This window comes from Thetidibacter halocola, assembly GCF_018224955.1.
Lineage (GTDB): Bacteria > Pseudomonadota > Alphaproteobacteria > Rhodobacterales > Rhodobacteraceae > Thetidibacter > Thetidibacter halocola.
In genome coordinates this window covers 220043-274093 of the sequence record NZ_JAGTUU010000008.1, presented here as the reverse complement: position 1 = coordinate 274093, position 54051 = coordinate 220043, and the positions used below count along the sequence as shown (strand labels likewise).

General features: G+C 64.4%; 58 protein-coding genes, 1 tRNA gene and 4 pseudogenes (1 of these 63 running past the window's edge). 26 read left to right on the top strand and 37 right to left on the bottom strand.

What is annotated here, in order from left to right; translation table 11 throughout:
* The 4 genes from KB874_RS19485 to KB874_RS19470 form a co-directional block, all read right to left on the bottom strand.
* Positions 1-1301 carry the 5' portion of a GMC family oxidoreductase gene (locus KB874_RS19485; RefSeq protein ID WP_212538219.1) on the bottom strand. Its footprint begins 271 nt before the window's first position, so the window shows 1301 of its 1572 coding nt (coding positions 1-1301); its start codon is at positions 1299-1301; its stop codon lies beyond the left edge, outside the window.
* 24 nt (positions 1302-1325) lie between these two features.
* Positions 1326-1850, bottom strand: a complete 525-nt coding sequence (locus KB874_RS19480) for a Twin-arginine translocation pathway signal (RefSeq protein WP_212538218.1) — start codon at positions 1848-1850, stop codon at positions 1326-1328.
* Positions 1851-1873: 23 nt separating this feature from the next.
* On the bottom strand, positions 1874-2269 hold the full coding sequence (locus KB874_RS19475) for a VOC family protein (RefSeq protein ID WP_212538217.1): 396 nt from the start codon (positions 2267-2269) through the stop codon (positions 1874-1876).
* Between the two features lie 114 nt (positions 2270-2383).
* Positions 2384-2677 (bottom strand): ribbon-helix-helix domain-containing protein, encoded by a 294-nt coding sequence (locus KB874_RS19470; protein ID WP_212538246.1) that lies wholly within the window; start codon positions 2675-2677, stop codon positions 2384-2386.
* Between the two features lie 151 nt (positions 2678-2828).
* On the opposite strand from KB874_RS19470, the gene KB874_RS19465 reads away from it, so the two are divergent.
* Positions 2829-3476 (top strand): GntR family transcriptional regulator, encoded by a 648-nt coding sequence (locus KB874_RS19465; protein WP_212538216.1) that lies wholly within the window; start codon positions 2829-2831, stop codon positions 3474-3476.
* 59 nt (positions 3477-3535) lie between these two features.
* Here KB874_RS19465 and KB874_RS19460 read toward each other — a convergent pair whose 3' ends face one another.
* A complete protein-coding gene (locus tag KB874_RS19460) occupies positions 3536-3805 on the bottom strand; it encodes an aldehyde dehydrogenase family protein (protein WP_212538215.1) in 270 nt (89 codons plus the stop codon).
* Here KB874_RS19460 and KB874_RS23395 point away from each other — a divergent pair.
* A complete protein-coding gene (locus KB874_RS23395) occupies positions 3772-4011 on the top strand; it encodes a VIT1/CCC1 transporter family protein (RefSeq protein ID WP_249200639.1) in 240 nt (79 codons plus the stop codon). The two genes, KB874_RS19460 and KB874_RS23395, sit on opposite strands and share 34 nt — an antisense overlap.
* Here KB874_RS23395 and KB874_RS19450 read toward each other — a convergent pair.
* Positions 3945-4474 (bottom strand): annotated as a pseudogene (locus KB874_RS19450) (transposase); the annotation flags it as partial. The gene KB874_RS23395 and the pseudogene KB874_RS19450 overlap by 67 nt on opposite strands.
* A 72-nt stretch (positions 4475-4546) precedes the next feature.
* Here KB874_RS19450 and KB874_RS19445 point away from each other — a divergent pair.
* The gene (locus tag KB874_RS19445; RefSeq protein WP_249200655.1) at positions 4547-5119 is read left to right on the top strand and encodes a YcbK family protein; all 573 of its coding nucleotides are present in this window, start codon (positions 4547-4549) and stop codon (positions 5117-5119) included.
* Positions 5120-5234: 115 nt separating this feature from the next.
* On the opposite strand, the gene KB874_RS19440 is transcribed toward KB874_RS19445, so the two are convergent.
* From KB874_RS19440 to KB874_RS19430, 3 genes are all read right to left on the bottom strand, one after another.
* Entirely contained in the window at positions 5235-5909 is a 675-nt protein-coding gene (locus KB874_RS19440; protein ID WP_212538214.1) for a type 1 glutamine amidotransferase domain-containing protein, read from the bottom strand.
* Positions 5910-5938: 29 nt separating this feature from the next.
* Positions 5939-6970 (bottom strand): NADP-dependent oxidoreductase, encoded by a 1032-nt coding sequence (locus KB874_RS19435; protein WP_212538213.1) that lies wholly within the window; start codon positions 6968-6970, stop codon positions 5939-5941.
* Between the two features lie 62 nt (positions 6971-7032).
* Positions 7033-9051, bottom strand: coding sequence for an oleate hydratase (locus tag KB874_RS19430; protein WP_212538212.1), 2019 nt, complete (start codon positions 9049-9051; stop codon positions 7033-7035).
* Between the two features lie 419 nt (positions 9052-9470).
* On the opposite strand from KB874_RS19430, the gene KB874_RS19425 reads away from it, so the two are divergent.
* Positions 9471-10250 carry an acetoin reductase gene (locus KB874_RS19425; RefSeq protein WP_212538211.1) on the top strand — a complete coding sequence of 260 codons (780 nt, stop codon included), beginning with the start codon at positions 9471-9473 and terminating at the stop codon, positions 10248-10250.
* Between the two features lie 48 nt (positions 10251-10298).
* On the opposite strand, the gene KB874_RS19420 is transcribed toward KB874_RS19425, so the two are convergent.
* The 3 genes from KB874_RS19420 to KB874_RS19410 all read right to left on the bottom strand — a co-directional run bounded on the left by KB874_RS19420 (position 10299) and on the right by KB874_RS19410 (position 11345).
* Entirely contained in the window at positions 10299-10499 is a 201-nt protein-coding gene (locus KB874_RS19420) for a hypothetical protein (protein WP_212538210.1), read from the bottom strand.
* Positions 10496-11020 carry a hypothetical protein gene (locus KB874_RS19415; protein WP_212538209.1) on the bottom strand — a complete coding sequence of 175 codons (525 nt, stop codon included), beginning with the start codon at positions 11018-11020 and terminating at the stop codon, positions 10496-10498. The genes KB874_RS19420 and KB874_RS19415 overlap by 4 nt, the downstream gene beginning before the upstream one ends.
* A gap of 88 nt (positions 11021-11108) precedes the next feature.
* Positions 11109-11345: a hypothetical protein gene (locus KB874_RS19410; protein ID WP_212538208.1), complete on the bottom strand. Its 237-nt coding sequence runs from the start codon at positions 11343-11345 to the stop codon at positions 11109-11111.
* 152 nt (positions 11346-11497) lie between these two features.
* Between KB874_RS19410 and KB874_RS19405 the strand changes: the two genes are divergently transcribed.
* Complete coding sequence (locus KB874_RS19405) at positions 11498-12226, top strand: Crp/Fnr family transcriptional regulator (RefSeq protein ID WP_212538207.1); 729 nt, start codon at positions 11498-11500, stop codon at positions 12224-12226.
* Positions 12227-12249: 23 nt separating this feature from the next.
* Here the strand turns inward: KB874_RS19405 and KB874_RS19400 are convergent, their stop codons facing one another.
* The 5 genes from KB874_RS19400 to KB874_RS19380 all read right to left on the bottom strand — a co-directional run bounded on the left by KB874_RS19400 (position 12250) and on the right by KB874_RS19380 (position 13652).
* The gene (locus tag KB874_RS19400; protein ID WP_212538206.1) at positions 12250-12414 is read right to left on the bottom strand and encodes a DUF3309 family protein; all 165 of its coding nucleotides are present in this window, start codon (positions 12412-12414) and stop codon (positions 12250-12252) included.
* 72 nt (positions 12415-12486) lie between these two features.
* Positions 12487-12627, bottom strand: coding sequence for a hypothetical protein (locus tag KB874_RS19395; protein ID WP_212538205.1), 141 nt, complete (start codon positions 12625-12627; stop codon positions 12487-12489).
* 115 nt (positions 12628-12742) lie between these two features.
* Complete coding sequence (locus tag KB874_RS19390; RefSeq protein WP_212538204.1) at positions 12743-12916, bottom strand: CsbD family protein; 174 nt, start codon at positions 12914-12916, stop codon at positions 12743-12745.
* Positions 12917-13078: 162 nt separating this feature from the next.
* On the bottom strand, positions 13079-13348 hold the full coding sequence (locus tag KB874_RS19385; protein ID WP_212538203.1) for an SHOCT domain-containing protein: 270 nt from the start codon (positions 13346-13348) through the stop codon (positions 13079-13081).
* A 115-nt stretch (positions 13349-13463) separates the two neighbouring features.
* Positions 13464-13652 carry a hypothetical protein gene (locus KB874_RS19380; protein ID WP_212538202.1) on the bottom strand — a complete coding sequence of 63 codons (189 nt, stop codon included), beginning with the start codon at positions 13650-13652 and terminating at the stop codon, positions 13464-13466.
* Positions 13653-14088: 436 nt separating this feature from the next.
* On the opposite strand from KB874_RS19380, the gene KB874_RS19375 reads away from it, so the two are divergent.
* The 4 genes and pseudogenes from KB874_RS19375 to KB874_RS23000 all read left to right on the top strand — a co-directional run.
* Positions 14089-14481, top strand: coding sequence for a PRC-barrel domain-containing protein (locus tag KB874_RS19375; protein ID WP_212538201.1), 393 nt, complete (start codon positions 14089-14091; stop codon positions 14479-14481).
* A 224-nt stretch (positions 14482-14705) separates the two neighbouring features.
* Complete coding sequence (locus KB874_RS19370; RefSeq protein ID WP_249200637.1) at positions 14706-17312, top strand: cation-translocating P-type ATPase; 2607 nt, start codon at positions 14706-14708, stop codon at positions 17310-17312.
* Positions 17309-18349 carry an AI-2E family transporter gene (locus KB874_RS19365; RefSeq protein ID WP_212538200.1) on the top strand — a complete coding sequence of 347 codons (1041 nt, stop codon included), beginning with the start codon at positions 17309-17311 and terminating at the stop codon, positions 18347-18349. Before KB874_RS19370 ends, KB874_RS19365 begins: the two co-directional genes overlap by 4 nt.
* Before the next feature lie 140 nt (positions 18350-18489).
* Positions 18490-18639 (top strand): annotated as a pseudogene (locus tag KB874_RS23000) (IS6 family transposase); the annotation flags it as partial.
* Between the two features lie 88 nt (positions 18640-18727).
* Here the strand turns inward: KB874_RS23000 and KB874_RS19360 are convergent.
* Positions 18728-19126: pseudogene (locus tag KB874_RS19360) on the bottom strand (integrase core domain-containing protein); the annotation flags it as partial.
* A gap of 102 nt (positions 19127-19228) precedes the next feature.
* Between KB874_RS19360 and KB874_RS19355 the strand changes: the two are divergent.
* Positions 19229-19648 (top strand): annotated as a pseudogene (locus KB874_RS19355) (IS5 family transposase); the annotation flags it as partial.
* A gap of 58 nt (positions 19649-19706) precedes the next feature.
* On the opposite strand, the gene KB874_RS19350 reads toward KB874_RS19355, so the two are convergent.
* The 4 genes from KB874_RS19350 to KB874_RS19335 all read right to left on the bottom strand — a co-directional run bounded on the left by KB874_RS19350 (position 19707) and on the right by KB874_RS19335 (position 22454).
* Positions 19707-20342: a glutathione S-transferase family protein gene (locus tag KB874_RS19350; RefSeq protein WP_212538198.1), complete on the bottom strand. Its 636-nt coding sequence runs from the start codon at positions 20340-20342 to the stop codon at positions 19707-19709.
* A gap of 124 nt (positions 20343-20466) precedes the next feature.
* On the bottom strand, positions 20467-20982 hold the full coding sequence (locus KB874_RS19345; RefSeq protein WP_212538197.1) for a GNAT family N-acetyltransferase: 516 nt from the start codon (positions 20980-20982) through the stop codon (positions 20467-20469).
* A gap of 108 nt (positions 20983-21090) precedes the next feature.
* Entirely contained in the window at positions 21091-21708 is a 618-nt protein-coding gene (locus KB874_RS19340) for an enoyl-CoA hydratase/isomerase family protein (RefSeq protein ID WP_212538196.1), read from the bottom strand.
* A complete protein-coding gene (locus tag KB874_RS19335; RefSeq protein ID WP_212538195.1) occupies positions 21705-22454 on the bottom strand; it encodes an SDR family oxidoreductase in 750 nt (249 codons plus the stop codon). The genes KB874_RS19340 and KB874_RS19335 overlap by 4 nt, the downstream gene beginning before the upstream one ends.
* A gap of 131 nt (positions 22455-22585) precedes the next feature.
* Between KB874_RS19335 and KB874_RS19330 the strand changes: the two genes are divergently transcribed.
* Positions 22586-24106, top strand: a complete 1521-nt coding sequence (locus KB874_RS19330) for a hypothetical protein (protein ID WP_212538194.1) — start codon at positions 22586-22588, stop codon at positions 24104-24106.
* Between the two features lie 19 nt (positions 24107-24125).
* Here KB874_RS19330 and KB874_RS19325 read toward each other — a convergent pair whose 3' ends face one another.
* The 3 genes from KB874_RS19325 to KB874_RS19315 are packed head-to-tail and all read right to left on the bottom strand — an operon-like array spanning position 24126 to position 26109.
* The gene (locus tag KB874_RS19325; RefSeq protein ID WP_212538193.1) at positions 24126-24821 is read right to left on the bottom strand and encodes a DUF4336 domain-containing protein; all 696 of its coding nucleotides are present in this window, start codon (positions 24819-24821) and stop codon (positions 24126-24128) included.
* A complete protein-coding gene (locus KB874_RS19320; protein WP_212538192.1) occupies positions 24821-25573 on the bottom strand; it encodes an SDR family NAD(P)-dependent oxidoreductase in 753 nt (250 codons plus the stop codon). Before KB874_RS19320 ends, KB874_RS19325 begins: the two co-directional genes overlap by 1 nt.
* 59 nt (positions 25574-25632) lie before the next feature.
* The gene (locus KB874_RS19315; protein WP_346346576.1) at positions 25633-26109 is read right to left on the bottom strand and encodes a c-type cytochrome; all 477 of its coding nucleotides are present in this window, start codon (positions 26107-26109) and stop codon (positions 25633-25635) included.
* Between the two features lie 360 nt (positions 26110-26469).
* On the opposite strand from KB874_RS19315, the gene ispH reads away from it, so the two are divergent.
* Positions 26470-27420: a 4-hydroxy-3-methylbut-2-enyl diphosphate reductase gene (gene ispH, locus KB874_RS19310; RefSeq protein ID WP_212538191.1), complete on the top strand. Its 951-nt coding sequence runs from the start codon at positions 26470-26472 to the stop codon at positions 27418-27420.
* Between the two features lie 91 nt (positions 27421-27511).
* Here the strand turns inward: ispH and KB874_RS19305 are convergent, their stop codons facing one another.
* Both KB874_RS19305 and KB874_RS19300 read right to left on the bottom strand, forming a co-directional pair.
* Complete coding sequence (locus KB874_RS19305; protein WP_346346575.1) at positions 27512-28489, bottom strand: SLAC1 anion channel family protein; 978 nt, start codon at positions 28487-28489, stop codon at positions 27512-27514.
* 86 nt (positions 28490-28575) lie between these two features.
* Positions 28576-30432 carry a sigma 54-interacting transcriptional regulator gene (locus tag KB874_RS19300; protein ID WP_249200636.1) on the bottom strand — a complete coding sequence of 619 codons (1857 nt, stop codon included), beginning with the start codon at positions 30430-30432 and terminating at the stop codon, positions 28576-28578.
* Positions 30433-30633: 201 nt separating this feature from the next.
* Here KB874_RS19300 and KB874_RS19295 point away from each other — a divergent pair, with 201 nt between their 5' ends.
* The 11 genes from KB874_RS19295 to KB874_RS19245 all read left to right on the top strand — a co-directional run bounded on the left by KB874_RS19295 (position 30634) and on the right by KB874_RS19245 (position 40868).
* Positions 30634-32016, top strand: a complete 1383-nt coding sequence (locus tag KB874_RS19295) for a CmpA/NrtA family ABC transporter substrate-binding protein (protein WP_212538190.1) — start codon at positions 30634-30636, stop codon at positions 32014-32016.
* Positions 32017-32019: 3 nt separating this feature from the next.
* Positions 32020-32859: a nitrate ABC transporter permease gene (ntrB, locus tag KB874_RS19290; protein ID WP_212538189.1), complete on the top strand. Its 840-nt coding sequence runs from the start codon at positions 32020-32022 to the stop codon at positions 32857-32859.
* Between the two features lie 11 nt (positions 32860-32870).
* Positions 32871-33791 carry an ABC transporter ATP-binding protein gene (locus KB874_RS19285; protein ID WP_212538188.1) on the top strand — a complete coding sequence of 307 codons (921 nt, stop codon included), beginning with the start codon at positions 32871-32873 and terminating at the stop codon, positions 33789-33791.
* A gap of 12 nt (positions 33792-33803) precedes the next feature.
* A complete protein-coding gene (locus KB874_RS19280) occupies positions 33804-34283 on the top strand; it encodes a nuclear transport factor 2 family protein (RefSeq protein ID WP_212538187.1) in 480 nt (159 codons plus the stop codon).
* A 30-nt stretch (positions 34284-34313) separates the two neighbouring features.
* Entirely contained in the window at positions 34314-34784 is a 471-nt protein-coding gene (gene cynS, locus KB874_RS19275; protein WP_249200634.1) for a cyanase, read from the top strand.
* Positions 34785-34909: 125 nt separating this feature from the next.
* Complete coding sequence (locus KB874_RS19270; RefSeq protein ID WP_212538186.1) at positions 34910-35923, top strand: NAD-dependent epimerase/dehydratase family protein; 1014 nt, start codon at positions 34910-34912, stop codon at positions 35921-35923.
* A gap of 161 nt (positions 35924-36084) precedes the next feature.
* Complete coding sequence (locus KB874_RS19265; RefSeq protein WP_212538185.1) at positions 36085-36828, top strand: glycosyltransferase family 2 protein; 744 nt, start codon at positions 36085-36087, stop codon at positions 36826-36828.
* An 8-nt stretch (positions 36829-36836) separates the two neighbouring features.
* On the top strand, positions 36837-37958 hold the full coding sequence (gene gmd, locus KB874_RS19260; RefSeq protein WP_212538184.1) for a GDP-mannose 4,6-dehydratase: 1122 nt from the start codon (positions 36837-36839) through the stop codon (positions 37956-37958).
* A gap of 156 nt (positions 37959-38114) precedes the next feature.
* Entirely contained in the window at positions 38115-39086 is a 972-nt protein-coding gene (locus KB874_RS19255; protein ID WP_212538183.1) for a GDP-L-fucose synthase family protein, read from the top strand.
* A gap of 29 nt (positions 39087-39115) precedes the next feature.
* Positions 39116-39622: an LbetaH domain-containing protein gene (locus KB874_RS19250; RefSeq protein WP_212538182.1), complete on the top strand. Its 507-nt coding sequence runs from the start codon at positions 39116-39118 to the stop codon at positions 39620-39622.
* Between the two features lie 91 nt (positions 39623-39713).
* Positions 39714-40868, top strand: a complete 1155-nt coding sequence (locus KB874_RS19245) for a glycosyltransferase (RefSeq protein WP_212538181.1) — start codon at positions 39714-39716, stop codon at positions 40866-40868.
* A 566-nt stretch (positions 40869-41434) separates the two neighbouring features.
* Here the strand turns inward: KB874_RS19245 and KB874_RS19240 are convergent.
* The 3 genes from KB874_RS19240 to KB874_RS19230 form a co-directional block, all read right to left on the bottom strand.
* Positions 41435-41511, bottom strand: a tRNA-Arg gene (locus tag KB874_RS19240).
* Entirely contained in the window at positions 41502-42008 is a 507-nt protein-coding gene (locus tag KB874_RS19235) for a GNAT family N-acetyltransferase (protein WP_212538240.1), read from the bottom strand. The genes KB874_RS19240 and KB874_RS19235 overlap by 10 nt, the downstream gene beginning before the upstream one ends.
* Before the next feature lie 446 nt (positions 42009-42454).
* Positions 42455-42769, bottom strand: coding sequence for a hypothetical protein (locus KB874_RS19230; RefSeq protein WP_212538180.1), 315 nt, complete (start codon positions 42767-42769; stop codon positions 42455-42457).
* Positions 42770-43030: 261 nt separating this feature from the next.
* On the opposite strand from KB874_RS19230, the gene KB874_RS19225 reads away from it, so the two are divergent.
* A complete protein-coding gene (locus tag KB874_RS19225) occupies positions 43031-43372 on the top strand; it encodes a cupin domain-containing protein (RefSeq protein ID WP_212538179.1) in 342 nt (113 codons plus the stop codon).
* Positions 43373-43392: 20 nt separating this feature from the next.
* Here KB874_RS19225 and KB874_RS19220 read toward each other — a convergent pair whose 3' ends face one another.
* Positions 43393-43704, bottom strand: a complete 312-nt coding sequence (locus KB874_RS19220; RefSeq protein ID WP_212538178.1) for an ETC complex I subunit — start codon at positions 43702-43704, stop codon at positions 43393-43395.
* A 375-nt stretch (positions 43705-44079) separates the two neighbouring features.
* Positions 44080-44514, bottom strand: a complete 435-nt coding sequence (locus KB874_RS19215) for a hypothetical protein (protein WP_212538177.1) — start codon at positions 44512-44514, stop codon at positions 44080-44082.
* Positions 44515-44706: 192 nt separating this feature from the next.
* Between KB874_RS19215 and uvrB the strand changes: the two genes are divergently transcribed.
* The gene (gene uvrB / locus KB874_RS19210; protein ID WP_212538176.1) at positions 44707-46902 is read left to right on the top strand and encodes an excinuclease ABC subunit UvrB; all 2196 of its coding nucleotides are present in this window, start codon (positions 44707-44709) and stop codon (positions 46900-46902) included.
* 3 nt (positions 46903-46905) lie between these two features.
* Here uvrB and KB874_RS19205 read toward each other — a convergent pair whose 3' ends face one another.
* From KB874_RS19205 to KB874_RS19195, 3 genes are all read right to left on the bottom strand, one after another.
* Entirely contained in the window at positions 46906-47448 is a 543-nt protein-coding gene (locus KB874_RS19205) for a hypothetical protein (RefSeq protein ID WP_212538175.1), read from the bottom strand.
* A gap of 344 nt (positions 47449-47792) precedes the next feature.
* Positions 47793-48059, bottom strand: a complete 267-nt coding sequence (locus tag KB874_RS19200) for a TFIIB-type zinc ribbon-containing protein (RefSeq protein ID WP_212538174.1) — start codon at positions 48057-48059, stop codon at positions 47793-47795.
* 144 nt (positions 48060-48203) lie between these two features.
* Complete coding sequence (locus KB874_RS19195) at positions 48204-48410, bottom strand: cold-shock protein (protein ID WP_212538173.1); 207 nt, start codon at positions 48408-48410, stop codon at positions 48204-48206.
* Between the two features lie 236 nt (positions 48411-48646).
* On the opposite strand from KB874_RS19195, the gene KB874_RS19190 reads away from it, so the two are divergent.
* A complete protein-coding gene (locus tag KB874_RS19190) occupies positions 48647-49408 on the top strand; it encodes a DUF6782 family putative metallopeptidase (protein WP_212538172.1) in 762 nt (253 codons plus the stop codon).
* Positions 49409-49427: 19 nt separating this feature from the next.
* Here KB874_RS19190 and KB874_RS19185 read toward each other — a convergent pair whose 3' ends face one another.
* Positions 49428-50312, bottom strand: a complete 885-nt coding sequence (locus KB874_RS19185) for a hypothetical protein (RefSeq protein WP_212538171.1) — start codon at positions 50310-50312, stop codon at positions 49428-49430.
* Between the two features lie 97 nt (positions 50313-50409).
* Positions 50410-53913, bottom strand: coding sequence for a DNA polymerase III subunit alpha (gene dnaE, locus KB874_RS19180; protein ID WP_212538170.1), 3504 nt, complete (start codon positions 53911-53913; stop codon positions 50410-50412).
* Positions 53914-54051 lie beyond the last annotated feature (138 nt).

Below are 54051 nucleotides of genomic sequence, written 5' to 3'. Positions count from 1 at the left end.
ATGCCTTGTTTGTAAGCATGGTTGCGCATCGCGATGTCGTTGGCATGGTCGCTGAAATGGACGTTCGCAACCGGCAGACCGTGCTGGTCCTTCACATCATGGTTCAACGTAACGCGGTTGGTCTCCTGCGGCATGTCCTCGCCGACGATCCACATGCCCGCCATGTTCTCGTAGGCGTCGAGCGCCGAGGTGAACTCGCGGCCCCACGCACCTGGATCGAGGAAAGCTGCCATGAACGGAATGCCGAGGCTCAGCGTCTCGAGCTCGTAGCCGCCGACAAAACCGCGAGAGGGGTCGTGCTTGGCCTCGTCCTGGATGATTCCGGCCATCGTAGTGCCGCGCCACATGCGCACCGGCTTGTCGAAAACGGCGTAGACCGACCCGGTCATGTGGCGCATGTAGTTGCGCCCGACCTGGCCCGAGGAGTTCGCCAGACCGTCCGGGAACATCGACGAGGCCGAGTTCAGCAGAAGGCGCGGGCTTTCGAAGGAGTTGCCCGCGACGCAGACGATCCGCGCCCTTTGCATCTGCAGGTTACCGTCCCTATCGAAATACTCGACACCCGTCACCTTGCCCGCCTCGTTGTGCAGGATGCGGGCAACATGCGCGCGCTCGCGGACCTCGAGGTTGCCGGTTGCCTCGCCTTCAGGGATGTCGGTATAGGCCGACGACCACTTTGCACCCCACTTGCAGCCCTGAAAGCAGAAGCCCGTCTGCTGGCACGGAATCCGCTCACCGTCGTCGCGGGTCTGGATCGCCATGCGGCCGGTATGGACTTCCTTGTAGCCCAGCGCCAACGCGCCCTTCTCGAAGACCTTGTAGTTGTTGCTGCCCGGCAGGCCAGGGCGGTTGCCGGTGCGGGTCACACCAAGCTTATCCTCGGCCTTCTCGTACCAGGGTGCCATCTCGGCAGCGTCGATGGGCCAGTCGAGCAGGTTCGCGCCCGTCACCGGGCCATACGTGGTCGCAGCCTTCCACTCGTGCTCCTGAAAGCGCAGCGAAGCGCCGGCCCAGTGCGTGGTGGTTCCGCCCACGGCCTTGACGATCCAGGCGGGCAGGCCGGAAAAATCCTTTGCTACGCGCCAGTCCCCGGAGGTGGTGCGGGGATCGGTCCAGGCCAGTTGGCCGAAACTTTCCCACTCGTCGTTGACGTAGTCCTCGGGCAGGTAGCGACCACCAGCTTCCAAGGCGACGACCGACACGCCCTTCTGGGCAAGTTCGTTAGCGAGGACGCCGCCGCCAGCGCCGGTGCCGATGATGACGACAACGTTGTCATCGTTCAGGTCAAAAGGTGCAGCCATAGTCCTATCTCCTCCCTATGGCCTTCAGAGCCAGTTGATGTCGTCGAAGCCGCGATCGATGTAGCCGCCCTGGCTGAAGCTTTCGCCCTCATAGCCAAAGATCGGCCAGACCGCCTTCTGGTTGTAGAGGCCTGTCACTAGACCGCCGCGGATCTGCTGGAAGAACGCGCTGTCTTCCATGCCGCGCAGGATATCGACCCGGTCGCGCTCCCAGCCAGTGTCGAGGTAGGAGCCGAAGCCCTTGCCCTGCGCCGCCGCGTCCAGCGCGGCAATCCCGGCCGTGATGCCGGCGGCTGCGTCGGCATTGTCATAGCCCTTGGCGGCAACGACGTAGTTTTCGTCCGGGATGCGGTCGTGCGGATAGATGTCGCGCGCCATCTGGACCAGCGTGGCGAAGACACGCGCATCCAGATGGGCCGTCTCATAGGCCCAGGCTGCATTCGGCGCGGCGATGAAACCGGCCCCTGCGACAATCGTGGCGCCGGCAGCGCTGGCCCGGGCCAGCAACGCGCGCCGTGTCAGCCCCTTGGGGCTTTTGATGGTGGTCATGGTCTCTCCTCCCATAGATGACCTCACTTGAAGCGCCCCGAACGTTCGAGCACCTCGATCTGGTAGCCGTCCGGATCGGCCACGAAGAAGAACCGCCCCACCAGTTCCCCGGCGGGCGCGAATTCTACAAGTTTGCGGGGATTGAGGCCCTCGGCCTCGAAGCGCGCGTGTTCGGCCTTCAGATTGTCGACCGACACGGCAAGGTGACCATAGCCGTCACCAAGGTTGTAGGGCTCTGTCCGGCCCTTGTTGATCGTCAGTTCCAGTTCGAATTCGGTTTCGTCGTTCGACAGGTAAACCAATGTGAATTCGGGGAAGTCCAGCCTGTCGGCAACCTTCAATCCGAACGCCTTATCGTAGAACGCGACCGATCGCGCCTCATCCAGCACGCGAATCATGGAATGGATTTGCTTGGCCAACTGCCGCTCCTCTTGCTTGCTTCCTGCACTAGAAGAGAGCGTGAGGCTTGCCGACTGTCGGCGGGTAGTAGGTGGTTACTACCCCGGAAATTTCTTGGGCGCTAACATCGGCCCCTATTCGGCGGCCAGTTGCACGCGCTGCCGGTCCGGAGTGGACTCGATGAATTTCAGGCAGGCGCAACGCAAGAGCGACGTGAAATTCTCCGGTTCGCCGCGCTGTTCCAGAACTTCGGAATGCAGCTTGGAGATGAAGGTCGGCGTCGTGACCCCTTCGCCCGCCGCGATCTCGTCGAGAATGGCCCAGAAGGCCTTCTCGAGGCGGATGCTGGTGCTTTGGCCGTTCAGTCGAAGGCGGCGGGTTTCACCGGCGTATCTTTGCGGGTCCTGGCCTGCGAACACTTGGCACATCGGTTCCTTCCTCCCTTTTGTCGACCCGCAACACGTAAGCTCCGTGCGCCAGCCTCTTTTCATGATTTCGTATACGAAATTCGAACTCTTGTCGATCTTCGACCGATCCTGCATCAGGCGGGCTCCGCCGGGCAAAAAAGGGTAGGCCGCCATGGAAACGATCAAGCCGCCGAAGTCCCTGACGGACCAGACCTATGACATCCTTCTAGACGCCATATGCACGGGCGAGTTGTCGCCGGGGGACCGGCTGAATCAGGACGATATCGCCAATCGTCTGAACGTATCGCGGCAGCCGGTGATCAGCGCCATCTCGATGCTGCGGGCAAACGGCTTCGTCGAGGACACCGGGCGGCGCGGCGTTATCGTGACACAGGTCGAGGCTGAGCTGTTCCATCCCATCCTCGAGTTTCGCCGCGTCGTCGAACCCTTCGCGGCCGAACTCGCCGCATCCCGTTTCCCTAGCCATGCAAGGGACGAGGCCGCGATCGTCCTGCGGCGCGGTGCCGAAGCCGCTGCGCGCTCCAACATCGTTGAGCTGGTCCAGACGGACATCGAGTTCCACGAAATGATATATTCCTGGAGTGCCAACCCGGTCATTGACACGTCCATGCGCGTGAACTGGCATCACATCCGGCGCTACATGGGCCATGTCTTGCGGGATCTTGGAGGCACGAGCCGGATCTGGGCTGAACATGCCGCTATCGTCGAGGCGATCCTGTCGGGCGACGCGCAAGCCGCCCGACAGGAAATGCATCATCATATTGAGACTGCCGGCCACAGGATGATCAATGCACTCTGAGGGTATCCTGTCGCCCCGCAAGCAGGCCCCGGACGGGCGGTCCGCCGTCAGAGGGCTGTTCAGATCTTCACCGTCACAGTCTTGATGTGCGAATAATGGTGGATCGCCTCGATCCCCTTTTCGCGTCCGTAACCCGATTGCTTGTGCCCGCCGAATGGCGTCTGAACCGACATCGTGTTCCAGACGTAGACGAAGACCTGCCCCGCCTCGATCTGGTCGGCGACCCGTAGCGCGCGGCTGATGTCGCGGCTCCAGACCGTGCCAATCAGGCCATAGGGCGAAGGTAGCAGTCCAGTTGACCGAACGCGACGCGCTCGGATCGCACGCACGCGACGAACTCGGCATTTCTGAGACCGTGACGGCCCAGCCGATCCAGGCCGCGCTCGTGTCCGCTCTCACGTTTGCCGTGGGCGCGGTGCTTCCGCTGATCGTCGCGCTGCTTTCGTCGGAAACGTGGATCGGGCTTCGCCGCTCGACCCGCTTGTGGTTCACATGCCAGCCGGCGTTGTTCAGCAGGCCCGTGATCATCCGATAGCCATAACGTCCGTGGTTGCGCGCCAGTTCGATGATGTCATCCGTCAACCGTTCCTCGTCGGATCGACCATGCGGAACCTTGCGCTGCGTGGAGCGATGTTGACCCAGGGTGCGGCAGGCGCGGCGCTCGGATACGCCGAGCGCCTGACGCACATGATCGATGCACTTGCGACGGCGCGAAGGGCTCAGAAGTTTCCCCGGGCAGCCTCGGCCAGGATCATCTTGTCCAGCGTCAGATCCGAAACCGCGCGCCGCAGCCGCTGGTTCTCGGTCTCGAGCTCCTTGAGCCGCTTGAGCTGGTCCCGGTTCATCCCGCCATACTGCTTGCGCCATCGATAGCAGGTCTGCTGGGTCACGCCGATCTGGCGCACCGCATCGGCGATCGCCATTCCTTGCCCTTGCAGAACTTCAACCTGCCGCAGCTTCAACACGATGTCCTCGGGTTTGTCGCGCTTGCCAGCCATCTCTTGGTCCTCCTGAAAATCGGGATAAGACTACCCCAGTTCGTGGACCACTTCAGTGGGGGCACTCCAAAGTTGCTCGTCAACGAACCGGCGCTCGACAAGCTGCAGGCGCTGCGCGACCGGCTCGGCAAGCCGCTGATCGTCCGCTCCGCCTATCGCAGCCCCGAGCACAACCGCGCTGTGGGCGGCGCCACCCGGTCGAAGCATCTCGACGGCGCCGCCTTCGACATCGCCATGGCGAACCACGACCCGGTGGCCTTCGAGGCGGCAGCCCGCGAGGTTGGGTTCCTTGGGTTCGGCTTCTATCCGCGCTCGGGTTTCATCCATGTCGATCTCGGGCCCGCGCGTCAGTGGGGCGAGCGGTTTCCGATCCGAGCGACCTCATTCCCCGAGGACGCACCACCCGCGCGGGAGGTGTTGGCCGACAGTCGTACAATGAAGGGCGACGGTGCGGCCGGGGTTGCGACGTTGGGCGCGGCCGGGGTCGAGGTGGTCCAGAGCGTCATGGCCGAGACGCAGACCGCCATCCTGCCGCTGGTGGCATATCTCGACACACTCCGCTGGGTGTTCATCGCCGTGGCGCTCGGTGGGATCGCAGTCACGATCTACGCCCGCCTTGATGACTGGCGCCGGGGGCGGCGATGATCGCCGTCTTGCTCGGCAGAATCGCTGCCAGCGCGCGGATGCGGGTGAGCTTTCTGAGCGGCGGCGCGCAGGACATTTACAGGCCGCGCACCGCCGCTTCTTGCTACTGCCCGGTTCAGAGCAGACCCAGCAATTTGCGCGCGGCCTCTTCGGACGAGGTCGGGTTCTGACCTGTGACCAGCTTGCCGTCAGTCACCACGAAAGACGCCCAGTCGGCACCCTTTTCATAAACACCACCGTTGGTCTTCAGCATATCCTCGACCAGGAATGGGACCACCTCGGTCAAGCCGACGGCCTCTTCTTCGGTATTGGTGAAGCCGGTCACGGCCTTGCCTGCGACCAGCGGCTTGCCGTCTTCGCCCTTGGGGTGCTTGAACACCGCCGGCGCGTGGCAGACTGCAGCGATCGGGCGGTCATGGGCGGCGAAAGTCTCGATCAACTTGATGTTGTCGGCATCTTCGGACAGGTCCCAGAGTGGGCCATGGCCGCCGGGAAAGAAAACCGCATCAAATTCATCCGCCGATACCGTGGAGAGCACGACAGTGCTTGCCAGATCGCTTTGGACCGCCTTGTCACCCTTGAAGCGTTTCGTCGCCTCGGTCTGGGCATCGTCCGCGTCGCTGGTGGGGTCCAGCGGGGGTTGTCCGCCCTTGGGCGAGGCCAGCGTGACCGCCGCGCCTGCATCCTTGAAGACGTAATAAGGGGCGGCGAACTCCTTGAGCCAGAAGCCGGTCTTCTTGCCGGTGTCGCCCAGTTTGTCGTGCGATGTGAGAACCATGAGGATCTTCATAAGTTGATGCCTTTCGATGAGTCTCTGTTTCACGCGGTCAGCTTGACGACGCGTTTGCAGAATGCTTCGCCCTTGAGCAATCCGGCGAGGGCCGCCGGGGCGCGTTCCAGGCCCTCGATCACTTCCTCGCGGTATTGGACTTTTCCTGCCTTGACCCACGCGCCCATCTGCTTGGCGAATTCGGGGTAAAGGTGACCGAAGTCATCGAAGACGATGAAACCGCGCAGGGTCATCCGCTTGCGCAGGATCATGCCGAGCAACAGGTTCATGCGGTCTGGGCCGTCCGGCAGCGAAGTGGCGTTGTACTGTGAGATCAGGCCGCAGACCGGGATGCGCGCCGAGGTATTGAGCAGCGGCAAAACGGCATCAAAAACAGCGCCGCCGACATTCTCGAAATAAATGTCGATCCCGTCTGGAACCGCCGCTTTCAGGGCGCCCGGGAACCCGTCTGCCTTGTAGTCGATGCACGCATCAAACCCCAGCGTGTCGACCACATGGGCGCATTTCGCAGCCCCGCCCGCGATACCGACAACATGCAGCCCGAGGATCTTGCCGATCTGACCCACGGTGGCCCCAACCGGACCGCTGGCACCCGCAACGACAAGCGTTTCGCCCGCCTTCGGCTGGCCGATCCGGGTCAGGCCCGCCCAGGCGGTCAGCCCCGGCATTCCCAGCACACCCAGTGCCCACGACGGGTTTTCAGGTGTCGTTCCCATATTGATCACGCCGGTGCCATCGGACAGGGCGTAATCCTGCCAGCCGCCAAACGCCTGCACCCAGTCGCCTTCCGAGAAACCCTTCACGTCTGATGACACGACCTGCGCGACGGTGCCACCAACCATGACCGCACCGATTTCGACCGGCGCGACATAGGACGGCGCGTCGCTCATGCGGCCTCGCATGTAGGGGTCCAGCGAGAGGTATTCATTGCGCAGCAGCATCTGGCCCTTGCCGGGGGTCGGCAGATCTTCGGTTTCCAGCCTAAGGGTGGTGTCGTCCGGCGCGCCCTTGGGGCGCTTGGCGAGGACGAACTTGCGGTTGTGTGACTTCGATTGCGTCATCGATGCGCGTCCTTTTCAGACATGGCTATAGGATTGATCAACAGGCTGCCGGCGTCGCAGCATTACGGACGTCCACGCATGGTGTCGATCATGCCTTGAAGCCACGTCCTTGCGGTTTCAATTGTATGGTTTTCTTCTAAAAATATCTTCAGCGCACTGATCTGTTCTTCAAAAAGGCCATTGTTTTGCAAATCAGCGGGCTTCTCATCCGAACCAAGGGGCAGGATGTTTTCCAGATAGGTTCCCCCCAAAAGGCGACGTAGCAGGCCTTCACCGAGGAACGCCTTGTCGTTGTTCAGGGTCCGCGTGGCGCGCAGAAGGCGGCGAATGTCATACTGGCCCGGATAGATATCGGGCACCTGCTTCTTGATCCCGAGCAGACCGTAGACCCCGATCCGCGCCGTGCGAACCGAGCTTTCCAGCGTGAATACGACGTCGTTATGGGTTTCCACGAACTGACCGAGACAGGCAAGGTTGGTGGAGCCTTGCGGCACCGGCCACGGGCGGTCGCCACGGGCGCGCGGCATGAACTGAGCCGTGATATAGGGCATCAGCGCGGTCCGAACCTTGGTCGCGGCAATCACCTCCTCCACCTGATCGATCAGGCCAAGGTGAAAGCACAGTTCGGTCAGGATTTCGACGCCGGTGCAGTCCGGCATCGGCTTTTTGATGTAATCGCCCGGCTTGTCCATCCACAATGCAAACACCCATGGGACGATCACATCCGAGGGCTGATCGATAAAATGCGGTTGGCGGTTGACCGTGAAGCTCATCAGCCAGGCGGAGTCGGTGAAGGTTATGATGCCGCCGGTCACCGTGTTCCCAGAATAGGGATCGTTGACCGACAATTCCTTCAGCTTGTCGGTCAGAGGCGATGGCTTGCAGGTCAAAGTGGCGGATTCCCAGGTTGATTTCGGCACATTTCCGAAGAACTTTTCTGGTCGTCCGAAAGCAGGGGATTTCCGGGCGAGTGTCTTCCACAGTTTCAAAGACGTGCCGGTATCCGGCTCCGCCTCGTTCACGCGCAGATCAGGAACTGTCGTATCATCTCCATAGGCGGTATCCTCGACGATGGATCCGATGGTCACGAACACCAGATCCCGCGCGCCGACCTCTATCGTCTGGTCGCCGTGGCTCGTGCGGCACTGGATCGCGGTGGTCCGGGTATCACCGCCGATGTCCATCTCCATGTCGGACACGATCGTGTCGTATTGAACCTTGACGCCCTGTTCCGTCAGCCAGGCCATCAGGGGTCGAATGAAGCTATCGTATTGATTGTATTTTGGAAAAACGAGCGCAGTCATGTCGCTCAACCCATCCATCAGATGCAGGAAGCGATGCATGTAAAGCTTCATTTCCAGCACGGAATGCCAGTTCTGAAAAGCGAACATCGTGCGCCAGAACGTGTAGAAATTGGTTGTGAGAAACCCTTCACTGAACCAGTCTTCCACCGTAACGTCGTCCAGTTCTTCCTTTCGCGCCAGAAACAGCCGGACAAGCTCAAGCTGTTGCAGCTTGCTAAGCCCCATTGTCGAGAAATCGGCAATCTGGCCCTGCTTTTCCAGAAGCCGGGCTTTTGACCAATTCTTGTCCGCGTCATTCACGATGCGGAATTCGTCCAGTACCGTGAACGGTCGGGCAAGTTCCAGAGCGGGTATTTCCGAAAAGACATCCCAGAAGTTCTGATAGGTCATCTCCATCTCGCGGCCGCCACGCACGAGATAGCCGTCCTCTGGATTGCCGGAGCCATCAAGCGCTCCGCCTTCGATGTTCTGCGCTTCGAGGATCGTGATGTTGCCGGCCGGCATATGCCCGTCGCGGATCAGGAAGAAGGCGGCGGAGAGGCCGCCTATCCCGCCGCCGACGATATAGGCGTGGCGATCCGCGATGCCTTCGGTTGGCAGCGGGCGATTGTTGACATAGCTCCCGTGCAGGTCCGCGGGTGGCAAAAGCGTGTCCAGACCGTTGTGCAGGTGACGCGCCGATGCATCCGGGGTTACATCCACGGACCGATCCGCCATGGCGTCGATATGGGTCTTGAGGCGGGAGATATCAGGTTCGGGGGAATGGCGACCAGCCATGGCGGCGTCCTTTCAAGGGAATGAAGTGCCGCGCTCGGGGCGGGATTTGCAGTTCTCGGGACGCTACCTGCAAACCCGCGCAGGAGTGCTGATCTAGATCAGCGGCGGCGTGATCCGGACGACGGGACTTGGCGCAGCGGGATGGGCAACGCGCATGTCTAGGGTGTCTCGGGCGCTGAACAGATTTCCGGAGGAGTCCGCCTTCAGGCAAGATATTCACGAGTGCAGACAAGACCCCGCTTGGGGACCGATTTGTTTCACCGCTTTGCCCGCAACTTTCTCGCCGGGTCTTCGCCCAAGATCATTTTCGCGACCGCGTGCTGATCCGAGTTAGCCCTGGGGAGCTTATTTTGCTGTCGGATGGCGATCGGTGCTCACGGTCGTGTGGCTCAGTCGGCAACAGCAAAGGGAATTACTCAATGACACTCGAAGGAAAGGTGGCGCTTGTGACAGGTGCGGCGCAAGGGATCGGGCGTGGCATAGCCTTGCGCCTGGCAAAAGACGGCGCCGATATCGCAATTGTCGACATCAATTCCGACAAGATGGTCGAAGTCGCAGCCGAGATCGAAGCCCTTGGCCGCAAGGCCACAACATTCAAGGCCGACGTCAGCAACCGTGCCGAGGTCCATGCTGCGGTCGATCATGCCGAAAAGACGCTTGGCGGGTTCGACATCATGGTCAACAATGCCGGTATCGCCCAGGTCGATCCGATCGCGGATGTGACACCTGAGGATGTGGACCTGATCCTGAAGATCAACATCCAGGGTGTTCTCTGGGGGATCCAGGCGGCGGCGGCGAAATTCAAGGCCCTGGGTCACAAGGGCAAGATCCTCAACGCCTCGTCGATTGCCGGGCACGACGGCTTCGAGATGCTGGGCGTCTATTCGGCGACGAAATTCGCCGTGCGCGCCCTGACACAGGCCGCGGCCAAGGAGCATGCCAGCGACGGCATCACCGTGAATGCCTATTGTCCCGGCATCGTCGGGACAGACATGTGGGTTGAGATCGACAAGCGGTTTTCCGAATTGACCGGTGCCCCCATCGGCGAAACTTACGACAAATACGTGGGCGGAATAGCCCTGGGGCGCGCACAGACCCCGGATGACGTGGCCGCACTGGTCTCATACCTCGCTGGTCCGGATTCCGACTACATAACAGGACAGGCGATCATCACCGATGGCGGGATCGTCTATCGCTGATGCCGCGGTCAGGGAGACCCGCTTCACCCAAGTTTTACGCCTTTGTCATCACTCCGACTTCGTTTCCTTTTCATCGGCCTTCTTGACACGGGTTTTTCCTGCAGGACGTTCGTTTGCTCGTTTCAACTCATCCTGCGTGCCGATGTCGCGCGGCAAACGTCCACCTGAACGTCCTGCCTGAGATATGGTGCCTTTGGCGCCGAGGGCGTGATCGGAGTTGTCGGGTTTTTGGGTTTTGTCGCGTGTCATTGGGTTATCTCTTTCTTCTGATCTTTCGGAATCGCCGACGACAGCGACGCTTCAGCCTGCCGCGGTACCTTGTTCGGCAAACTGCCAAAGCGTGTCTTGGCCGGGGGAGTTTCGTTCGCCACCGCTGGAGATCGGAGCATCACCCTGTCAGCGCGTTTTTTTGTCTCGGACGTAGAGGGTGTTTCGGCGCCTGCGGTCTTCTCGTCAGATGCGGTCGTGTCGCACGGCTCTGGCCCACCCCAGCGCGGAATTGTCAGCTTGTTGTCGAGCCGCCGTCCGGGGAGCCGTCTGTTGCCCGGCGTGTCGAAGGCATCTGTGCCAAGGCCCACACCCGAACCGGCATGTGTGTCACCAGAGGATCCCCCCAGATCAAAGCCCGGACGGTCGATCTTTTGACCGCTGTCATCAGCCGAGCGGGGGTCGTCGCCGGCGGGCATCTTGGTGCCGTGCTGGTTGGGATCTTCTGTCACCTTTTGCGACTCGGGCGAAGACGAAGTGCCCTGTTTTTCGTGATGTTTCATGGTTTTTCTCCTTTGTTGAGGGGGGGCTGATTCTCGACCCGGGGGGGTCGCGCCACGATCGCCTGACCCGCTCGCGGCATGCGCAAAGTCACGTTCTGCGGACCGAGTTTCCTCCGGCGATGATCCGACGGATCAGCGCCGCGACGGCCCGGTGGCTCTCGGTATCGGCCGCAGAACCGCGGGCGTTGTCGTGGGTGGCGGCAGCATCCGAGAGAACACCCATGATCTCTTTCTCAGGTAGGATTTGCGCATCATTCAGCGCAAGCAGCAGGGCTTCGCAAATAGAAAGGGCCGCCATCCCTGAATGCTTCTGATCGTCCGTCATTGGTACTTGACCTTTCCGACAAGTGCGACGCCGGGATGCGCCTGCTGCTTGTGGAGCAGATTGGCAAGAAGTCCGTTATGCTGTGCTGATCGATATCAGTCATCGGTAAGAGTTCGTTGGGTAGAACTTTGGCACGTGCCGGAGGGGGACAAATGACCGAAACCAATCCACTTGTCCGCAAGCTTGGCGCATTTGTCGCCCTTTCGGACGCCGAACTTGCCGTGCTTGCATCGTTGCACAAACGCCGCCGCACCTTTGTGGCGGGGCGCGATCTCGTCCATCAGGGGCAATCGGACCAGGCCGCCTACATTCTTGCCTCTGGCTGGGCCTGTTCCTACAAGCTCCTCGAGGACGGGCAGAGGCAAATCGTGGATTTCCAGATCCCCGGCGATTTCCTGGGGCTGCGCAGTGTGCTTTTGCACGTGTCGGATCACAGTATCGAGCCAGTGACGGACATCGAGGTGACGGAAATTCTGGTCGCCGACCTTCTGGACGCCTTTGCGCAAACGCCCCGGCTGGCGACGGCCATTCTGTGGGCAGCGTCCCGGGACGAGGCGATGGTGGTCGAGCATCTTGTGGATATTGGACGCCGAAATGCGACGGAACGCATGGCGCATTTCCTTCTGGAACTTGGCGCCAGGCTTGCCCTGGTCGGCATGGGAAGCAAGGCAGGCTATGCCTGTCTGCTGTCGCAATACCTACTGGCCGACGCGCTGGGGCTCAGTGCCGTCCATGTCAACCGGGTGCTGCGCCAACTGCGCGAAGGTGGAATGGTCACCTTCCGGGACGGGTTCGTCGCGTTCGACAACTATCACCAACTGGCCGATTTCGCCCAGTTCGATCCATCTTACATGGATCAGAGAGGGCCACTACTCCGTTGAAGTGGTGCCGCGTCGGCCTGCCGTCAGATGCGGCCAAGCAGCATCAGGATGACCACGATGATCAGCAGCGTGCCGAGCACACCGGTCCCGGCATGACCGAAGCCGTAGCCATAGCCGCCAAAGCGTCCGCTGAATCCGCCGAGCAGAAAAATGACAAGAATGATGATCAGGATCGTACCGAGTGACATTGCGCTTTTTCCTATGGTGGGGCGGCGCTCATATGAGGGGGGCCGATGGTGAGGTATTCGGCACGAGGCCGGTCAGTTTCCGTCGATGGTCACGCCATGTTCGTTGATCTCGATATCGATGCCGCTTTGGCGTTCCTGATAGTACAGATAGCCAGCCCCGACGGCGCAAACCGCGAGAACCCCGATCAGGATGAGCAGAGAGGTCCGGTTCATTGACATCTTCCCCGCGGGCTAGTGGAACGCCCGCGCAAGGCGGGACAGCGGCAGGACAGGAGCCGAGATGCCGGAACCTTCACTTCCGAATGGAGGCGCGCGCACTACCAGGCCTCTAGGCGTCACGGATTGCATCCTTGATGCTGCCGACAGCGTTCTGCACCTTGCCTTCGACCTTGTCGGCCTGGCCTTCTGCCTCGAGCTTCGCGTCGCCAATCGTCTTGCCGACCGCAACCTTGGCCTTGCCCTTGATGACCTTTGCAGAACCGATCAATCGATCCTTATCCATGGTGTTCTCCCTTCGGTGTGAACCTGCCTGCCTTAAGTCCGCAGGCATGTTCCAGCTAACCGGTTTTCCAATCGCTTCGTGCTAAAACAGGTTTGCATCGGACCCAAAAATGAGGCCGCCGCCCCGGGCCTCGCGTCACTATGTTTCGCCGCGCGAAGCTCATCACGGCTGGCGGCGACGAAACGCCAGGACGGCAACCGCAATGACCACCAAGGCCAGAACAAGTACGCCAATAAAGCCATAGCCACCCATTCCGTCGCTGCCGTGCCCCATACCCCATCCCCAGCTGTCGCCCATCATCCCGCCACCATCACGAGGGGCCGACCCCTGAGTTTGTTCGACCGCCTGCGCATTCGCAGTCGTTGCGAGCGTCAGTGTTGCGAGCGTGGAAATCGCGCGTAGCCGTGTGGCAGCGGCAAAGATCAGTGACATGATCGCTTTCCTTGGTGGGTGTTTCGAGACCTGCGCGGGATGGAACAAGTCCCTCGGGTCCAGCCTTTCCTGCGCGGCTGCCCGGCTCGCATAGCCGGGCAGCCGAACCATCACGTCACGCGAGAGCGTGGGTCGCAGCGTCCAGTTCCTTGTTCGTGTCGGCGTCGTTCTTGGCCGTGTGGGCCTTCTCAGCCGCCTGGTAATGCTTCAACGCCGCATCCTTCTTCGGTCCGGAGGGCGCCTTGTCCCATGCGGCCTTCACGATCTTCATCTTGTCGGCGATCTTGTTCTGTTCGGGTGTCATGGATTTGTCCTTTCTCGGACGATCCGGGAACGAGAAACACGCGGGACATGGGGACGAGGCACAGCTTGCCCTGCGTGTCTCTGGCTCACTCGGACTGGGTACACGTTCACCGATTCCCGATGAACATTGATATCATCGCTCCGTCCGCGTCAGCATACGCTGATACAGGTTAGGCTGCGCCTCTGAAAGGCGCGCCCGTAAGGCCCGCGGCGCGGTTCCGCGCTCGAGGCAGGTCGGCGGCGTGGGAACTGTGGGAGAACATACAGCAGCAGGCTGATGCCGATCAGTGCGACCGGCCGGTGTTTCGTCCAGACTCAGGTCGTCGTGTCTTGCAACTCCGACTCGCTGCCGCGGTGACGCGTTCAGCGCTCGACGCAAGCAAGATCACCACGGGATCGGCCATGACGACCGAACCTTTCACCCAGAGGACACAATTATGAAACGCTTCACAACTCTTCTTGCGACCGCTTCGCTGATGGCGGGTCTCGGTCTGGTCGCGCCGGCGCTCGCCCAGGTCGCCAGCCAGCCGACCGCGCTGACCGTGATCGATCCAGTGGTTCTCGCGTCAGGTTGGCGCGCAACGGAACTCATCGGCGCGAACATCTACAACGATGCCGGCGAGGACATCGGTGAACTCGAGGACATGATCATCACGGCCAACGAGACCGTGCCGTATGTCGTGGTGTCGGTCGGCGGGTTTCTTGGAATGGGCGAGCACCGCGTTGTCGTTGCCGCGTCGTCGCTGGAGTTCGTCGGTGAGAAGCTGACGTTGCACGGCGCCACGGAGGAATCGTTGAGGGCGCTGCCCGACTTCGTCTTTGGCTCCTGACGCCAGGGAGTTTGGCGCAGGGCCGCGTTGCACTTGGCCCTGCTTAATCATGGACCAAGGACGCGGAGCCTTAGAGAGCCTCGTTCCAACGGGCAAGACATCTGCCATGCGTTTCCAATTCCAAAGGATCACTCGCCGAGGTCACCCCATTGGAGCGATGACGCTGACAAGCCGTCCGCGCCGGAAAAGCAAGCTCAAACCTCGGTCCCCGCATGATTGACGACATGGACACGACTGCGCCAGCCGCGATGCCGCCCGAAGCACAGTCGCCCCCCGCTGGGTTGACCGCTGCAGAGGCCGAGGCGCGTCTGGCGTCCGAGGGGTTCAACGAACTGGCGACGACAAAGCGCCGGTCGCCGTTGCGCATCGTGCTGGACGTTCTGAAAGAGCCGATGCTGGTGCTGCTCTTGGTAGGGGGCGTGGTTTATCTGCTGCTCGGAAGCCAGGCCGAAGCGCTTATCCTTCTGGCCTTCGCCTGCATGTCCATCGGCATCACGGCGGTGCAGGAGGCCCGGACCAGTCGGGTGCTTGAGGCGCTGCGCGATCTGTCCAGCCCGCGCGCGCTGGTGATCCGCGATGGCACCCGCCTGCGCATCGCTGGGCGCGATTTGGTCCGCGGTGATCTGATAGTGCTGTCCGAGGGCGACCGCGTGCCTGCCGACGCTTTGTTGATCGAGTCCACAGAGTTGTCAGCAGACGAGTCCCTGTTGACGGGTGAAGCCGAGGCGGTACGCAAGAAGGTGGGATCGGGAGAGGCCGATGTGCGGCCGGGCGGCCACGACCTGCCACAGGTATTCTCTGGCACATTGATCGTTCGCGGGTCTGCACTGGCACAGGTCACAGCCATTGGTTCCGAAAGCGAGATCGGGAAGATCGGCAAAAGCCTGAGCCAGATCGAGCCCGAGACGCCTCATTTGCAAAGCCAGATGCGGCGCCTTGTGATTGCCACGGCCGGGATCGGCGTGGGCGTCAGTGCTGTGGTCGTGGCACTTTACGGGCTGCTGCGCGGTGGCTGGCTGGATGCCGTTCTGGCGGGGATCGCGGTCGGCATGGCGATGCTGCCTGAAGAGTTTCCGATGGTCCTGGCGGTCTTCATGGCAATGGGGGCCTGGCGCATTTCCAAGGCGCGGGTGCTGACGCGCCGTGCCTCCGCCATTGAAACTTTGGGGTCCGCAAGCGTGCTCTGCACCGACAAGACCGGGACACTCACCGAGAACCGGATGACGATCACCGCCCTGCAACTGGCCGACGGCACGGCGCATCAGATTGCCGGGGGCGTGGCCGTGCCACCCGCCTTTCGTGAACTGGCAGCGACGGGGGTCATGGCCTCGGCACCCGAGCCGTTCGACCCAATGGAGGCGGCGTTTCATGTGCTGGCGGCCGACGACCTGCGAGAAGGTGAGACCTTGCCGGGGGCTGGGCGGACGCTGATCCGCAGCTATCCGCTGTCCCCCGATCTTTTGGCAATGTCGCAGGTCTGGCAGGCCGAGGATGGCTTTGCCATAGCCGCCAAAGGCGCACCAGAGGCGATTGCCGATCTGTGCAAGCTGGAACCAGACCAGCGCGCGGTTATCACGTCGCAACTGGACGCGATGGCTGCAAAGGGTCTGCGCGTTCTGGCTGTGGCGGAGGCGTCATGGCCGTCCGGGCAGGACCTGCCCGAGACGCAGACCAAGTTTACCTTTCGACTGCTGGGCCTCGTCGGTCTGGCTGACCCCTTGCGTGCCTCGGTGCCCGCTGCGGTGGCTGAATGTCAGGCGGCAGGCATTCGGATCATCATGATCACTGGCGACCATCCGGTCACGGCGCGCGCGATTGCCGCTGAGGCAGGGTTACCCGGCGATGTCGCGCTGACGGGGGATGATCTGTCGGCGATGTCGGAGGATGACCTTGCCACGGCGGTCACGACCGTAACGATCTTTGCTCGCATCCTGCCTGAACAAAAGCTGAGTATCGTCAACGCCCTGAAGGCCGAAGGCGCCGTCGTGGCGATGACCGGCGACGGGGTGAACGATGCGCCCAGCCTGAAGGCTGCGGACATTGGTGTCGCAATGGGCGAGCGCGGCACCGACGTGGCGCGGGAGGCAGCCTCGATCGTTCTGCTGGATGACGATTTTGGTTCGATCGTCACCACGGTGCGGCTGGGCCGTCGGATCTATGATAATCTGCGCAAGGCGATGAGCTTTATCCTCGCCGTGCATGTGCCGATTGCGGGTCTTGCGCTGATGCCGTTGCTGTTCGGCATGCCGCTGTTGTTCGGCCCGGTGCACATCGCCTTTCTGGAGATGGTGATCGACCCGGTCTGCGCGCTGGTCTTCGAGGCCGAGGAAGAGGAGGACGGCGTCATGCGCCGCCCTCCGCGTCCGGCAGATGAGCCGCTGTTCTCCTGGCCCACGGTTGTGTGGAGCTTGCTTCAGGGGTTGATAGTGCTGGGCGCGGCGGGATCCGCCGCCTGGTTTGCGCCAGGCTTTGGGCTCGACGCCGATCAGGTGCGCGGGCTGGCCTTTGCCACGCTGGTCTTTGGCGTCGTGGCACTGATCCTGATCGACCGATCCAACTCCAACTCTGTCCTGACGGCGTTGTTGCGGCCGAACAAGGCGCTGGCAGTTGTGTTGCCGATCGTGGCGGTGCTGCTCGCGACAACGCTGTTCTGGGCTCCGGCGCGCGACCTGTTCGGCTTTGGCGTGCTTGAAGGTGTCTGGCTGGCCGTGCCGCCCTTGGCCGGGATCAGTGTTCTGCTGGCGCTTGAGGCGCTGAAACCGCTTTGGCGGATGGTTCTGCGCGCGAACGAACGGCCCGCTGGCCCGAGGGTGAAGGGCGAGGCCGCATGATCAAACGGAACCGGGCGTTTGTCGTTTTGATTGCCCTCGTCACTCTTGCGTTTGGCTGGGTGCTCTGGCCGCTGTTCGGCGCCGTCTTCTGGGCGGTTGCCTTCGTGATCGTGCTTGACCCCATGGCCAGCCGTCTTTCGCAGCATCTGGGCCAGCGTCGCAATCTGGCGGCATTGATCATGATCACGGGCTTCCTGCTTTTGATCATCCTGCCAACGTTTCTGATCCTGACTGCCGTGGTCAGGGAGGCGAACAGCCTGATTGCCGCCGTGCAGTCAGGCGAGATCAATCTGGATCAGATGTTTCAGTCCGTACTGGATAGTTTGCCTGCCTGGTCAAAGGCCGCTCTGCAGCGGCTGGGGCTGGGCAATCTTACGGCGGCGTTGCGCTCGATCGCTGACTCGTCCACCAGTTGGTTCGGGACCAATACGCCGACGATCCTGTACTTCGGGCAGAACACGCTCGGATTGTTCGTCGGGCTGGGCGTCATGCTGTATCTGATGTTCTTTCTGTTCCGCGATGGGGATGCGATTTTGGAGCGCATCAAGTCGGCCATACCGATGGAGGCCGATCTGATGGAGGACCTGTTTCACACCCTCGGCGTTGTCGTTCGCGCCACGGTACGTGGGGACATCCTGGTATCCCTTTTGCAGGGCTGCCTCGGTGGACTGGGGTTCTGGTTCCTGGGGGTCAATGCGGTAATTCTGTGGACGGTGCTGATGTCGCTCCTGTCGCTGGTTCCAGTGTTCGGGGCGGCACTGGTCTGGGGACCGGTGGCAATATACTTCCTTGCCAATGGAGTGATCTGGAAAGGAGTTGCCCTGATCGTCTATGGCGTCATGGTCATCGGCCTGATCGACAACGTCGCCCGTCCATGGCTTGTGGGGCAAGCAACGCGGATGCCCCACTATGTCGTCCTGATTTCGACCATCGGCGGGATCGCAACCTTTGGCATACAGGGTTTCATTACGGGTCCGGTTATAGCGGCCATGTTTATCGCGGTCTGGACGACATTTCTGGCCAAGTCCAAGGCGTGAGGCGCTGGCAGACCAATTCGACTCGTCTCTCCCAGTATGGGGACGCTGCCACTTGTGCCGCGCAAGCCCGCGCGCCGAGGGCAGCGGTGATCGGTATGGACGCGGACTCTCGACAAAGAGCCGTCGATGGCCAGGCACACCGCCCTGTCTTGAGTCTACAGAAGTTCGCTGCCGTCCACGCCTCTGCCTCAAATCACTTCAATCAGGAACGCAGCCACTCCAGCAGACCGCGCTTCAAGGCCAACCGCGCTGCCGCTCTTGCTGAGTGGCGCGAACTTGGCGCGGCATAAGGGGCAGCGTCACTGCCCTAGGCTCATGCTGACCTGAGACCCAACCTTCCTCTGGCGTTCGGGAGAATCCGTCGGTTGATTTCTGGCCTCATGCGGCCTTGGTTTCCAGTCTCGACTTCATTGCAAACTCCTGCGGCCTGAGATTGCCCAGAGATGAGTGGGGGCTGTGTCGGTTGTGGTCCTCCTTCCATGCGCCGATCTGCTCACGGACTTCGGCCAGCGTTGAGAACAGGGTTTCGTTCAAGAGCTCGTCCCGGAAGCTGCCGTTGAACGACTCGATGAAGCCGTTCTGCATCGGCTTTCCCGGCGCGACGTAGTGCCAGTCGATCCGCGTCTCCTGGCACCCTCTGAGCACCGCCATACTGGTCAGTTCCGTGCCGTTGTCGCTGACAATCGTTCCGGGTCGTCCGCGCCGGGCCATGATCGCCGACAGTTCTCGTGTGACCCGCAGCCCCGAATGCGAAGTGTTCGCGACCAATGCTAGGCATGGCGATGATCTGCTCTTCGCTGAACCGTGATCTCTTAATTCCGTCCGTCTCCTTCGTTGGCACGGACTCTACCTCAAATTGGAGGAGGAAATGGGTCTCAGGTCAGCCTGATCGGTCGCTCCAAAGGCGGCATGAACACCAAGCTGCATGCCATCTGCGATAGCAAAGGTCGCCCGATCAACTTCTTCGTCTCCGCCGGACAGGTCAGCGATTACATCGGGGCGCGGGCACTGCTCAGCAGCCTGCCCGATGTCGACTGGCTGCTTGGGGACCAGGGCTACGACGCCGACTGGTTCCGGGAAGCGTTGCAAGACAGGGGGATACGCGCCTGCATTCCCGGACAAAAACAACGCAAGACGGCCGTGAAACATGACAAGCGGCGTTACAAACGGCGCAATCGCATCGAGATCATGTTCGGCAGGCTCAAGGATCGGCAGCGTGTGGCAACAAGATGTGACCGATGCCCAAAGGCCTTCTTCTCCGCCATCGCTCTCGCCGCAACCGTCATCTATTGGCTATGAGTGCTGAGCCTAAAATAGCGCCAAAACTCATACGTTCTTTCCGTGACGAAAACCACCGTTATTGTCCACCATCATTCATCAGCGCATCGTCCATCTCGCGCGCCCGGATGGCGGCGGGGCGTGTGGCCAGCGCCTCGGCGTAGCGGCGAAAGCCGGGACGCTCGGGCAAGGTGCCGAATTGCAGGCCCCAGCCGATCTGCGCGCCGACATAGACATCGGCCGCGCTGAACGCCTCGCCCGTGACGTAGTCTCGCCCGTCGGACAGCATCGCTTCGAGCGCGTCGCAGACGTCGTCGAAACTGCCCCAGCCGGCGCGGGTGTGCGCCTGTGGATCGTCTGGCAACGCAAATCCGAAGGACTTGTTCACCACCGCCGTCTCGACGGGCCCGGCGGCGAAGAACATCCAGCGCAGGAAGGCCGCGCGCGCCGGGGTGCTGGGCGCAGGCGACAGGCCCGCCTGCGGGAAGGCCTCGGCAAGATAGATGCAGATCGCCGCGCATTCGGTGACGACGGCCTCGCCATGCACCACCGTCGGCACCTTGCCCATCGGATTGAGCGCGCGGTAATCGGCCGCCTTCATCTCGGGTCCGTAGTTCAGCACGCGGGTTTCATAGGGCTGGCCCAGTTCCTCGAGCATCCAGCGCACGATGCGCCCGCGGGACATGGGGTTGGTGTAGAAGATCAGGTCGGCCATCGGTGTCTCCTTCTGCCATGCCGTCAGGCTGCGACGACGGGAAAAGCGGCGCAAGGGCAACCCGCCGCCTGACCTCGCGCCACGCCGGATTGTGCCGGATCAGCGCCTTGACCGGGCCGGATTGTCAGAAGAAATCATACTGCATGTAGACAAAGAACTCGGCCACCTCGATCGGGTCCGAGCATTCGGGAAACCGCTCGATGCGACGAAAGCCGAGGCTTTCGTAGATCCGCAGCATGTCCTGGTTGCCGATGATCGCGTTCACCAGCAGCGTCCGCCAACCCATCGCGCGTGCCGCATCCATCCGCGCGGCAACGATGGCGCGGCCGAGGCCGTGGCCGTTGGCCTCGGGACGGACGTAAAGCCGCTTCAACTCGCCGGCGTCTGGTCTTGCCTGTTGCAGTGTGCCGCAGCCGACAAGCCGGTCATTCTCATCATGGACGAGGATCAGCCTTCCAATCGGCGGCAGGACCTTGTGCAGGTTGGGCCAGAACGAGGCATAGAGGTCTTGCGGGGTGTAAAGATCGGGCCCGCCGGCAGCGGCGAACTTCTTCAGGATGACGCCTTTGTATTCCAGCAGCAGATCGTCCATCGCCGCCCTGTCCGGCGCTTCGGTAGCAGACGTGATCCGGTATTCCATGACGTATCCTCCGGCACCGATCTGCCTTCGGAAAACAGTAGGGAAGTTGCTTTCGCTGGCAAGCGTTTCCGCGCCCAGGCGGGCTATCCCGCGCGTCTGCGCCGTGACTTAGGCCGGATTGCGGCGGATCAGCGCCTTGATCGCCGCCGCGTGGTCGGGCGTGGCGCCGAGCGTGTCGGCGGCCAGCGCGCGGGCCTCGGCCATCAGGTCACCGATCACAATCCGGTCGACCAGCCCCCAGGTCAGCGCCTCTTCCACCGGGACCTTCGCCCCCGCCATCAGGATCATCTTTGCCCGGCTCGGCCCCGCCAGTGCGGCCAGCCGCGCCGGGTCGGAGGGTTGTGGCAGGAAGCCCAGCTTCATCACCGGGTAGAACAGCTTGGCCCCGGGCACGGAGATCCGCAGGTCGCAGGCCAGGACCATCCCCATCGCGCCGCCCGCCGCCGTGCCGTTGAGCGCGCAGATGGTCAGCGCGTCCAGCCGCGAGAGCGCCCCCGAGAGCCGTTCCCACAGGGGCGAGACCGCCATCCCAGCCTTGGCCGCGTCGAGGTCGGCGCCCGCCGAGAACACCTTGCCCGCCCCGGTCAGCACAAGGCAGCGGGCGTCGCGCGCGGCCTCGGCGATCTCGCAGAGTCGCTCCAGCATCTCGGGCGTCAGGGAATTGGCCTTGTCGGGCCGGTCGATGGTCGCGGTCCAGAAGCCGCCGTCCTGCTCGAGCCGGATCATGCGACACCGACCTTGCGGCGGATGTCCTCGTCCCGCAGCGACACCTCGTCGCCGAGGAACTCGTCGGCTTCGGTGCCGCACATCCAGAGCAGCGCCCGCGCCACCCAGTCGGGCGGGATATGGTCGGACCAGTCCAGCTGGCTGACCGGGTTGATCCCGCTCGCCTTGATATCGCGCTGCATCTGCGTGGCGACCGTGCCGGGCGACAGCGACAGGGCGCGAATGCCCTTGTCGCCGTATTCCTTGTGCGCCATCCGGGTCAGCATCAGGGCGCCGGACTTGGACGCGCAGTAATGCGACCAGCCCTCGACCGCGTTGTGCGCGGCACCCGAGCCGATGGTCAGGACCGTGCCGCCCCCGGCCTCGAGCATCACCGGCAGCACGGCGCGCATGCCGTGAAAGACGCCCTTGAGGTTCACGTCGATGACCTCGCCCCAGGCGTCGGGATCGGCCTCGGCCATGTGCGAGATCGGCTCTATGGCGCCCGCGTTGTTCACCAGGATGTCGAGCGAGCCATGCGCCGTCAGGCAATTGCGCACCGCCTGCTCGACCTCCCAGTAGCGGGCGATGTCGCAGGGGATGGCGACGGCGGCCGGCCCGATCTCTCCGGCGAGGTCCGCGATGGCGTCGGCCGAGCGCGCGACCAGCGCCACGCGGGCCCCGGCCCCGGCAAAGGCACGGGCGGCGGCGGCGCCGATGCCGCGGCTGGCGCCGGTGATGAGCGCGGTCTTTCCTGTCAGGTCCATGGGATCCTCCGTCTGGCTTGCGGCCCGTGCGACAGGCCTAAGGCCTGTGGGGTCGGGAATCCAGTGCCTTGACCCCGGCCCCGGCGAGGTCGACAGTGGCGCCAAGAACCGCATCACAGGAGAGGTGGATCATGAAACGGCTTACCGGCGCGACGGCGCTGGCGCTGTGCGCCGTGGCGGCGCCCGCGCTGGCGGAAGTGACCCCGAAGCAGGTCTGGGACGATCTCGAGGCGTATCTCGAAGGGTTCGGCTACGTAGTCGAGGCCACCGAATCGACCTTTGGCGACAAGTTGACAGTCACGGGCATCACCATCGCAATGACCATGCCCGAAACCGAGGAGGGCGGCGGCGACGTCACCATCTCGATGGACGAGGTTACCCTGACCGGGCGCAGCGACGGATCCGTGACGGTGACCTTCCCGGAGCAGATGCCGGTCGCCGTGGACGTGACCTCGGAAGGCGAACAGGTCGAGATGGTGATCGACTACACCCATGACGCGCTGGAACTGATCGTCTCCGGCGATCCCGACGCCATGACCTACGACTATGCCGCCACCAGCCTTGCGATGGTGCTGGGATCCCTGTTCGTCGACGGCGAGGAAGTCACCCGCGACATGGCGCGGTTCGAGGTGGCGATGGGGCCGCTCGACGGCACCTCGACCGTGACGCGCGATGGCGACACCCGCTCGATCGCGCAGGATTTCACCATGGGCGACATCCGCTACACGGCGGTCGCCAACGATCCCGAGAGCGGCGAGGGCGGCACCTTTGCCGGCAGCCTGCGCGGCGTGTCGATGATCGGCAGCACGACCCTGCCCGAGGCCGTGGACATGACCGACATGCAGGCGGCGGTCGCAGCCGGTTTCGCCGGCTCCGGCACGATTGGCCACCAGGGCGGCGAGATGCAGTTCTCGGTCACCGAAAAGGCCGGGACGACCTCGGGGCAGACCTCGGCTTCCTCGGGCTACATCTCGGTCGGTTTCACGCAGGACGCGCTGACCTACGCGTTGGGCGGCAAGGGCACCTCCCTGTCGGTGACCGGCCCGGAACTGCCGCTGCCGATCAGCGCCGAGATGGCGGAAACCAAGCTGGCGATCAGCCTGCCGCTTCAGCCCTCCGGGACACCCCAACCCGCCGCGCTAGGCCTGACGCTGGGCGGGTTCGCGATGTCCGAGATGCTGTGGAACGTGTTCGATCCCGGCGCGATCCTGCCGCGCGATCCCGCGACCGTGTCGCTGGACCTGGTGGCGCAGGTGACGCCCTTCGTCAGCCTGCTGGACGCGCAGGCGATGGCAAGCCTGGGCGACGCACCTCCGGGTGAACTCAACGCGCTGACCCTGACCGGCCTCGTGGTCGAGGGGGCCGGCGGACGGATCACCGGATCGGGCGACCTGACCTTCGACAACACCGACCTAGAAAGCTTCGATGGGATGCCGCGCCCCGAGGGGACGATCAGCCTGAGCGTCTCGGGCGCCAACGGGCTGATCGACAAGCTGATCCAGATGGGCATCCTCGCCGAGGATGACGCGATGGGCGCGCGGATGATGCTGAGCATGTTCACCGTGCCCTCGGGCACGCCGGACCAGATGACCTCGACCATCGAGTTCAACGACCAGGGCCATGTCCTGGCGAACGGCCAGCGCATCAAGTGACGGATGGCGTGGCGGGGCATCACCCCGCCTTGCCCGCCAGCCAGCCGAACTCGGCCTGTAACAGGGTCTTGGCGCCAGCGGTGACAGGCGCGCCATGCGCCACCACCAACCGCTCTGCCGGCCAATCGAGCAGTGTGCGCGCAGCGCCGCGTGCCGCCTTGCCGCTGCCGAATGCCAGTCGGAACTTGCGCGGCATCCGGGGTTTCGGCCCGACCATCCGGTCGAGCCGCGCCACCACCGCCCGCCAGCCGTGATGAAAGCCCGGCGGGAACTGTTGCAGCAAGTCTGTCACCAGGACCGTGCCGCTGGCGCGGTGAAGGAACACCACCTCTTCGGCGACAGCGTTGCCGCGCAGGACGACCTGATCGATCTGGCCCGCCCAGTCGGGATGGGGCGCCTGTCCCAGGTCCGAGCCGAAGCGCAGGTCGGACCGCTTGACCCGCAGGCCCGGCGCCGCGTGCAGCAGCGCGTTCGGAAAGGCTGCGGCCCACTCGGCCAGTGCCAGATGGTGCAACCGGTTCGGCGCCAGGATATGCGCCACCGGGCCCAGCGCGCGGACCGTCTCGATCAGCCCGTCGCGCGATACCGGCGACCACAGCAGCAGCGCGCCCGAGTCGAGGCGCATCACCGCCATCCGCGTCGGATAGCCAAACCCGGCGACTGAGATCGTGCCGCCCTCCGCCAGCCAGAGCCCCGATCCGAACGGTTCCAGCATCAGCGCCGCAGCGCCGGCAGACCCACGCCAGTCGATTCGAACCCGCCATCGGCGGCGATCACCTGCCCGGTGACATAGCTCGCCTTGTCGGAGCACAGGAAGCAGATCACCTCGGCGATCTCGCGCTCGCTGCCATAGCGGTTCAGCGGAATCGCGTCGTGGTAGGCGTCGATGATCTCCTGCGTGTGCACCGCCATCGCCAGCTTTGTCCGAACCGGGCCGGGACAGACCGCGTTGCAGCGAATGCCGTATTCGCCCAGTTCCGCCGCCTGCTGCCGGGTCAGGTGGATCACCGCCGCCTTTGACGTGCCGTAGGCGACCCGCAAGGTCGAGGCGCGCAACCCGCTGATCGAGGCGATGTTGACCACCGCGCCCGCCGTCTCCTTCAGGTAGGGGGTTGCCGCCTGCGTGCACAGGAACACGCCGTCGAGGTTGGTCGCCATCACCCGGCGCCACATCTCGAAATCGCAGTCCTCGATGGGTCCGAACTCGGCAACGCCAGCGTTGTTCACCAGCGCGTCGATCCGGCCCGCCCACGCGGCTGTCTCGCGCATGATCGCGTCCACGTCCTGCGGGTTCGACACATCCCGCGCCAGCGCCAGCGCATCGCCGCGCGACGCCTCTGCCCGCGCCAGTTCCGCGCTGTCCCGGTCGACCATTGCCACCCGCCAGCCCGCCTCGCGGAACAGGTCTGCGGTGGCAAGGCCGATGCCCCGCGCCGCCCCTGTCACGATTGCGCATTTCCCGTCCATGCCGTTCCTCCCTGATGGCCCGCCTGTTGTCTGGCACGGGTGGCGGGACGAGGAAAGGCTCAGTTGCCGAAGGCCGCGGCGCGGGCGTTGATCTGGTCGTGAACCTCGATCACCTCGTCGGGCCAGGTGCTTTTGATATAGGCCAGCACATCGAGGATGCCATCCTCGCCCAGAACATCGGCGAAACCCACCATGTTCGAGCGATAGTTGCCACCGACGATCGCCTCTGTCCCCAGCGCCGTGATCCGGATCAGCAGCGCATCGGGATGGTGCCAGGTGTGCCCCGTCTCGTCATGCGGCGGGGCGGGTAGGTAGCCGTCGGCGTCGCGCTCCTGCCAGTCGGGTTGGCCCTGCAGGTCGGCGCCATGGCAGGCGGCGCAATGCTCGGTATAAAGCGCCGCGCCATTCGCAACGCGGGCGGCCTCCGTCCAGGGCAGAAGTCCCGCGTCCTGGCCGGCCTCGACACGCATCTGCGCCAGTGCCAGGTCGGGCAGGAGAAACGGAAGGATCGCAAGAAATCGGATAGGCGTGGTCATGTTGTCCTGTGTTCGGCAACCCGGTCGGCCGCGCCCGTTGCGAGGCTCCTTAGCACAGGATGGGCCTGCGGCGGCCTCTGTCAAATCGCAATCGCGCGCGCCGTGCGTGATCGGCCAGCGCATGGCGCACCCTGATCCACAGCAGCGCCTCGGCGATCCTGTCCCGGGCCAGATCGGCGGCCCGGTCGCATGGCTCGTGGTCCGGGCCGATGCCGTCTGCACCCCTGTCCAACAGGCTTGTCACTCTCTGCGTCATTCCTTTCGGGCTCTGTGGTGAACGGAGGGTGTCGAAACCGCCGCAAAAAAAGTTTAGGTGTCTTTCTGACTCGCCTATGCGACGCCTTGCCCGACGGAGCCCCGATGACCAAGCCGCCTCTCACCCTCTACCTCGCCGCCCCGCGCGGATTCTGCGCGGGCGTCGACCGTGCCATCAAGATCGTTGAGATGGCCTTGGGTAAATGGGGGGCGCCGGTCTTTGTCCGGCACGAGATCGTGCACAACAAGTACGTCGTGGACGACCTGCGGGCCAAAGGCGCGGTGTTCGTCGAGGAACTCGACGAATGCCCGAACGACCGCCCGGTGATCTTCTCGGCCCATGGCGTGCCCAGGGCTGTCCCGGCCGAGGCCGCGTGGCGCGAGATGATCTATGTGGATGCGACCTGTCCGCTGGTCTCCAAGGTCCATATCGAAGCCGCCCGCCACGCCGAGAACGGCCTCCAGATGATCATGATCGGCCATGCCGGCCACCCCGAGACGATCGGCACGATGGGCCAGCTGCCCGAGGGCGAGGTCCTGCTGGTAGAAACGGTCGAGGACGTGGCCCGCGTGCAGGTCCGCGACCCCGAAAGGCTGGCTTTCGTCACCCAGACGACGCTGTCGGTCGACGACACCGCCGACATCGTCGCGGCGCTTCAGGCGCGATTCCCGTCCATCGTGGGCCCCCACAAGGAAGACATCTGCTACGCCACCACCAACCGCCAGGAGGCGGTCAAGGCCGTCGCCCCGCGCGTCGATGCGCTGCTGGTGGTGGGTGCGCCCAACTCGTCGAATTCCAAACGCCTCGTCGAGGTCGCCAGCAAGGCCGGCTGTGCCTATGCCCAACTGGTCCAGCGCGCGGCCGAAATCGACTGGCGCGCGCTGGACGGCATCAAGTCGGTCGGCATCACCGCCGGTGCCAGCGCTCCGGAAGTGCTGATCGAAGAGGTGATCGACGCCTTCCGGGCCCGCTACGCCGTCACCGTGGAAAAGGTCGAGACCGCCGTCGAGAACGTCGAGTTCAAGGTGCCCCGCGTCTTGCGCGAACCCGCCTGACAGGGAAAGCGGGTCCAGCCCTTCTTCTGGCCTCAAGTATCCCGGGGAGCGCGAGGGGCAGAGCCCCTCGCATGCACAGGTCCGGCCGCGTTCACTCCGGTTGACAGATCTCGCCGCGCGCCACGGCCAGCAGGGTGCGGCCCGCCAGCCCCGCGATCACAACGCAGAGCGCGGCCAGGAACACCAGCCCCGCCACCCGATGTCCCGCTGACTGGCTCAGCTCCGCATAGCGGAAGGTGGCCACGGTCAGCGCCGCCACCGGAAAGCTCAGCGCCCACCACGACAGCGCGAAGGGCAGGCGGGCGAATTCCCGCGCCTGCACCGCGACGAGGCCGAGGAAAACCAGCGTCACGCCGTAAAGCACGTGCGCGAACGCATCCAGTTGCCCGCCGTTCAGCGCCAGCCAGGCGAGAAAGCCCACGGCGGGCGGCGCGATCAGGATCGCCAGGGTCGGATACAGCCGCGCGGGCAGGGGATCGTGAAAGATCAGCCGGTTCATCACCAGCGTCAGCAGCACGATCCAGAACAGCAACCCCGCCGAGAAGAACAGCCACGAGGTCTCGACAAAGCCCAGCGGCACACCCGCCAGCGGCACCACCACGTTGCCCACCGCCGGGATGAACCAGGCGGGCGAGATGTGCATCGGCTGGAACGGCCGCCGCCCGATCCAGCCCGAGATCACCGCCAGCGTCAGCGCGCCCTGCGCCGCGACGCCCAGCAACCAGACCAGCCGCGCCGCCTCGGGGAATTCCGGCCGGGCCGCCGTCGCGATCAGCAGGAGCGAGATCGAGATCGCCGGGAAAAACGCCAGCTTCACCGGATGGTGCCACTCGCCCCGCACCGCCGCCGGGTGGCGCACGGCCTTTGCCGCGAAGAAGGCGGCGATCAACAGGAAATCCGCCACCGTCACCGCCAGTGCCAGGTGGCTGGCCTGATGGCCCCAGCCAAAGGTCAGCTCGGCCCGGTGCAGCGCCAGCGTCAGGCCCGCAAGCCCCATGACGGTGGCGAAGAAGGTCACCGGGAAGTGCGCAAGCCGCGACTCGGCGGCGGGAACGGTCATGTCGGCCATCGGTATCAGCCTCTCGGGATATGATTCATCTTGGATTTCGCATATGTCCGGGGGGGGCGGCGTTGACTCAGGTCAAACCGGGTCGGTCACTGCCATTCGTCGTCGCCGATCCCCAGCGCGCGGATGCGGGAATAGAGCGTCGTGGGTTTCATCCCCAGCAGCGCCGCCGCGCCGTCTCCGCCGGATACGCGCCCGCCGGTCTCGCGCAGCGCCTCGACGATGTTGGCGCGGATCAGCTGCTGCATCTCGGCATCGGTGCGCACCGTGGCGTGCTGGTCTGCGCCCGGCGTCTCGCCGCCGCCCAGTTCCACGATCAGCTTCGGCCCCTGCGAGACGATGGCCGCGCGTTCGATCACGTTGCGCAGCTCGCGCACGTTGCCGGGCCAGTCGTAATCCATCAGCCGCCGCATAGTGCCTTGCGTGATCGCGGGGACAGTGCGGTTGAACCGGCGGCAGGCGAGGTCCAGCAGATGCGCCGCCAGCAGGGGAATGTCGGCGGGCCGTTCGCGCAGCGGCATGCAATGGATCGGAAACACGTTGAGGTGGAACAGCAGGTCTTCGCGGATGCGCCCGGTCTTCAGCGCCTGTTGCGGCGCCAGCGTGGTCGCGGCGATCACGCGGATATCCAGGATCTTGGACCGGGTGTCGCCCAGCCGCGTGACGCTGCGGGTCTGAAGCGCGTTCAGCAGCCGCCCTTGCACCTCGGGCGGCAGTTCCTCGACATCGTCCAGGAACAGCGTCCCGCCATGCGCCAGTTCCAGCTTGCCCGGCTTGTCGCGCAGCGCGCCGGGAAAGGCGCCGCGGATCTGGCCGAACAGCTCGGCCTCGATCGCGTCCGGGGATACCGAGCCGCATTTGAACTGGATCAGCGGGCGGCGGCGGCGCGCGCTTTCCTTGTGGATGGCCGAGGCGACCAGCGCCTTGCCCGTGCCGGTCTCGCCGGTGATCAGCACGGTCGCATCGGTGTCGGCCACCAGCGCGATCTTTTCCAGCAGCTGCACGATGGCGGGCGACTGACCCACGATGTCCAGGTGCGCTCGCTCGCTGGTGATCGTCTCCTGCAGGTAGGCGTTTTCCTGTTCCAGCCGGTCGCGCAGTTCGGCCACCTGTTCCAGCGCCTCGCGCAGCTTGCGCTCATTCTCCTTGCGCTCGGTGATGTCGCGAAAGATCACCACGGCGCCCGCCAGGACCTGCTGGTCATAGATCGGGGTCGAGACGTATTCGACGCGGATCGGCTTGCCGTCCTTGCGCCAGAACACCTCGTCCTCGATCCGGTGCACCTGCTCGAACCGGAAGGACCGGTAGATCGGGCAGTCATGCGCCGGGTAGTGGTCGCCGTTGACGTGGTGGTGGTGGATCTTGGTGTGAATGTCGTGGCCCAGCAGGTCGTCGGCGCTCCAGCCCAGCATCTCCTGTGCGGCGCGGTTGACGAAGGTCGTCTTGCCCTCGGCGTTCACGCCATAGATGCCTTCGCCCGCCGCGTTCAGGATCAGCTGGTTCTGCCGCTCCAGTTCCGAGAAAAAGCTGTGCGCGCTTTTCCAGCTGTCGATGCCCGAGCGGAACAGTTCCGCAGCCTCGGTCTTTTCCGCGCGGCGCTGCAGCTCGTCGAGGTCGAGCAGCAGGATCAGCGCCACATGCGGCGCCTCGGCCATGAAGCGCGCGTGCAACTCGCAATGCAGCTTGGTCCCCGTGGCCGAGGCCATGGCCACCGCGCGTGTCCAGCCGCTGCCGCGATGCTGCACCTCTTCGAGAAAGACGATGAAATCGGCCAGTGCGCCGGGCAGGAACCGGGTGAACGGCACTGCGCCCGGATCGTCCGTGCCCAGCAGACTGCGCGCCGCCTCATTGGCGGCGGTGATGCGGTCGCGCCGCGTGTCCAGAAGCACGGCGGCCTCGGGCAGGTGGCGCAGGATGGAATCGATGTCGCGCAGCGTGTCCAGCATGAGGCAAACCTATGCTGCCCTGCGGCAAAGTCATTACGGATTTTCGTAATTTACGAAATACCGTAATTATTGATCTCTAAATGTGTTCTTAAGTATCTGTAAATAAATAACTTAAGTGACTGCACAAATTTTGTGCGCCACCTCGTCCCGCGCCGATCACTGCGTCACCTTATTGCCATCTGACACGCGAGAGGTGACACCATGACGATCAAGAGCCTCGGAAATCCCTATTCCGACAAGACCGATCTGCGCCACGGCGCCGACTGCGGCTGTGACGGCTGCAAGGCCTCGCATGATGGCCACGCCCACCACGAAAAGACCATGTCCTCCGAAGAGATGCTGGAACGCGCCGTCGAAAGCGCGATCGTCCGCTCGGTTTTCGGTCACTCCGACATCGGCCGCCGCTCCTTCATGGGGATGCTGGGCGGCACCACGGTCGCGGCGGCGCTGGCATCGGTGTTTCCGCTGGACCAGGCCAAGGCGGCGATCCTCGACAATCTGGGCACCCCGGAAAAGACCGATCTCAACATCGGCTTCGTTCCGATCACCTGCGCGACCCCGATCATCATGGCGCAGCCGATGGGCTTTTACGCCCGTTACGGCCTGAACGCCCAGGTCATCAAGACCGCGGGCTGGGCCGTGGCCCGCGACAAGTCGCTGGCCGGCGAATACGACGCCTCGCACATGCTGACACCGATGCCGCTGGCGATGACGCTGGGTGCCGGTTCCGTCGCCACGCCCTACATCATGCCCGCCGTCGAGAACATCAACGGCCAGGCCATCGTCCTGTCCAACGAACACCTCGACAAGCGTGACCCGACCCAGTGGAAGGGCTTCACCTTTGGCGTGCCGTTCGAATACTCGATGCACAACTTCCTGCTGCGCTACTACGTCGCCGAGTTCGGCCTCGACCCCGACAAGGACATCCAGATCCGCGTCGTGCCGCCGCCCGAGATGGTCGCCAACCTGCGCGCCGGCAACCTCGACGGCTATCTCTCGCCCGACCCGTTCAACCAGCGCGCGGTCTGGGAAGGCATCGGCTTCATCCACACGCTGACCAAGGACATCTGGGAGGGTCACCCCTGCTGCGCCTTCGCCGCACCGTTGTCCTTCGCCACCGAACTGCCGAACACCTATGGCGCGCTGCTGAAGTCCATCATCGACGCGACGCAATACGCCAGCAACCCCGAGAACCGGAAGGAGATTTCCGAGGCAATCGCGCCGACGAACTACCTCAACCAGCCGGTCCCGGTGATCGAGCAGGTCCTGACCGGAACCTATGCCGACGGCCTTGGCAACGTGCAGCAGGTGCCGGACCGGATCGACTTCGACCCGTTCCCCTGGCACTCGATGGGCGTCTGGATCCTGACCCAGATGAAGCGCTGGGGCTATATCGAGGGCGACATCGACTATCGCGCCGTGGCCGAGCAGGTCTACCTTGCCGCCGACGCCAAGAAGGTGATGGAGGATCTCGGCTACGAGGCGCCCGACGTCACCTACAAGTCGCACACCATCATGGGCAAGACCTTCGATCCGGCGAACCCCGAGGGCTATGTCTCCAGCTTTGCCATCGGGCGGGGCTGAGCCATGCCCAGCGTGACGCTATCCCTGAACCAGCGCGCGGCGCTTCTGTCCATCGTCATGCTGGTGGTCGGCCTCCTGATCTGGGAGGCCGCCATTCCGGCGCAGAAGGCAGCGACCGAGTTGACGGAATACGAACGCCTGATGGGCCTGGGCGAGGCGCGCGCCGGCGTGCCGCCGCCAAGCCAGGTCATCGCCAAGGCGTGGGAACAGCTGTCGAACCCGTTCTACGACGCGGGGCCAAACGACAAGGGCATCGGCATCCAGATCGGCTATTCGATCTACCGGGTTCTGTCGGGCTATCTCATGGCCGCGCTGGTGGCGATCCCGCTGGGTTTCCTGATCGGCATGTCGCCGGTTGCCTACAAGGCGCTTAACCCGTTCATCCAGGTGCTGCGGCCAATCTCGCCGCTCGCCTGGATGCCGCTGGCGCTGTTCATCATCCAGGACAGCGAGGCCAGCGCGATTTTCGTCATCTTCATCTGTTCGATCTGGCCGATGCTCATCAATACCGCCTTCGGGGTGGCGGGTGTGCGGGCCGACTGGGTGAACGTGGCGCGGACGCACGAACTGGGCGCGTTCAGGACCGCCTTCACCGTCATCCTGCCCGCCGCCGCGCCGACCATCATCACCGGGATGCGCATCTCGATCGGCATCGCCTGGCTGGTGATCGTTGCCGCCGAGATGCTCGTGGGGGGCACCGGCATCGGCTATTACGTCTGGAACGAGTGGAACAACCTCGACCTGACCTCCGTCATCTTCTCGATCCTCATGATCGGCGTCGTCGGAATGATGCTGGATTCGGCCTTTGGCCTTCTCCAGCGCACCGTCGCCTACGTCGAATAAGGAGAGGCAAAATGTCCAAACCGTATCTGTCGATCGAACGCCTGACTCAGCAGTTCCCGGACGGGCAGGGTGGCACGATGACCGTGTTCGAGAACGCGAGCTTCGGCATCGAAAAGGGCGAATTCGTCTGCATCCTGGGCCATTCCGGCTGTGGCAAGTCCACCATCATGAACATCCTCGCCGGCCTGGCAGAGCCGACATCCGGCGTGGTCAAGATGGACGGGTTCGGCGTGTCCGGGCCCAGCCTCGACCGTGGCGTGGTGTTCCAGAACTATTCGCTGCTCCCCTGGCTCTCGGCGTTGAAGAACGTCATCTTCGGCGTCAAGGCGCGCTATCCCAAGTGGTCGCGCGCCCGGGTCGAGGAACACGCCCGGCAATACCTGGCTATGGTCGGGCTGGAGGGTGACGTGGTCCACCGCAAGCCCAGCCAGCTGTCGGGCGGGATGCGCCAGCGCGTGTCCATCGCGCGGGCCTTTGCCAACCATCCCAAGCTGCTGCTGCTGGACGAACCCTTTGGCGCGCTCGACGCGCTGACGCGGGGCACGATCCAGGACGAGTTGCTGAAGATCTGGGGCGGGACCGAGCAGACGGTGTTCATGATCACCCATGACATCGACGAGGCGATCTTGCTGGCAGACCGCATCCTGCTGATGACGAACGGCCCCTTTGCCCGCGTGGCGGAATCGGTCGAGATCACCATCCCCCGCCCGCGCGACCGGACGTCGATCATCGAGCACCCCAACTATTACGCGATCCGCAACCACTTGGTGCAATTCCTAGGCAAGCGGTCGAAGGAACTGTCGGGAAAGCCGTCCGAGGGGCAGGACCAGCGCCCAGAGACCGTGCGCATCGACCTGACCGCCAAGGAGGACAGCCAGCCCGACCCGGACAGCGACGGGGCGCCGCGCCGCCTGCGCGCCGTCAACGACTGAGGGCGGCCTGCCATGACCGATGCAGCGACGCCACGCCCGCCTGTGCCGCCCTTCACCCTTGAAGAGGCGGAAACCAAGGTGCGGATGGCCGAGGACGCCTGGAACACCCGCGACCCGGCCCGCGTCGCGCTGGCCTATACGCCGGACACGCGCTGGCGCAACCGGTCGGAATTCCTGACCGGCCGCGTCGCGGTCGAGGCGTTTCTGGTCCGCAAGTGGCAGCGTGAGCAGGGCTACCGCCTGATCAAGGAGATCTGGGCGCATGAGGCCAACCGTATCGCTGTCCGGTTTGCCTATGAGTGGCACGACGAGGGCGGCCAGTGGTTCCGCGCCCATGGCAACGAAAACTGGGCGTTCGACGCGCATGGCTACATGGCCATGCGCCACGCCTCGATCAACGACGTTCCGATAAGCGATGCGGAACGCCTGTTTCACTGGCCCCAAGGCCCGCGCCCCGCGGACCATCCCGGCCTCAGCGACCTGGGTCTGTGAGACCCTTGCCCACAAGGAGAGGAGAAAACCATGAAAGACACCTATGAGGTTCCCAAGATGATGACCAAGGAAGACGTCACCGCGATGATCCTGTCGGCCAAGAAGCAGGCCGGCCTGACCTGGGAGGAGATCGCCGAAAAGATCGACATGTCGCCGGTTTGGACCCATTCCGCCTGCATGGGCATGAACGCCATGCCCGCCGACAAGGCCAAGGCGCTGGTGTCCGTCATGGGCCTGCCGCAGGAGGCCGCCAGCGTGCTGGAGGAGTATCCGACCAAGATCTGGGAACAGGCGGTTCCGACCGATCCCTGCATCTACCGCCTGTATGAGATCGTCGGCGTCTACGGCCCCACCATCAAGGCGATCATCCAGGAAAAGTTCGGCGACGGCATCATGTCGGCGATCGACTTCGACATGAAGATCACCCGCGTCGAGAACCCCAAGGGCGACCGCGTCAAGATCGAGATGTCCGGCAAGTTCCTGGGCTACAACAACTGGTAATGACGGATGGTGCCGCGCCGCCGGTCCGGGTGGGCCGGACGGCGGCGCGGCCCTTGATGCGCGCCAGCCCGTTTGAACATTCCGTGCCGCCGGCCTAGAAGAGCGCACAGTCACGGAGGCGGGACATGGCGCGCATCTTCATCACCGGCACGGCCGGGTTCATCGGCTATCATCTGGCACGCCTGTTGCTGGACGAAGGTCATACCGTTCACGGCTTCGACGGGATGACGGATTACTACGACGTTTCCCTGAAACGCCGTCGCCATGCCATGCTGGCGCAGTCCCCCGGTTTCGCCGCGACAGAGGCCATGCTCGAGGATCGCGAGGCGCTGGGCGCGGCGGTCGATGCCTGCGGGCCCGATTACGTCGTGCACCTGGCCGGGCAGGCGGGCGTGCGCTACAGCCTGGAAAATCCACGCTCCTACATCGAGGCCAATGTCGTCGGCACGTTCAACCTGATGGAGGCCGTGCAGCGCCACCGGGTGCAGCACCTGATGATGGCCTCGACCTCGTCGGTCTATGGCGCCAACACCGACATGCCCTTTGCCGAGACGGACAAGGCCGACACGCCGCTGACGATCTACGCCGCCACGAAAAAGGCGACCGAGGCGATGGGCCACAGCCATGCGCATCTGCACGGGCTGCCGATCACCATGTTCCGCTTCTTCACGGTCTACGGGCCCTGGGGCAGGCCTGACATGGCGCTGTTCAGCTTCGTCGCGGCGATCCTCGAAGGCCGGGCCATCGACCTTTACAACCACGGCGACATGCGGCGCGACTTCACCTATGTGGACGACCTGGTGCGGGCGATCCGCCTGCTGATGACCGAGGCGGTCCCGGAACGCCCCGAGGACGGCATCGCGCCCGAGGGCGACAGCCTGAGCCCTGCGGCGCCCTTCCGTGTCGTCAACATCGGCAATTCCCGCCCTGAAAGCCTGCTCGACTTCGTCGCCGCGATCGAGGACGCGCTGGGCGTCAAGGCCACGCGCAACCTGTTGCCGATGCAGCCCGGCGACGTGCCCGCCACCTGGGCCGACGCGGCTCTGCTGGAACGGCTGACCGGATTCCGGCCGCAGACCGACATGCGTGACGGCGTGCGCCGCTTCGTCGACTGGTATCGCGACTATTACCGGGTTTGATCGGATCGGCCCGGCGTCCGGGCAGGCCCGCCGGCACGACCGGGGGCCGCGGGCAGGGGCCGGTTTCTGGCCCGGCGCCGAATAAGGGGCTTTGTCACGCCCCGGGGAACGTTTAACAGGGACCGGCGCGACGCGCCCGAGTTTGTCGTAGAGAGCCTGTAGTGCAGAAGATTTCTGTTGTCACGGCCGTGTTCAATCGCCACGGAACCGTCGCCGAGGCGATCGACAGCGTCGCGGCGCAGGACCATCGCGATGTCGAGCACGTCATCCAGGATGGCGGCTCGACCGACGGCACGCTCGAGGTGATCGCGCGCGTCGCGGGTCCGAAGGTGCGGCTGCACAGCGAGCCGGATGGCGGCATCTATGATGGCATCAACCGGGGCATCGCCCACACCACCGGCGACATCATCGGCCTGATGCATTCCGATGATCTCTTTGCCGACACGCGCGTGCTGTCCTGGGTGGCCGAGGCGATGGCCGACCCCGACGTCGAAGGCGTTTATGGCGATCTCGACTATGTCGCCGCCACCGATACGATGCGCGTCATCCGCCGGTGGCGCGCGGGCGAATACACGCCGGCCAAGCTGCGCCGGGGCTGGATGCCGCCGCACCCCACGCTTTACCTGCGGCGCGAGGTTTTCGACCGGCTGGGACTCTACAACACCGATTTTCGTATCGCGGCGGATTACGACGCGATCCTGCGCTATCTCGTCAAGGGCAGGATCCGGCTGACCTATGTGCCGCGCGTCCTCGTCAAGATGCGCGTCGGCGGCGAAAGCAACCGGTCGCTGGCCAAGATCGTGCAGAAGAGCCGCGAGGATTACCGCGCCATCCGTGCCAACGGCGTCGGCGGCCTCGGCACCTTCGCGTTGAAAAACCTGTCCAAGATCCAGCAGTTCCTGTGAGCACCGACATGACCAAACGCGCATTGATCACCGGCATCACGGGGCAGGACGGCTCTTACCTGGCGGAACACCTCCTGGACAAGGGCTACGAGGTGCATGGCATCAAGCGCCGCGCCTCGCTGTTCAATACCCAGCGCATCGACCACATCTACCAGGACCCGCATGAGCCCAACCCCAAGCTCGTGCTGCATTACGGCGACCTCACCGACACCTCGAACCTGACCCGCATCCTGCGCGACGTCGAGCCGGACGAGGTCTACAACCTCGGCGCACAGAGTCACGTGGCGGTCAGCTTCGAGGCGCCGGAATACACCGCCGACGTGGACGCGATCGGCACGCTGCGCCTTCTCGAGGGGCTTCGCTTTCTCGGACTGGAGGACAGGACGCGCTTTTTCCAGGCCTCCACCTCGGAACTCTACGGCCTGGTACGGGAGAGTCCGCAGAGCGAGACGACGCCCTTTCATCCGCGCTCACCCTACGCGGTGGCCAAGCTCTATGCCTACTGGATCTGCGTGAACTATCGCGAGGCATACGGGATCCATGCCAGCAACGGCATCCTGTTCAACCACGAAAGCCCCCGCCGCGGCGAGACCTTTGTCACGCGCAAGATCACCCGTGGCCTGGCCAACATCGCGCACGGGCTCGAGGATTGCGTCTACATGGGCAATATCGACGCGCTGCGCGACTGGGGCCACGCCCGTGACTACGTGCGCCTGATGTGGATGATGCTGCAACAGGAGACCCCCGAGGATTTCGTGATCGCCACCGGGGTGCAGCACTCGGTGCGGGATTTCATCACCTGGTCGGCCGCCGAATTGGGCATTACGCTGGAATTCTCCGGCACCGGCATGGACGAGATCGCGACCGTGGTCGCTGTCACCGGCGACAAGGCCCCCGCGGTCAGCCCGGGTCACGTGGTGATGCGGGTCGATCCCCGCTATTTCCGCCCCGCCGAGGTCGAGTCCCTGCTGGGCGACCCGTCGAAGGCGCAGCGGAAACTGGGCTGGAAGCCCGAGGTTACCGCCCGGCAGATGTGCGCCGAAATGGTCGCCGCCGATCTGAAGGCGGCGCAGCGTCACGCGCTGCTCAAGGCACATGGGCATGAAGTGACCGCCGCGCTCAAAAGCTGAGGCTCGCGCCACAAGGCCATGCCCTGCGCCAAATGCGGCGCCGCGGCCCGTCCTGCCCTTTGCCAACGCGAACCGGGGCCGCGCGCGGCCATTCCCGGCTGGACCGGGAGGGGCGGGCATGCGACACCTCCGCCTTGTGGAAACACCGTGAGCGACATGACAAGACTCTACGTTGCAGGCCATCGTGGCATGGTTGGCGGCGCCATCCTGCGCCGGCTCGAGAAGCGGCGTGCCGCCGGAGAGCGCCTTGACCTCGTCACCAGAACCCATACCGAACTCGACCTGACCGACCAGGCCGCTGTGCGCGCCTTCTTCGCCGCCGAACGGCCCGACGTGGTGATCCTGGCGGCCGCGCGGGTCGGCGGCATCCACGCCAACAGCACCTATCCGGCCGAATTCATCTACGAGAACCTGATGATCGAGTGCAACGTGATCCATCAGGCCTTTGCCGCCGGTGTCACGCGGCTTCTGCAACTGGGCTCGTCTTGCATCTATCCCCGGCTGGCGCCGCAGCCGGTGGCCGAGCAGGCGCTGCTGACCGGCCCGCTGGAGCCCACGAACGAGCCCTACGCCGTCGCCAAGATCGCCGGGATCAAGCTGTGCGAAAGTTACAGCAGGCAATACGGCGTCGACTACCGCTCTGTCATGCCTGCCAATCTCTACGGGCCGGGCGACAATTTCCACCCGGACAACGGCCATGTCCTGCCCGCGCTGATCCGCCGCTTCGACGAGGCCGTGCGGAGCGGCGCCGAGGCTGTGACGATCTGGGGAACGGGCATGCCCCGGCGCGAATTCCTGCATGTGGACGACATGGCCGAGGCGTCGCTTTTCGTCCTCGATCTCGACCGCGCCACCTACGAGGCGAACACGCAGCCCATGCAGAGCCACATCAACGTCGGCAGCGGCCGTGACATCTCGATCCTCGAGTTGGCGCAGCTGGTGGCGCGTGTAACAGGCTTTTCCGGCCGGATCGAGACCGACCCGACCCGGCATGACGGAACGCCCCGCAAGCTGATGGATGTCTCGCGCCTGCGCGACATGGGCTGGCGGGCGGGCATTCCGCTGGACCGCGGCGTGGCCGAGACCTATCGCTGGTTCGTGGACCATCGCGACGCCTTCCGCGGCTGAGCGGCGCAGGTGACGGAGGATCATCCCCCATGCCCATCCCGCAGGACAGGCTGAAACCCATCGTTCCGCTGCGGCTGGATCGGTTCCGACCGCCGCGGATCCCGGGCAACCGGAGCGTTGCCGTTCGGTTGTGCTGGTATGTGCTGGACGCACTGATCTTGCGCAACGCCCTGCTGGGGCTGGTGCCGTCGCGGGTCAAGGCGGCGCTGCTGCGCGCCTTCGGCGCGCGGGTCGGCACCGGACTGGTGCTCAAGCCGCGCGTGTCGATCAAGTATCCCTGGTTCCTCGAGATCGGCGACCACGTCTGGATTGGCGAGGGGGTATGGATCGACAACCACACCACCGTGCGGATCGGCAGCCATGTCTGCATCAGCCAGGGCGCCTGCCTGTTCACCGGCAACCATGACTGGTCCGATCCGGCCTTCGCCTTCTTCTGCAAGCCGATCGAGATCGGCGACGGGGCGTGGATCACCGCCTTTCAGAAGGTGCCGCCGGGCTCTGTCATTCCCGCCCATCACGCCCTGGTGGACGGATGACCGGGCAGGGTGTTCCGGGGCAAGGGCAAGGCGGGCGCGCCCGGGGCATCCGGTCGGACGGTTTCCGCAGGAACGATCGGACGGGCCGCCGATGCGCCTGCTGATCCTCACCCACTGGCTGTCCAACCGCGGCGGCGGCGTGTCGGTGGTGGCCGCCGCCCATGCCCGCGCGCTGGCCGCCATGCCGGGGATCGAGGTGCACGCGATGGGCCTTGTCAGCGACCCAGGCGAGCGGGCCGACCAGGACTGGGGCGGCGCCACGGTGCACGCGTTGATCCCGCGCGACACCCGGCTGACCGGGCATGCGCCCGGCATGGTGCGCGCCATCGAGGCGATCGCCCCGGACGTCGTGCACCTGCACGGGCTCTGGACCTATCCCGCGCTGCTGGCCGGGCGCTGGCGGGCGCGCCATCCCGGCGGGCGACTGGTGATCTCGCCGCATGGCATGCTGACGCCCTGCGCCCTGGCGCAATCCGCCTGGAAAAAGGCTCTCGCGGGCCTGCTGTTCCAGCGCCGGACCTTTGCCCGCGCCGACCTGCTGCACGCGCTATCCGCGTCCGAGACGACCGAGATCCGCGCCTATTGCGGCGCCCGCTTGGTGGCCGAGATTCCCAATGGCGTCGACCTGGCGCCGGTGCCGCCCCGCGCGGAGCGGCCGGAACCGCGCCGGATGCTCTACCTGGGACGGATCCATCCCGGCAAGAATCTCGATGGTCTGCTGGAGGCCTGGGCGCATGCCGGGCCCTTGGCCGCAGGCTGGACGCTTCAGGTCGCGGGATGGGACCAAGGCGGCACCGAGGCGCGGCTGCGCGCGCAGGTGGCCCGGCTGGGCCTGGCCGACCGCGTGACCTTTTCCGGCCCGCTGTTCGGCACCAACAAGGATGCGGCGCTGGCCGCCGCCGATGCCTTTGTCCTGCCGTCGCTTAGCGAGGGCCTGCCGATGGCCGTGCTCGAGGCATGGAGCCATGCCCTTCCGGTGCTGATGACCGAGGCCTGCAACCTGCCGCACGGCTTTGCCGAGGGGGCCGCGCGGCGGCTGGACACCGCCGATGTCGCGCAGGCGGCCCGGGCGCTGGCCGACTTCCTGGCCATGGACGCCGCGACGCTGGCGCGGATGGGCGCCGCGGGCCGCGCTCTGGCCGAGCGCGACCATCGCTGGGACGTGGTGGCGCAGCGGTTTCGCGCGGCCTATGACTGGAGCCGAGGCGAAACCGAAAGGCCGGATTTCATTCGTGACTATTCGTGATGGCTGGTGACACCCTGCCGGGTGCCGACCAGCCGCTGGTCACCATCCTGGGCGCGCCGCGGTCGGGCCGGATCCCTGGCGACAAGACGCCCGACGCCCCCATGCGCATCGGCTTTCTGACGGCGTTCTGTCCGCAGGCGCGTGGTCGTCCCGGCCTTTGGCTTTTCCCACTCCGATGCTGCCCGCGGACATGCGTCAACCGGATGGATCAGGCACAGGCTCGGAACGGAGCCAGCGGCGCTCTTGGGGCAATTCCGGCGGACCGGGCGGGGGCCTTGGCCGCCGCCGTGTCGCTGCGGTCCCTCAAGGATCGCGACGCCTCGGCGACCCACCACCGCCGCGGCCTCTCAAGGCGGTGGCCCCCAAATCGGTCAGGGCTTGATCCAGCGGTTTTGGCTGAGGGCGGCATTGGTATTGTCGATCGTGCGGCAGAGGGCTTCGAAGGCGCATGTCCGGCCGTCCGACTGCCCATTTGCCCGTATTCTAGGGCATCTGCGCGCCGCTTGCAGCCCGCGTCTTGCCGTCCCCGTCGCGCGGGGCTCTGCGCAGCAATCCCGTGATGTCTCTGGCGACCCCTGAAGGACTCGAACCCTCAACCTGCTGATTAGAAGTCAGCTGCTCTATCCAGTTGAGCTAAGGGGCCGCGTGCCCTGCGGTTTGCCGGGATTCCGCCGGCTCTGCAAGCCTGCGATGCATGAATACCGACAGCGGATCCTCGGCATAATCGCCGAAGGGCGGGCAATAAGCGAAGCCTGCGCGTTCATACAGCGTGCGCGCGGGGGCGAATTCCGGCGCCGATCCGGTCTCTAGCCAGGCGTCCGTCGCGCCGGACTGGCGCGCCGCTCGCAGCAGGTGCGCCAGCAGCGTCTGGCCAAGCCCGCGTCCCCGCGTCTCGGCGGCGGTGTGCATGGATTTCAGTTCAACCCCGCCATCGCCCAGCGGCTTCAGCGCGCCGACCGCCATCACCGTCCCGGCCGCGTCGCGCAACGCATGGACGGTGGCACCCGAGGCGGCAAGCGCCTCGGCAGTCATGACGTGGCAGCTTTCGGCAGGCGACAGCGAGCGCATCAGGGCTGCGTGCCGCTCCAGGAGTGCGTCCACCTGCACGTCAGGGCCCGAAACGGTAGCGATCTCGACCATCAGGGACACGTCGCCTCGTTCGATCCAGAGAACACAAGCACGGTAAAGCCCCTTGCCCTTTATCACGCCTCGATGCCGGCCAGGACCCCCGCCGGATGGCCGGGACGATGCCGCGAACCCGGTCAAAAGACAACAGGAAGGCCCTTTCATTCGGGCATGTTCGCGGTGGATGCGACAAGGGTGGGCAGGGCGGCACCATCGTTCCCGAACAACGTCGGTGACCACCTCGGCCAGATCCTACACCATCCCGTGGGGCACTACCGTTGTTGTCGCCGATCAGCACATCCGCCCCGCCGCCGCCCAGCCGCCCCGCCTTCCTCGTAGCGCCGGCTTGCGGCGCGCAGGTCGACCACGGTGCCGTCCGCCCCGGCGAGAATGACAGCACCATCGCCGGCGCGATCTCGAAACAGCCGGGCCTCCTGCCTTTCGGGGTAAGGTTGACGGCCTCACATGCCCGCAGGTCGATCCGGTGCCAGTCGGTTTCGAATTCGGTCCGGATCTTGGCAGGTTCGACTCCCCCGGACGGACAGATGCATATCGCACGCCGAAAAGTCGTCGAAGGCAATCGGCGAGAAGTAGGTTTTTTCGGAGAAGTCCTTGTTGTTTCCGATCAACTTGCCGGAACTGCGATGGATGTCGATCACCACCGTCATTCCGGTGTCAACCGCGCTGATGCGGGTTTCGCCAAGGCCGGTGCCGTCGAGGGTCGACATGTCACCGGGGATCGTGTCCGCCCCGACGGTGCCGACCTTGTCGCCCATCTCTCAAAAGGGTTTGGATCAGGCCTCGGAGGTCGGGAAGAAGGCGCAGCGTCAGCCGCTTTGGGCTGACACTCCGCAACTGAAATGACTTTTTTCGATCTGTTGATGACGAACCGCAGGGGCCATACTCAGGCGGTGCGGAAAAGGTGGCACTGGTGGCGACCCAAAGGTACCCTGGGCAGGCGGGGACGGTTCAAGGGTGCCAATGCCGGGCGACCCGGTGTATGACAGGGCCATCGCACACCGAAACTGGATGTTCCCGTGACAGAGACGTTTCTCCGCATCATCGCAACCGGCAAGGGCGAGTCCGAACGGCCGTCTGCCGACCGACTCATTTCCGGTTCACCCGAGTTCACAACATGGAATGTCGAAGACGTCGATGGCCTGTATTGCGGGACGTGGCGGTCCACTCCGGGCAAGTGGCGGATTCAGTATGATGAATGGGAATACTGCCGCATTCTGGAAGGCCATTCGATCATCGCCGAAGACGGCGGCGAGGCGTTCGAGGTCCGGGCTGGCGACAGCTTTGTCATCCGTCCCGGCTTTGCCGGGACTTGGGAAGTCGTCGAAACCACGACCAAGGAGTACGTGATCCGCCTGTGATCGGCTCGACGGGCCGGCGATCAGTGCGTCCAGGGCGCGCGACGGTCGACGGCGAAATTCTCGGCATAGCCGCGCGGGCGCACGTTCGGCTTGCGCTTGTGCGGTTCGAAGACGTCTGCCTCGATCTTGTGCTCGGCGGCATAGGCCATCGCGGCTTCCTTGCTGTCGAACTTCAGCCGGACCTGGGCCTGCGTGTCGCTGGAGGATGTCCAGCCCATCAACGGATCGACCTCGCGCGGGCTTGCCGGTGCGAATTCCAGGATCCAGGTCCGGGTCTTGCCCTGGCCCGAGGACATGGCGGTCTTGGCGGGCTGATAGATTCTTGCGCGCATCGTCAGGCTCCTTCAGTCGGCCCCGTTATCCGGGATTTGCGGTCCCGGGGCAAGCGGACGTTCCGGCGCAATTGACGCAGAGCGAGCAAGGGGAGGGGTGCAAACAGGGTTTGGCCGGAATGCGGGCCGCGGGGAGCGAGGGGTGGGTGTGTGCGACACGCGCTCCGGCCAAACCTGCTGCTTGCCCTGTTAAGATACATCTGGATCAATGATTTCAAAATGAAATTTTTAACCAATGCGAAAGTTTCGCGCTGCGTGACGAGGCCGCCGGGTAAGGCGTTGGTAGCGATCACATTTATGTCGCAAAGCGCGGGGCTTGTCGTCCCGGCAGGGCGTTTCGGAAATCGCGGGCCGGACCTGAGCCGGGCGAATCTCTCAAGGGCCACCGCACAGCCAGGCCATCAACTCGCCACGCGAATACGATACGCGCATCCGGTCGATGTCGACGATGCCGAAACCGCTCATCGTGTTCTGGAACATGCGCATGCTGCCAAAGCCGACCTCGCCCTGCACAAGGTAGCCGCGCCGCACATCCTTTCTTTCGGGAAAGGACCGCAGCGCCGAGGCCAGCGCCTTGCCGACCTCGAAGGACATGTCGGCAAAATCGTAGCTCCGCAGGTCCCACAGGATCGGCGCCAGAAAGGGCCACCCCTTGCTATCCCGCAGGAACACCATCACAGCGTGCAGATCCTCGCGGGTCATTCTGGCCTGCGGTTCCACCGAAATGACGCGCTCTGTCCCGCCGGTCTCCAGCAGTCGCAAAACGAAATCGCAGGTCGGACCATGCGCGGTGACTCGTGCGACTTCCATTTCCGGCTGCTCAATCATGAGTGGCATTCGTATCGGGTTATACACCAAGAAGTGTATGGCGCGGCCTTGGGGAAAGATAGGGGCCAAGGCAATTTTCCGCCTTGTGTTGCCTGACTGCCGGGCATCCGATGGGGTTGAAACACGCCCTTGCGAACGCAACTTTACAATGGCCCAGACGGAAAGGTTGGTTCCATGCCCTATGCCCATTCGGACAAGTCCGCCCCGGCGCTGCATGCCGCGGCGCCTGAAGTCCGCACGCGCGAAAAGTTGGAAGGCGGGCGGCGTTTCGTCATGCATTCCGGGTTCGAGCCCGCCGGCGACCAGCCCGGCGCCATCGCCGAACTGTCGCAGGGCATCCTGGGCGGCGACCGCGACCAGGTGCTGCTGGGCGCGACCGGCACGGGCAAGACTTTTACCATGGCCAAGGTGATCGAGGCGACCCAGCGCCCCGCCATTATTCTTGCGCCGAACAAGACGCTGGCCGCCCAGCTTTACGGCGAATTCAAGGGGTTCTTTCCCGAAAACGCGGTCGAATACTTCGTCAGCTATTACGATTATTACCAGCCCGAGGCCTATGTCGCGCGCTCGGACACGTATATCGAGAAGGAATCCCAGATCAACGAGCAGATCGACCGCATGCGCCACTCGGCCACGCGGGCGCTTCTGGAACGGGATGACGTGATCATCGTGGCGTCGGTTTCCTGCATCTACGGTATCGGCTCGGTCGAGACCTATGGCGCGATGACCCAGGACCTGCACGTAGGAAAAGAATATGACCAGCGAAAGGTCATTGCCGATCTCGTCGCCCAGCAATACCGCCGCAACGACCAGGGTTTTCAGCGCGGCTCGTTCCGGGTTCGTGGCGATTCCCTCGAAGTCTGGCCCGCCCACCTCGACGATCGCGCCTGGCGGCTGTCCTTCTTCGGCGAGGAACTGGAATCGATCACCGAATTCGACCCGCTCACCGGGCAGAAGACCGACAATTTCGAGCGGATCCGCCTCTATGCCAATTCGCACTACGTCACGCCGAAACCGACGATGCAGCAGGCCGTGGTCGGGATAAAGAAGGAATTGCGCTTGCGGCTCGACCAACTCGTGGCCGAGGGCAAGCTGCTCGAGGCGCAGCGGCTGGAACAGCGCACCAATTTTGATATCGAGATGCTCGAGGCGACCGGCGTCTGCAACGGGATCGAGAATTACTCGCGCTATCTCACCGGTCGCGCGCCGGGCGAACCGCCGCCCACGCTGTTCGAATTCATCCCCGACAACGCCATCGTCTTCGCCGACGAAAGCCACGTCTCCGTCCCCCAGATCGGCGGCATGTATCGCGGCGACTACAGGCGGAAATTCACCCTGGCCGAACACGGCTTTCGCCTGCCGTCCTGCATGGACAACCGCCCGCTCAAGTTCGAGGAATGGGACGCCATGCGCCCGCAATCGGTCTTCGTCTCGGCCACCCCGGCATCGTGGGAGATGGAGCAAACGGGCGGCGTCTTCACCGAACAGGTGATCCGCCCCACCGGCCTGATCGACCCGCCGGTAGAAATCCGGCCCGTCGAGATGCAGGTGGACGACCTGCTGGACGAGGTGCGCAAAGTCACGGCCAAGGGCATGCGCACGCTGGCCACGACCCTGACCAAACGCATGGCCGAGGACCTGACCGAATACCTGCACGAACAGGGCATCAAGGTTCGCTACATGCACAGCGACATCGACACGATCGAGCGGATCGAGATCCTGCGCGACCTGCGCCTGGGCGCCTTCGACGTGCTGGTGGGGATCAACCTGCTGCGCGAGGGGCTCGACATTCCTGAATGCGGGCTGGTCGCCATTCTCGACGCGGACAAGGAGGGCTTCCTACGCTCGGAAACCTCGCTGATCCAGACCATCGGCCGCGCCGCGCGGAACGCCGAGGGCCGCGTCATCATGTATGCCGACCGTATCACCGGCAGCATGGAGCGCGCGATGGCCGAGACCGACCGCCGCCGCGCCAAGCAGATCGCCTATAACGAGGAACACGGCATCACCCCCGCGACGATCCGCAAGAATGTCGAGGACATCCTCGCCGGCCTCTACAAGGGCGACGTGGACATGAACCGCGTGACGGCCCAGATCGACCCCAAGCGGCAGGGGAGCAACCTTGCCGCCGTTCTGGAGGGCCTGCGCAACGACATGCGCAAGGCCGCGGAGAACCTGGAATTCGAGGAAGCGGCGCGGTTGCGCGACGAGATCAAGCGGCTGGAGGCGGTGGATTTGGCGGTGGCCGACGACCCGCTGGCGCGTCAGCAGGCGGTGGAGCGGGCGTCGGAGGAGGCTGTCAAGACGCGCGGGCGGAGCACGGCGGGGCGACCGGGGCAGCGGGGTGGGGTGAAGCGGCGGGGGAGGTGACTGCTAAAGGAACTTCATTCCCATCAACACCCACCTACTAGTTGCCTTATCAAGCGATGACGCTCGCCCTTTGAACCCAGTCAGCTTGCCAAATGGAGTGAAACCAGCGTCAGATTTTACTTGAGCACTAAACAGTGTTGCGTACTCAAAAACATCGAAGAGTGCCTGCCTAACCGCACCATCTTTCACCTGTTTTCCGTGAACAATATTGTCTCTCGCCTTTTCCGCGTGCAATAGACGTTCGTGCACTTCTTTTTTTAGCTCTTTATTGAATACTGACTTGTACTTATCTCGAAATCCAGGCCGTGTAATTTCCCAATTGTCCAAAGCGTTTGCTGCTAGCTGTGCGTTGACCCGATGTAGTTTAACAATCCCACAGTAAAGGGCCTTAACTTGCGCCGTTTCGATCTTTGAAAAGAGATGAATGAGTGAAACCTCTGCCGGAAAATCATTAAACAGCTTTGGGAAATGCTGAAACGATCGTCTAATTTCGTCATCAAGACTATCAAATTTGTCACATAATGTTTGACGCCTAGGTACGCCCATTGAAATTTCTCCGCGACGCTCATGTTCACTCGTAGTATCAGGTATTATTCACATCAAATCAACGACAACACGTTGGGTCGTTATTACGTCAGACTTGTAGTTGCGATTTTCCGCCAACAACGGCGAAGCCGCCGCGCGAGCGCCGACGCCGGGGCTCCGCCCGTTCGGTCCTCAAACCTGCCACTGGCAGGTTTGCCGCTGCGCGGACCGGCCTTCACCCACGCGCGTCGGCGCTCGCGCGGCTCTGCACCCAGCCAATCCCGTCCAGGGCCTGACCCGGGACCTCGCACCAAAGAAAAACGCGGCCCCCTCCGGAGCCGCGCCACACCCACCAAAGGGATCAATCAGAAATCGAACAGGTCCTCCAGGAACCCGCCCCGCTTCTTCTTCTTGCCCGAGTAACCCGGATCATACCCCCGATCCTCATACCCGCGCGCCTGCGGTTGCGACGGCGGCGGAGGGGGCGGCGGCGTCTGGGCCGCGCTGCGGTCGATGATCTTGTCCAGTTCGCCCCGGTCCAGCCAGACACCCCGGCATTGCGGGCAATAGTCGATCTCGACGCCGGAGCGTTCGGCGATCACGAGGGCGGTTCCGTCAATCGGGCATTTCATGCGTCTCTCCTGTCTGGACGTTCCCCATCCAGATAGGCACGCGGCGCCCGATTGCATCCCCTCGGGCCAAACCCAAGGTCGCAAAACGAAAAACGCGGCCCCGCAAGGGACCGCGCCACATCAGAACCGGTAAGGCGGTAAGCCTTATGCGAGTTCGAGGTTCGTCGCGCTCTGGCGGCCGTCGCGGCCGGATTCCAGTTCGAACGTCACCTTCTGGTTGTCTGCCAGGCCGGTCAGGCCAGCGCGCTCGACAGCGGAGATGTGCACGAACACGTCCTTGCCGCCGTTGTCAGGCTGGATGAAGCCGAAGCCTTTGGTGGAGTTGAACCATTTCACAGTGCCAGTGGCCATCTGTCTTTTCCTTACTTGTGTCGCCGCTCGCAGAATGCAGCAGCCCGGCAAAGTCGCGTCTGTATCGAGTGACTGCGTACCGGTGAAGGAAGACAGAGTCGAATAGAAGGTCTCAGCGCGCACTGTATGCCAGATGCGCCAATCAAACGCAAGTGGAACTTCCGTGGCCCGCAGGGCGGCTTTTCAACCCAACCGCGTGCGACTAGGCTGCGGCGAAACCGCAAGGGCAGGGGCAGATGCCGGGCAAGAGACACCAGGGACGATGGGCGGCGCTGCTGCTGGCGTGGCTGATGCCGCTGGCCGTCCTGGCCCAGCCGATGGATTGCGTCGACACGGTCGCAAGGGATCCGCGCCTTGCCCCGGTGGCCCGCGCGCTCGACGCGACCGATGCGCTTTTTCCCGCCCTGCGCGAGGCGCTGGCGGCCAGTGTCGGCCACCTCTGCCTTGCCCAGCCGCCGCTGGGTGCGCAGGGCTATTTCGAACCGGCGACGCGCCGCCTTGTCCTGTCGGCGGACCTGCCCGAGGGGCTGATGCAGGCGGTGTTCTTTCACGAGTTGCGCCACGCGCAGCAATTCGCCAGCGGCAGCTGCCCCGCGCCGGAGCTTGCGATGCAGGACCACGCCCAGGCCGTCTTTGCGATGGAGGCCGACGCCTCCGTGAGTGCCCTCGTCATCGCCGACGCGCTGCGGCAGCAGGGCGAGGCGGCGATGTGGCAGGCGCTGGCCGCCTGGCCCATGCAGGCCGACATCGCGCTGGCCTATGACTCCGCCCGCGATGACGGGCAGGGGATCGCACAGGCGGCGGCGGCGGCCTTCGACGCCTGGTATGCGGGCGAGGAGCGGCGCGAGGCCTATTACGTCGCGGCCTGCATGGACTACCTCGACAAGCAGGATCGCGAGCATCGTCTGCCGCGCTATGACAGCCTCGATCCCGGTTTCTTCGACGGTCTCTGCGTGTTGCCAGACGGCGCCGCCTATGCCTGCGCCCCGCGCCCCTGATTGCCGTCGCGGACAGGCGTCAGTTGCTGGTCTTGACGTCCAGCGCCACCACCTCGCCATCGTGCAGCAGCAAGGTCTTCCAGCGCGGATTGCTGTCAAAGCGTTCGTAGATGCTGACGAAGACGGTGTTGCGGGCCAGGCGCGACACCTTGTTGCCGCAGGGCTTGCCCTTGCCGACGCCGCAGACGCGCGATTTCAGCGCGTCATAGGCCGCGTCGGTTTCCGACACCGGCAGGTTGCTCCCGCTGGGGCCAAACCGGATCTGTTCATAGGTTTCGGCGTCGCCGAACATCACCAGCGCGGCCGAGAACTGCCGTGCACAGCCGTCGTCGAAGCCGCCGATGTAGAAATTGTGCAGCGCCGTGGTGCCCGGCGCGCTGTCATGCAGCGTATAGCCCCGACCGTTCTTGGGATAGCTGTCCACCTTGCGGCCCAGCGAGGCCGCCGAGACGCCGCAGACCCGCGCGATTTCGCCGAAGGGCAGTTGCTGACCCGGCCCGGACTGGCGGTAATCCGGGGCGTCGGGGCTGAGGCCATCCGCAGCGCTGCTGTCGCGGCGCCCGCCGCCGAACAGTGCCGCAAGACCGCGACGGGGGGCGGCATCGCTGGCGGTCTCGGGCGGCATGGCGGCAAGTTCGACCGGCGGTTCGGAGGGCTCTGCGGGCGCCGCCTCCGCCGTCTCGTCCGCCTTGGCCGCCTCCGCCTGCCTTCCCAGGAAGCCCAGCAAACCGCGCCGGGGCCGGTTGGTCGAGGCGGCGGGCGCCGTGGCCTCGACCCCCTCCAGCGCGGCGGCCTGGCCGGCCTCTGCCGTGACCGGCACATCGGCCAGGCGCGGCAGTTCGGGTGTCGCGGCGCAGGCGGCCAGCGTCAGGGCGCAGGCGGCAAGGGTCAGGGGGTGGCGCATCCGGGCTCCGTTCTTGGGGTCCACCGCCGGTGTAGCGCGAAGCCGGGCGACCCGTCCACTGCCCAAAGCCTTGCAGGCGGATTGCCGCGAGGGTAGCTCAGAATTCCTCGACCGCCAGCACGCCGCCCAGCGACTTGACCGCGCCCTTGATCTCGGGCGTCACGGGAAAGTCGGGACATTCGATGTCGACCTCCTGGATCTTCGCGGGCAGGTCATGCGCGGTCACGCAGATCCGTACCGGGCCGCGCGGTGCCTTGGGCATCTGCTCGGCGGCGCGGGACAGCACGGTGGCGATCTGCGGCAGCGCCATCTGGTTCTCGACGAAGATGCGCAGACCCGGCACGCCGCCGCTGGCGACGATCGCATCCACGGGCGACACACCGCGGCCCAGCAACTTCAGCTGATCGGCCTCCATCGTCGCCTCGACCGTGACGACGACCTTGGATCCGGTTTCGAGATACTCGCGCGATTTTTCCAGCGTTTCCGAGAACAGCGTGACCTCGTAGGCTCCCGTGGGATCGGACAATTGCGCAAAGGCGAACCGGTTGCCGCGGGCGCTTTTCCGCTCCTGCCGCCCGGCGACCACGCCCGCCAGCTTGGCCACCAGCGGCCCGCCCTCGGCGCGACCCGTCACCTCGTCCAGCGTCATGCAGCCCTGCCGTTTGAGGGCGGGCATGTAATCGTCCAGCGGATGGCCGGACAGGTAGAAACCCACGGCTTTAAATTCCTCGGCCAGCCGTTCGGCGGGCAGCCAGTCGGGCACCGGCGACAGGCGCGGTTCCGGCAGGTCGTCCCCCGCCTCGCCAAAGAGCGAGACCTGCGCGCTGGCCTTCTGGTCGTGGATCGCCGCCGAATAGGCCACCAGCGCGTCGATGCTGTCGAACACCCGCCGCCGGTTCGGGTCCAGCTGGTCGAACGCCCCGGCCCGCGCCAACATCTCGATCGGGCGCTTGCCGATGCGCTTGATGTCGACCCGGCGGGCGAAATCGAACAGCGTCGCAAAGGGTTTCGCACCACGCCCCTCGACCACCAGCTTCATCGCCTCGACGCCCACGTTCTTGAGCGCGCCCAGCGCGTAGACCAGCTTGCCCTCGGCCACGTCGAAGGTCGCCTGGCTGCGGTTCACGCAAGGCGGCACCCAGGGCAGGCCCAGCCCCTTGCGGACTTCCTCGAAATACACCGCCAGCTTGTCCGTCAGGTGGATATCGCAGTTCATGACGCCCGCCATGAACTCGACCGGGTGGTTCGCCTTCAGCCACGCCGTCTGGTAGGACACCACCGCATAAGCCGCCGCGTGCGACTTGTTGAAACCGTAGTTGGCGAATTTCTCCAGCAGGTCAAAGACTTCGCCCGCCTTCTCCTTGGTCACGCCATTGGCCGTCGCTCCCGTGATGAACTTGGGGCGTTCCTTGGCCATCTCCTCGGCGATCTTCTTGCCCATCGCGCGGCGCAGCAGGTCGGCGCCGCCGAGGCTGTATCCCGCCATGACCTGCGCGATCTGCATCACCTGCTCCTGGTAGACGATGATGCCCTGCGTTTCTTCCAGGATGTGGTCGATGGACGGATGAATCGAGGTGATCTCGCGCAGCCCGTTCTTGACCTCGCAATAGGTCGGGATGTTCTCCATCGGGCCGGGGCGATACAGCGCCACCAGCGCCACGATATCCTCGATGCAGGTGGGCTTCATGCGCTTGAGCGCATCCATCATGCCCGAGCTTTCCACCTGGAACACCGCGACCGTCTTTGCCGCCGCATAGAGCTGGTAGGTCTTTTCGTCGTCCAGCGGGATCAGGTTCATCTGGTTCTCGGCGCCGGGCGCGGGCTGGTACAGCTCCGTCCCGTCGGCGGCGACATGCAGCGGACGGCCCGATTTCAGGATCAGGTCCAGCGCGTTCTGGATCACCGTCAGCGTCTTGAGCCCGAGGAAGTCGAACTTCACCAGCCCCGCCGCCTCGACCCATTTCATGTTGAACTGCGTCGCGGGCATTTCCGATCGCGGATCGCGATAGAGCGGCACCAACTCGTCCGTGGGCCGGTCGGCGATCACCACCCCGGCCGCGTGTGTGCCGGCAGAGCGCAGCAGCCCCTCGACCTGCATCCCGTAATTCAGCAGGCGCGCGACGACCTCTTCCTTGTCGGCCTCTTCCTTGAGGCGGGGCTCGTCCTTCAGCGCCTTCTCGATGCTGACGGGCTTCACCCCCTCGACCGGGATCATCTTGGACAGGCGGTCCACCTGGCCGTAGGGCATCTGCAACACCCGCCCCATGTCGCGCACCGCCGCCTTGGACAGCAGCGCGCCAAAGGTGATGATCTGCGCCACCCGGTCATGGCCATATTTCTCCTGCACGTATCGGATGACCTCTTCGCGGCGGTCCATGCAGAAGTCGATGTCGAAGTCGGGCATCGACACCCGCTCGGGGTTCAGGAACCGCTCGAACAGCAGGCTGTAGCGCAGCGGATCGAGGTCGGTGATGGTCAGCGCATAGGCCACCAGCGAACCGGCCCCCGATCCCCGCCCCGGCCCGACCGGAATGTCGTGATCCTTGGCCCACTGGATGAAGTCGGCCACGATCAGGAAGTAGCCGGGGAACCCCATCCCCTCGATGATGCCCAGTTCGAAATCCAGCCGCTCCTGGTATTGCTCGGGCGTCACCGCGTGCGGGATCACCTTCAGTCGCTCCTGCAGCCCCTCGTTCGCCATGCGCCGCAGCTCGGCGACCTCGTCATCGGCGAATTTCGGCAGGATCGGCGCGCGCTTGTAGGCCGCAAAGGCGCAGCGCCGGGCGATTTCCACCGTATTCTCCAGCGCCTCGGGCAGGTCGGCGAACAGCGTCGCCATCTCCTGCGGCGTCTTGAGGTAATGCTGCGGTGTCAGGCGGCGGCGCGGCTCGTTCTGGTCGACATAGGCGCCCTCGGCGATGCAGATCATCGCGTCATGCGCCTCGAACATCCCCGATTTCGGGAAATAGACGTCGTTCGTCGCGACCAGCGGCAGGCCCATGTCATAGGCCATTTCCACGTGGCCGCGTTCGGTCATCCGCTCGGCCTCGGGCAACCCGCCCTCGACCGGGTGGCGCTGCAACTCGACATACAGGCGGTCGCCGAAGATCGCTGCCAGCTTGTGCATCAGCGCCTCGGCCGCCGGGCGCTGCCCCTGCCGCAACAGCCGCCCGATGGGTCCGTCCGGCCCGCCCGTCAGGCAGATCACGTCCTCGGAATGGCTTTCCAGTTCCTCCAGCGTGATGTGTGCCAGGTCCGGCCCGCGCCGCATGTAGAGGCACGAGTTCAGCTTCATCAGGTGTTCATACCCGCGCTCGGTCTGCGCCAGCAGCACGACCGGGGCGGGGTCCTTGGCCCGCTCGCCGGGGCGCGGCTCGTGAAAGCGCAGGTCCATCTGGCAACCTACTATGGGCTGCACCCCCGCGCCCTGGGCCGAGACGGAAAACTCCAGCGCGGCAAAGAGGTTGTTCGTGTCGGTCACGGCGACCGCGGGCATGTCCATGCCGGCCACGAGGCCCGGCAACTTCTTCAGCCGCACGGCGCCTTCGAGCAGCGAGTATTCGGTGTGAACGCGGAGGTGGATGAATCGGGGGTCGGCCATCCGCAAACGATAGGCTGTGGCCCGGCGGGCGGAAACCCCTTTCCTTGGGGGTTTGGCTGTTCGATTGAAAGAGCCAGACCTTGCTACGCAATACCGGACAAAAGGAAACGCGGGCAGTCCTGGTCGCCCTTGCCCATG

Bases quoted from the DNA above. Each gene is read 5' to 3' on its own strand.
- KB874_RS19480 (WP_212538218.1), bottom strand. From the start codon at position 1,850: ATGACCACCATCAAAAGCCCCAAGGGGCTGACACGGCGCGCGTTGCTG.
- KB874_RS19470 (WP_212538246.1), bottom strand. From the start codon at position 2,677: ATGTGCCAAGTGTTCGCAGGCCAGGACCCGCAAAGATACGCCGGTGAA.
- KB874_RS19465 (WP_212538216.1), top strand. From the start codon at position 2,829: ATGGAAACGATCAAGCCGCCGAAGTCCCTGACGGACCAGACCTATGAC.
- KB874_RS19440 (WP_212538214.1), bottom strand. From the start codon at position 5,909: ATGAAGATCCTCATGGTTCTCACATCGCACGACAAACTGGGCGACACC.
- KB874_RS19435 (WP_212538213.1), bottom strand. From the start codon at position 6,970: ATGACGCAATCGAAGTCACACAACCGCAAGTTCGTCCTCGCCAAGCGC.
- KB874_RS19430 (WP_212538212.1), bottom strand. From the start codon at position 9,051: ATGGCTGGTCGCCATTCCCCCGAACCTGATATCTCCCGCCTCAAGACC.
- KB874_RS19425 (WP_212538211.1), top strand. From the start codon at position 9,471: ATGACACTCGAAGGAAAGGTGGCGCTTGTGACAGGTGCGGCGCAAGGG.
- KB874_RS19420 (WP_212538210.1), bottom strand. From the start codon at position 10,499: ATGACACGCGACAAAACCCAAAAACCCGACAACTCCGATCACGCCCTC.
- KB874_RS19415 (WP_212538209.1), bottom strand. From the start codon at position 11,020: ATGAAACATCACGAAAAACAGGGCACTTCGTCTTCGCCCGAGTCGCAA.
- KB874_RS19410 (WP_212538208.1), bottom strand. From the start codon at position 11,345: ATGACGGACGATCAGAAGCATTCAGGGATGGCGGCCCTTTCTATTTGC.
- KB874_RS19405 (WP_212538207.1), top strand. From the start codon at position 11,498: ATGACCGAAACCAATCCACTTGTCCGCAAGCTTGGCGCATTTGTCGCC.
- KB874_RS19400 (WP_212538206.1), bottom strand. From the start codon at position 12,414: ATGTCACTCGGTACGATCCTGATCATCATTCTTGTCATTTTTCTGCTC.
- KB874_RS19395 (WP_212538205.1), bottom strand. From the start codon at position 12,627: ATGAACCGGACCTCTCTGCTCATCCTGATCGGGGTTCTCGCGGTTTGC.
- KB874_RS19390 (WP_212538204.1), bottom strand. From the start codon at position 12,916: ATGGATAAGGATCGATTGATCGGTTCTGCAAAGGTCATCAAGGGCAAG.
- KB874_RS19385 (WP_212538203.1), bottom strand. From the start codon at position 13,348: ATGTCACTGATCTTTGCCGCTGCCACACGGCTACGCGCGATTTCCACG.
- KB874_RS19380 (WP_212538202.1), bottom strand. From the start codon at position 13,652: ATGACACCCGAACAGAACAAGATCGCCGACAAGATGAAGATCGTGAAG.
- KB874_RS19375 (WP_212538201.1), top strand. From the start codon at position 14,089: ATGAAACGCTTCACAACTCTTCTTGCGACCGCTTCGCTGATGGCGGGT.
- KB874_RS19370 (WP_249200637.1), top strand. From the start codon at position 14,706: ATGGACACGACTGCGCCAGCCGCGATGCCGCCCGAAGCACAGTCGCCC.
- KB874_RS19365 (WP_212538200.1), top strand. From the start codon at position 17,309: ATGATCAAACGGAACCGGGCGTTTGTCGTTTTGATTGCCCTCGTCACT.
- KB874_RS19350 (WP_212538198.1), bottom strand. From the start codon at position 20,342: ATGGCCGACCTGATCTTCTACACCAACCCCATGTCCCGCGGGCGCATC.
- KB874_RS19345 (WP_212538197.1), bottom strand. From the start codon at position 20,982: ATGGAATACCGGATCACGTCTGCTACCGAAGCGCCGGACAGGGCGGCG.
- KB874_RS19340 (WP_212538196.1), bottom strand. From the start codon at position 21,708: ATGATCCGGCTCGAGCAGGACGGCGGCTTCTGGACCGCGACCATCGAC.
- KB874_RS19335 (WP_212538195.1), bottom strand. From the start codon at position 22,454: ATGGACCTGACAGGAAAGACCGCGCTCATCACCGGCGCCAGCCGCGGC.
- KB874_RS19330 (WP_212538194.1), top strand. From the start codon at position 22,586: ATGAAACGGCTTACCGGCGCGACGGCGCTGGCGCTGTGCGCCGTGGCG.
- KB874_RS19325 (WP_212538193.1), bottom strand. From the start codon at position 24,821: ATGCTGGAACCGTTCGGATCGGGGCTCTGGCTGGCGGAGGGCGGCACG.
- KB874_RS19320 (WP_212538192.1), bottom strand. From the start codon at position 25,573: ATGGACGGGAAATGCGCAATCGTGACAGGGGCGGCGCGGGGCATCGGC.
- KB874_RS19315 (WP_346346576.1), bottom strand. From the start codon at position 26,109: ATGACCACGCCTATCCGATTTCTTGCGATCCTTCCGTTTCTCCTGCCC.
- ispH (WP_212538191.1), top strand. From the start codon at position 26,470: ATGACCAAGCCGCCTCTCACCCTCTACCTCGCCGCCCCGCGCGGATTC.
- KB874_RS19305 (WP_346346575.1), bottom strand. From the start codon at position 28,489: ATGGCCGACATGACCGTTCCCGCCGCCGAGTCGCGGCTTGCGCACTTC.
- KB874_RS19300 (WP_249200636.1), bottom strand. From the start codon at position 30,432: ATGCTGGACACGCTGCGCGACATCGATTCCATCCTGCGCCACCTGCCC.
- KB874_RS19295 (WP_212538190.1), top strand. From the start codon at position 30,634: ATGACGATCAAGAGCCTCGGAAATCCCTATTCCGACAAGACCGATCTG.
- ntrB (WP_212538189.1), top strand. From the start codon at position 32,020: ATGCCCAGCGTGACGCTATCCCTGAACCAGCGCGCGGCGCTTCTGTCC.
- KB874_RS19285 (WP_212538188.1), top strand. From the start codon at position 32,871: ATGTCCAAACCGTATCTGTCGATCGAACGCCTGACTCAGCAGTTCCCG.
- KB874_RS19280 (WP_212538187.1), top strand. From the start codon at position 33,804: ATGACCGATGCAGCGACGCCACGCCCGCCTGTGCCGCCCTTCACCCTT.
- cynS (WP_249200634.1), top strand. From the start codon at position 34,314: ATGAAAGACACCTATGAGGTTCCCAAGATGATGACCAAGGAAGACGTC.
- KB874_RS19270 (WP_212538186.1), top strand. From the start codon at position 34,910: ATGGCGCGCATCTTCATCACCGGCACGGCCGGGTTCATCGGCTATCAT.
- gmd (WP_212538184.1), top strand. From the start codon at position 36,837: ATGACCAAACGCGCATTGATCACCGGCATCACGGGGCAGGACGGCTCT.
- KB874_RS19255 (WP_212538183.1), top strand. From the start codon at position 38,115: ATGACAAGACTCTACGTTGCAGGCCATCGTGGCATGGTTGGCGGCGCC.
- KB874_RS19250 (WP_212538182.1), top strand. From the start codon at position 39,116: ATGCCCATCCCGCAGGACAGGCTGAAACCCATCGTTCCGCTGCGGCTG.
- KB874_RS19245 (WP_212538181.1), top strand. From the start codon at position 39,714: ATGCGCCTGCTGATCCTCACCCACTGGCTGTCCAACCGCGGCGGCGGC.
- KB874_RS19235 (WP_212538240.1), bottom strand. From the start codon at position 42,008: ATGGTCGAGATCGCTACCGTTTCGGGCCCTGACGTGCAGGTGGACGCA.
- KB874_RS19230 (WP_212538180.1), bottom strand. From the start codon at position 42,769: ATGGGCGACAAGGTCGGCACCGTCGGGGCGGACACGATCCCCGGTGAC.
- KB874_RS19220 (WP_212538178.1), bottom strand. From the start codon at position 43,704: ATGCGCGCAAGAATCTATCAGCCCGCCAAGACCGCCATGTCCTCGGGC.
- KB874_RS19215 (WP_212538177.1), bottom strand. From the start codon at position 44,514: ATGGAAGTCGCACGAGTCACCGCGCATGGTCCGACCTGCGATTTCGTT.
- uvrB (WP_212538176.1), top strand. From the start codon at position 44,707: ATGCCCTATGCCCATTCGGACAAGTCCGCCCCGGCGCTGCATGCCGCG.
- KB874_RS19205 (WP_212538175.1), bottom strand. From the start codon at position 47,448: ATGGGCGTACCTAGGCGTCAAACATTATGTGACAAATTTGATAGTCTT.
- KB874_RS19200 (WP_212538174.1), bottom strand. From the start codon at position 48,059: ATGAAATGCCCGATTGACGGAACCGCCCTCGTGATCGCCGAACGCTCC.
- KB874_RS19195 (WP_212538173.1), bottom strand. From the start codon at position 48,410: ATGGCCACTGGCACTGTGAAATGGTTCAACTCCACCAAAGGCTTCGGC.
- KB874_RS19190 (WP_212538172.1), top strand. From the start codon at position 48,647: ATGCCGGGCAAGAGACACCAGGGACGATGGGCGGCGCTGCTGCTGGCG.
- KB874_RS19185 (WP_212538171.1), bottom strand. From the start codon at position 50,312: ATGCGCCACCCCCTGACCCTTGCCGCCTGCGCCCTGACGCTGGCCGCC.
- dnaE (WP_212538170.1), bottom strand. From the start codon at position 53,913: ATGGCCGACCCCCGATTCATCCACCTCCGCGTTCACACCGAATACTCG.